This is a genomic window from Cecembia rubra (assembly GCF_003014575.1).
Taxonomy (GTDB): Bacteria; Bacteroidota; Bacteroidia; order Cytophagales; family Cyclobacteriaceae; genus Cecembia_A; species Cecembia_A rubra.
In genome coordinates, this window is the sequence record NZ_PYGF01000001.1 from 57,165 (window position 1) to 114,835 (window position 57,671).

Consider the following 57,671-nt stretch of genomic DNA (forward strand, 5'->3'; position numbering starts at 1 on the left):
AAACCCCTTTGGGCTTGTTTGAGAATAAGCTCTGCCTGAGGCAGGGCGTTTTGCTCATAATAATCCAGACTGGTTTGAAACTTTTGGTACTGCTGAAAGAGCGACCTGAATCTGCCTTGCAGTTCATTGGTTATAGCTTGCAGCCTTGCCTCACTTTCCTGTTTTCTGAGTTCAGCAGCTTTGATGACCGAGCCTTGTGCCTTTGCTCCAAAAAAGGGAATGGCTATAGCCACCTGAAAACCTGTGAAGCGGTCGCTGGAAGAGAAAGTGACCGGATTGCCATCCAGATCTTGATTCGGCCCATTGAGCGACTGGTTGAAATAACCCACCGTAAGGTCGGGTAGCAGCCTTGACTTTTCCACCGACTTTTCCCTTTCGGCTACTTCTATTTGTTGCCGGAACCATGCCAGGGTAGGGTTGTTGGCAATACTTGTGGTATCAAGAAGGACAGTGCTTTCCCGTACTTCGAGCTTGCCAACCGTGATGTCCACCGGGCTTTCCACATTGAGCAGGGTTTGTAACTGCGTCTGGTAAATCTCGATATCTGACAAGTTTTGCTGTAACATGGCTTTGATCTCAGCTACCTGCGATTCGGCTGTTGCTTTTTCAAGCAGGTTGCTTTCCCCGGTTTCATAGCGAAGGTTGGCAGCCCGCACAAAGCGTTGGTAAATACTGTCCTGCTCCAGCAATAACTGCCTTTTGCTTTTCTCCAGCCAGAGGATGTACCAGGTAGCCTTTACCTGCTGCACCAGTTCATTTTGGGTGGCGTTTTTTCGCCACTCGCTGGCTTCCATTCTCGCTTTGGCCAACTTGCTTTGGTTGGTATAAACCGTTGGAAAGGCTATGGATTGTGAAATATTGAACTGGTTGTCATTATTGTAAATACTGTTGTACTGCCCGTGCGTGAGGCTGAAACTGGTCTTAGACAGATTCCAACTTGCCCCTTTTAGCGCCCGTTCCTGCTGGGTTTGCAGGTCTGCTGCTTTCAGGTTAGGATTGTTCTGTATAGCTATTTGAATCGCCTCTTCCAGCGATTGGTAGTTTGCCGGTGATTCCTGCGCCTTTACTTCCGTAAACTGGAAGAAAAACAAGCCGATAATCAACAAAGGTGCTACTGCTCCCGGTTTTACTTTTATTCCTCTTTCAAAATAGTAGTAAAGGATGGGCAGCACCACAAGCGTTAAGAAGGTGGCCGTAATTAAGCCGCCAATTACCACAGTGGCCAACGGGCGCTGTACCTCAGCACCGCCTGATTGCGAAAGTGCCATGGGCAAAAATCCCAGAGAAGCCACGGCTGCCGTCATGATCACCGGACGCAAACGGACTCTCGTGCCTTTGTAAATCCGCTCAAAAATATCGGTGATACCGTCCTTTTTCAAGTGGTTGAACTCACTGATGAGTACAATCCCATTCAAAACGGCTACCCCAAACAAGGCAATAAAACCGACTCCCGCGGAAATGCTGAAAGGCATGTCCCTGAACCATAAGGCAAAAATACCCCCTATGGCAGAAAGTGGGATGGCTGTAAAAATGAGGATGCCCTGCTTAATGGAACCAAAGGTGAAATAGAGCAAAACAAAAATCAGCAGTAAAGCCAACGGTACGGCAAAAGCCAATCGTTCACGGGCTTCTACCAGGTTTTCAAACTGACCTCCATAGGTTACAGTGTAGCCCGGAGCAAACACCACCGACTCATCAATTTTTTGCTGAAGTTCTGTGACTATGCTCTCCACGTCCCGGTTACGCACGTTGAAAGCAACAATGATCCGTCTGCGGGTATCGTCTCGCTGGATTTGGTAGGGGCCTTCTTTGATTTCTACTTCTGCCACCTGGTAGAGCGGAATCTGGTGGCCATCCTTACGAGCGATGTACAGGTTGCGAACTGACTCCACATCTTCCCGGTTGGTTTTGTCCAGCCTGACCACCAGGTCAAAGCGCCTTTCATTTTCATACACCAGGCCTGCGGAAGCCCCGGCAAAGGCCGCTTGCACCGAGCGGTTTACATCCCGGATGCTTAGTCCGTATTTGGCCAATTGCTCTCTTTTGTAGCTGATGACGATTTGCGGAACACCTGTTACCTCCTCAATATATAAATCCTCGGCCCCTTCTACACTTGAAGCAAGCCGGCCGATTTGTTGGGCGTATTCCGAAAGCTCGTTGAGATCTTCCCCGTAAATTTTCACGGCCACATCCTGGCGTACACCGGTCATTAACTCATTGAACCTCATCTGGATGGGCTGCTGGAATCCGAAAGTAACACCCGGAATGACCTCCAATGCTTCGGCCATTTTGTTGGCCAATTCTTCCCGGTTGGAGGCTGTTACCCATTCGTCCTTATTCTTTAAGATGATCATCAAATCTGCCGCTTCTACGGGCATAGGATCAGTTGGAATTTCACCTGCTCCAATTTTTGAAACCACTTGTGTTACCTCAGGAAATTGTTCCAATAGGATTTTTTCTGCCTGAGTAGTAGCCTGTATGGTATTTTGAAGAGAGCTTCCGGTAATTACCCTGGTCTCAACGGCAAAGTCGCCCTCCTCCAGGGTAGGTACAAACTCACCGCCCATATTGGAAAATACCCAAAGCGATACCCCAAACAATCCAAGTGCAACACCTAACATCAGTGGTCGTTTGTGCATGGCCCATCGGATGGCAGGATCGTAGAGGCGGTGAAAAAAGGCCATGATCTTATCGGAAATATTGGGCTTGTATTTAGTTTTTTTGCTTAGTACAAGTGCTGACATCATGGGCACATAAGTGAGTGAAAGAATAAAAGCCCCAAGAATGGCAAAGCTTACGGTTTGCGCCATTGGGCCGAACATCTTGCCTTCTACACCCACTAAAGCCAAAATGGGGAGATAAACGATTAAAATGATGATTTCCCCGAATGCGGCTGAATTTCGGATCTTGCTGGCAGATTGATACACTTCCATGTCCATTTCCTGCTGGGTGAGTTTCCTGCCCAGCTTTAGCAAACCTAAGTGGTGCAGTGTGGCTTCAACAATGATCACCGCTCCGTCCACAATGAGGCCAAAGTCAATTGCCCCGAGGCTCATCAGATTACCCGACACGCCAAAGAGGTTCATCATGCCAAAGGCGAAGATGAGCGCAAGGGGAATGACCGAAGCAACTATGAGACCTGCCCGGAGGTTGCCCAACAACAAGAGCAGTACGAAAATCACAATTAAAGCCCCTTCAGTCAGGTTTTTGGTTACCGTCCCTATGGCGGTATCGACCAGTTTGGTGCGGTCGAGAAATGGTTCTATTGTAACGCCTTCCGGCAATGTTTTGCGGATTTCCGCAATCCGGCTTTTTACGTTCTCGATAACTTCAGCTGAGTTTTCTCCTTTCAACATCATCACAATGGCACTAACTACCTCGCCTTCACCATTGCGGGTAGTAGCTCCATATCGAACGGCACTACCAAGCTGTACTTTGGCCACATCTTTTATGAGGACAGGGATACCATCTTCATTGCTTTTAACAAGCATGTTTCGGATGTCGTCCAAGTCGCCCACCAAGCCTTCACTTCGGATAAAGTAGGCATTGAGGTTTTTCTCGATATAAGCACCTCCGGTGTTTTCATTGTTTTCTTCCAAAGCCTGAAAAATATCTGCAATGGAGACGTTCATGGCCTTGAGCCTGTCCGGGTCTATGGCGATTTCGTACTGCTTGAGATAGCCACCAAAGCTACTTACATCGGCAACACCGGGCGTACCCAGCAACTGCCTGCGAACTATCCAGTCCTGAATGGTTCGTAGTTCACGGGCATCATATTGATCTTCATAGCCGGGTTCGGTACCTACCACATATTGGTAGATTTCGCCCAACCCAGTGGTAATGGGAGCCATGCCCGGTTGACCGACTCCCGGTGGGATTTGGGCTTGCACATCGGCCAGGCGTTCGTTTACCTGCTGACGTGCCCAATACACGTCCACATCTTCTTTAAACACAATGGTCACCACCGACAGCCCAAAGCGGGAGAAAGAACGGATTTCGTCCAGCTCCGGGATGGTGGCCATGGTGATCTCTATTGGGAAAGTGATTAAACGTTCTACCTCCTCAGCGGCCAGCGAAGGGGAAGTGGTTATGACCTGTACCTGGTTATTGGTAATATCCGGTACGGCATCAATGGGAAGCCTCGTCAGTGAGTAGCCTCCCCAAATGACCAGGCCTAGCGTAAGCAGGCCAATGATCAGTTTGTTCTTGACCGAAAATTGAATGATTTTATCCAGCATTTATTTTGCATTTTGAATCCTGATTTTAATGAATTGAATGGGGCGAAAATGCCCATCGGAGGGATGCCGGACGGCAATAAAAAGACTAAATCTTTACTTCATTGCGCAGTGCAATGAAGTAAAAGGCTCATATTAAAGTGTCCGGTAAATCAGGCCTTGGGGGGCTGGAAAGAAGATTCTGAGTACTCAGAACAAAGAGAAAAATTATAATGACTACCCTTGGTTTGGGTAGAAAAGTGTAAAGTGGCTATTTCTGGCTGCCCCAGTAAAGGGGTCATGAAAATGTGGACGTGACAGCACTGGTGCTGGCCATGAAAGGGTAGATCATCGTGATCAGAATCATCGTGGTGCCCTTGAGCATCACCCGTATCATTGAAATAATCTTCAGCCAAAAAATCCAAAAATGAATCCCCATCAAATTCCTGATGTTCTTCGTAGTGATCAAAAAGGTTGGGGAGCTTTTGCAGTTCACAGCATAAATCCATAGTGGGTCCCATCAGGAACAGAAAACTAAACAATATGGATAAGATGGAATTCATTTGCCCGCAAATATACGCAAAATTAAGGTGCAAGGGTAGTGCATTTTTTTTCACTACCATTGCACTATCCTTATTTCAAAAAAATAGCAGCGTTATAACAACATCTTCCTTTTCAGCAATTGCGCATTAATGGCCACTATGATCGTACTCAGGCTCATGAATACTGCGCCTATAGCAGGACTAATCACCAGGCCGGGGATAAACCCTGTGGCCAAAGGCAATGCAATTGCGTTGTAGCCGGTAGCCCAAGCGAGGTTCTGGATCATTTTGTTGTAAGTGGCCCTGCCAAACAGTACCAGGTTGGCAATGTCCTTTGGGTTGCTGTTAACCAATATGATATCGGCTGTTTCGGCTGCCACATCGGTACCTGAACCTACAGCAATACCCACATTGGCTTGTGCCAGTGCAGGGGCATCATTTACCCCATCACCCGTCATAGCCACAAAGTGGCCTTCCTTCTGTAGCTTCTTGATAATCTCTACTTTTTGGTGTGGAAGCACCTCGCTATAGTAGCCATCCAGCCCAAGTTTATCGCTTACTGCTTTGGCCGTTTTCTCATTGTCACCAGTGGCCATATACAGTTTCATACCTTTTTCCCGAAGCGTTTCGATGGCCTTGGAGCTTTCTTCCCTGATCTTATCCGACAGGGCAATGAACCCAATAAGTTTTTCTTCCCTGAGGGCAAACACTATGGTTTCAGCTGCATCAGAGCCAGCTTTTTCTGGTATCTCTATTTTGTTTTCCTTCAGGTACCTTGGGCTGACCACCTTCCAGCTTTTCCCATCGATCTTGCCCTGAATACCCTTGGCCGTCAGCGATTCAAAATTTTCTACCTTTTTCAGTTTTAGTTTTGCCTCTTTCGCTGCTTTCACAATTCCCTGCGCTATGGGATGCTCCGATTGCTGTTCTAGCGAAGCGACAAAGGCCAATAGCTCTTCTTTGTCTATATCATCCGTCAGACTCTCATATCGTGAAACCCCAAACTTTCCTTCGGTCAGTGTCCCGGTTTTGTCAAATACCATTGCGGTAATCTTCCGGGCATTTTCAAAAGCGGTACGGTTACGGATCAGCAAGCCTTTGCTTGCGGAAACAGTCGTAGAAATGGCTACCACGAGTGGAATAGCCAAACCCAGTGCGTGTGGACATGAAATGACCATGACGGTCACCATCCGCTCCAGGGCAAAGTCCAATGGTTTGCCCAGACTGATCCAGGTTACTAGTGTAATCGTGCCGGCACCAATGGCAATGAACGTGAGCCATCTAGCGGCAATGTTGGCCAGATTTTGGGTTTTGGATTTGGCTTTCTGAGCCTCTTCCACCAAGGTGATCACTTTGTTTAGGTAGCTCTCTTTGCCGGTTTTGGACACCTTTACCTTGATGGATTGACTGCCATTCACCGATCCGCCAATTACCTGGTCGCCTTTGGATTTTTTCACCGGCTTGCTCTCACCGGTGAGCATGCTTTCGTCAAGGTGACTTTCTCCATCCACCACTGTGCCGTCCGCAGGTATTTTCTCATTGGCTTTTATTAGGATGATGTCTTCTTTTTTCAGTTCATCCACTTTGATGTCCTTGATTTGGTCTCCATGTACCAGGTGCGCTTCGGAAGGCATCATTTGCACCAGCAATTCAAGTGCCCTTGATGCTCCCATTACCGATTTCATTTCGATCCAGTGCCCCAGCAGCATGATGACAATCAGTGTGACCAGCTCCCAGAAGAAGTCCATCCCTTCCAAACCAAACACCACGGCCGAGCTGTACACGTAAGCCACGGTTATGGCCACTGCAATCAAGGTCATCATGCCGGGGTTTTTGTCTTTCAGCTCGTCCCAAAGTCCTTTGAGAAAAGGCCAGCCCCCATAAAAGAAGACAATAGTGGAAAGCCCAAAAAGGACGTACTGATCACCAAAAAAGGTCAGCTCAAATCCCAGTAATTGTTGGATCATGTGAGACAATGCAAGGATTGGCACAGTGAGCACCAGAGATATCCAAAAACGCTTTTTAAAATCTTCGATCATCATGGCATGGTGGTCATGGTGCCCATGCTGATGGTCTGATTTGTTGATGGTTTGATGATCTGATGATTGGCTCTTTTGGTGACCCTCGTGTGTATGATGCTTGTGGTGTTCGTGATTATGCTTTTCCATGAGTAAAAATTTTAGTGGTTAATCCGTTTTGAATGGAAGGGAAACACTTAGCTTTTCCCATGACATGCGGATAGCGCCAGAGCCCTCTCCCTTGTCTTCAATGGTATAAGTTAGCTGTTCTGCAAGCGGCATTTCCGCATCTGGAGTTACCTCAATTCTGATGACATCCTCTGCCTGATCGTAATCATCTGCCAGGTGCTGCTCCCAGTTTTTGTTTAGGATCAATGTCCAACGGTCCTGTCCGGGAATGGTAAAGAATGCATACTTCCCTTTTGGTATCGTAGTTTCTTCGACCTGGATTGCTTTGGAAAATTCTATATTGGTGGCACTGTGTGCACCTGTCACCCAAACTTCGCCATAGGGTACCAAACCTCCCCAGATGACCCTTTCCCGCACTGCGGGTGAGTGGTACTTGATGGTAATGTGCGTATCACCCACATTGCCATGCGCTTCCTGAGGGATGCTCTTTTTCGAGTTGTCCGATTGCTCAGTAGGTGCTTTTTCCGGCTGATGGTGTTCGTGACCACCATTTTCACCTTTTTTGTTTTGGCAGGATACGATCAGCAATCCCAGTGCAAGTGTGTAAATCAGTTTGTTCATCATTTATTCTTTTTAAGTTTTGAAGTGGTTTTTAAGAAAGTTTTAGAGGATACTGCGTAAAGTGTAAAGCCTGATAGCACTGTAAATAGGCCAAAGACTGAAAATGCCCTGAGCAGCCAATTGTTAAAGTTGTCCCGCCCGGCATAATCCATGGTGTGGAACATCCAAAGAAAATCGAACCAACGCCAACGGCTGTGGCGTACCCGTTCGAAGTTGCCGTTACGGGCATCTACGTAGGCCGTAAGGTTTTCGGGATGATCAAAGTGGACAGCCCAGGCTGGTAGCGGCCTACCACGGTATTCATGATGGTTGTCGGTTTCAGTAATCCATTCGGTTTTCAGGATTTTCAGGTTTTTTACGAGATGGTTCTGTGCGATTTCGACCGCCTCCGTTTCGGTTATGCCCTTTTTGATTTGCCCGGTCTGGGCATTGTAGAGCAGACTATCGTTGACCCAATAATGCGGTTGGTGATTGATGTAGCGAAGCTCAAGGGATGAAATACCAAGCGTTGAATCTAACTGAGCCGGACTGATTAAGTCCGGGGGTGAATGCGTCATTACATGTTCACGATGGAACTGGTCTCCATGGATTTTGTCAATATCCGTCCAACTAAAATAGAGGCCACTGATCGTCCACCCAATAAACTGAATGCCTATAAAAAGCCCCAGATACCGGTGCGTTTTGCGGATGTAGTAGTTTCTGTTTCGTTTCATTTCTCCATCTTTATCCCCTCATAATAGCAAAATGACCCGATTCGGGTATTGATAAAACCCGTTTCCTGCACATCCGAAAACCCTGCCTCACGGATGTAATCCGGCAGCAAGCCCTTCACATTGGCTGTGGTGGTTTTGAAACCGTCCAGAAGCTGCACGGTGTAAAAAACTGTGCGCATCCATCGGTTCTTTGCCTTGCCCCAATCGCCAATGATGAGCTTGCCTCCGGGCTTTAGAACCCGGTAGATTTCACTGAAACAATGCGCTTTTGTTTCATCATCTAACTGATGAAATACCAGACAACTGTAGGCCTTGTCAAAAACAGCATCATTGTACGGAAAAATGCCCCCATTGTAGAGTTGGAGTTCAACCAGAATGTCTTTGTTTTTGAGCTTTGAAAAGGCTATCTCCCTTACCTTCGGGTCAATGTCTAATCCGAAAAATGAAGTGTTGGGAGACCGTGAAGAGGCAATCGCCAGATTGGCTCCTGAACCAAAACCAAATTCGAGTATCGTTTCATCCGCTTGAGGATCCAGCTTCTGTATCAGCTGGTTCCTGAATTTCTTTTCAGGCATGGTCAGCCTTATGGTGGTGTCATAGAGGCCGGTAAGGAAATTATAGCCTAAAGCAGGAATGAATTCCTTCTCAACTTTATGTTCCTGATTTTTCATTTTTTCTCTTAATTGTTTTTGTTCTAATTTCTCCCAGCCTTGGCTGACTAAGCATTTATGAGAGCCGAATGCACAAAAAATGCAGCACTGATCGCCTGGAACTGTAATCTCGCATTCACATCCCTTACAAATGAAGCTATCCGACCGCACGTTATAAGGTATTCTACAAACCTGCTTCTGGCCGCATACCGGACAGGTAAGTACCGAATCAAAAAATAGCCCAGGCATACTGGTGATTTCAAGTCAATTAATGGTCATGCTCCAGTTCTAAAAATTTACCTTCCGGACCTACACCTTCTATGTGTACCAATTGTGCTCCGTAATGCCCTGCATGTGCCACAGCATACGCTGCGCTCAATAGCACAACTGCCACAATAGCCATTGCCCATCTTTTCGATTTGAAAATAAATAGATTGATCCCTTGTAACAGCAGGCCGATAAACCCAAGATTGATTGTCCAGTCAGCCCAGAAGTCGTGTTGTTCCAATACGAGCTTGGCATGTTCTGTTAGTCCGTGAGTATGCGGATGGAAGTTTCTGCCAGCTAAGTAAGCAGCTACAAAACCTACCAGCACCAAAGCGAATGCTGTCCACGCCAATTCCCTTTTGATGAAAAAGATGTTGACGACCGCCAGAAAGGCTCCCACAATCAGCAATACGATAGCGAAATGGACAATTAGCGGATGGATTGTGGGAAAATCCGCAAGATCAGCCGTAACCTTTTTTTCGTGGTGTGCATCTTGTGGATGCACATCATGGCTGTCTGCCTCGCTGATATGGGTGTGGTCTTTATGCTCTTCCTCGGTGGAATGAATATTCAACACGGTATCCGCTTGTTGGGCGGTAGTGTCTTGTTTGCTTTTGTGGCCGTCATGTGCCGATACGGTTGCTGTAGTGAATAGTACCAATACAACTGCTTTTAGAATATTTTTCATTGTCATATTATTTAGTTGGTTAATGATTGGTCTGTGGTTTTCTTGCTGACGAATGGGTTTGCCATATTTTCCATTGACCGTTTTCTTTTTTCAAAATACTGGAGGCAACTCCTTTTCGTTCAATAACTGACTTGTCATTGCTTAGCACAATGGTGTATTTGTAGGTTTCAGTGGCAATGGCGAATGGTAAAGCGACTTCAATGGCTACTTCATAGTCACTAAACTTGAAAGATTCGAAATGATTGAGCTCCGGGCCCAGGTGGTTGGCCAGATAGTCCTGATATCGGCCTTCAACTTTGCCTGATTCAATAACAATTGATTCCGATACAAATAAATTACCTGTGCCGGTTGTATCGAGGCTTTCAATGGCCTGTTTGTATGATTCCAGGACTTGTTTCACCTGGTTAATTTCATCCGACTGTTGCGCTTGAGTCTTCACGGCCACTATGGCAGCAAGACCAAAAAAAAGCAGTTTCAATTTCATGGATTTTGGGTTAAAGGATTGTTTTTAGTTTTTCTTAAATGCGTTGTAATTAGCCTCTGATTCAAAGTAGGCAACTGCACCTTGTTGGTTAGTCACTACTATAAATGCTTCTGATTTATCTACAGGATTACCACTAAAAGGGTCGATGGCGATCCTTGCACTTTCTATATTGTTGAGCTTATCCACGCACATTTCGCAGCAACCATAATAGGTTTTGTCATTGACCGGTACCGGGATTTGGGCTACACCCATATAGGCGTCATTGACCATACATACCAGGCTTGGTTCAACTGGTCGCTCAATTTCATCCTGGATATAACTGACAGAAGGCTTTAGCTGCTGATAGTTAATCCAGTACACCAATGCTGTGGCTGTCACTAACAATGCCGCAATGGTCAGGTAGGCATATACCAGATTCCGGGTAGATGTCTTGGAATTGTCCTTGTTGCTTTTCTTCTTCATGACTTTTCTGTTTGGTGCCTGATGGAAGAGTGGCGGCAGTGTAGGATGCAAGACTACACCTGCACAAAGGCCACTCTCCAACAGGGCTTTACTTTTTACTTATCTTCCTCTTTTTTCATTTCCTGTTCCAAGAAGAAACAGTGAGCAGCACACGCATGTAGTTTATAGTTTTTGTGTACCGTGCCTTTTTTGTGACCTTCTGGATCCAGGATTTCACATTTATCACCCATCGTTTTGGTGCTCAGAATGAATACTCCATCGTTGTTGTAATAGCGACCATCTTTTTTGGCTTTGCCAAGGGGATTACCTTCGGCATCATACACTTTGCCGTTTTTGATAAAGCCCAGTTTTTGATTCTGATTGTTAAAGACTATGTCTTCTTTACTGATGTATCCGAGTTTGGTGCCCCGGTCATCCGATACCTCGCCTTTTCCATTGATGTGGATGAGGCGTTGCTCTGTTTTGCTGCTTGGCTGAGCCAAGAGCCCATGTGCTGCCAGCAGCATTCCTCCAAGGAATGCGATGGTGAAAATGATGTTCTTTTTCATTTCTCATTGTGTTTGTGCCTGGTGTCAGGATTGGGCTCAGCTTATCGTGAACCCAATCCCTTATGCCAGGACTTGTGTCAGTTAATTGTCTCTTTTACGCTTCCGCACTTCAGCATCTTGTCACCGAAGTAAGGGTTGCGGATCTCCTTTTCGTTGGAGAGCCAATAGCCTCCTGTGTTGCCATTGGCCATTGGGCAGTATTCCAGGTAGAGTTCTCCCATGCTGATATCAGCGCCCTTCACCAAAGTGGCCATCTCATTGCTTAAGGCGGTAAAAGCCTTTCGCTGGTTTTCCAGTGAACCTGCCTGCGCCACTTTGGCCGCCTCTGCATGGACTTTATCACTGCCCTTTACATTGTGAAGGGCTTTCACCAAAGATTCAGAAGCAGATTTTGCTTTCTGAAAATCAGACGCCACCAAAGCATTCTTCAAAGTGATGTAGTGTGTGTAGGAAGAACCTAATGCCTTGTCTTTGAACATTGGTTCCATCTTTTGACTGCTCGTTTGTGCTCCATGCGCTGCATGGTCATGTTGTGCGGTTGCTCCCCAGCTTACTAAAGCCAGGCATAGCATGATCATTGTTTTTTTCATTTTTCTATTTGTTTAAAGGTTAAATACTTGAATCAGGGCTAAACCAGTGACCAGAAGAATGACTATTCCCCAAGTAATCCGGCTGCCCCATTTTTTTATTTTAGATAGAGATGATTCATCTCCTGTTTTGCAGCAAGATTTCATTGCTTTAGTGATTATGCCCACCAGCTACTTGCTTGGCTGGCTCTCCTTCCTCAAAGACTTTTTGGCCTTTGAGATAAGTCTTTTTTACCTCACCACAGGAGAGCATGGCCTCACCGAAATAGGGGTTGAGAATCTCTTCCGTTTCACTGAGCCAAAATGCGCCTTGGTTGTCAAAAGCCATCGGGCAGAAATCTTTGAACACTTTGTCTTTTTCCAGTCCGAAGGATTCGGTGACTTCCAGCATGTTTTCAGAGAGCATTGAGAAATGCTGCCTTAGGCCGACAAGGGTTTCTTCACCCTGCATCATTTTGGCTGCCTCAGCCAGCTGCTGCTTCAGCGCCATCCAATGATCATGGGTCTTGCCCTTCAGCCCGTCCATACTTACCTTGCCCAAGGCTAAGTCCAATTGGCTCAGGGCGGATTTTGTAGCCTTTGTATCATCCGCCACCAAGCCATCTTTGATTTTGAAGTATGCATCAGCCAAGGCTGTGATTTGTTGACGGAAAGACTGGGGAACTTCCATAGTTTTGGTTTTTGGTCGCATGAGCATGCTGTAGTTCCCTGAAAGCTGTGCGGCAGCATCAATGGAAAATACTCCATTGGTTACTATTTCTTCTCCAGCTTCAAGGCCAGCTTCCACCAAGTACATTTCGCCCATACGGGAACCTATGGTGATTTCCCGCATTTCAAATGCTGGAAACTCTGAGTCCTGCACTTTTACATACACAATGGATCGTTTTCCTGACCAAAGCAAAGCTGTACGTGGTATGGCCAAAGATGATTGTCCTTTCCGAAGCGTAGTTTTTACCCGTGCATTGATGAACATCTCAGGCCGCAGTTCTCCACTTCTGTTATTAGCTTCTGCCCGAACGGAGGCTGCCCGGGTGCCGGGATTGATGACCGGATCGATGTAAGTTACCCTGGCTGTAAATGTTTGACTTGGAATGCCAGCGGCAGTAAAGCTCACTTCATCACCAATCTTCACAAACGGAAGGTCTGTTTCATATGCATCGATCATGATCCACACCCTGCTCAAATCCACAACATCAAACAGTATGGATCCGGTGTTTACATAATCGCCTACTGCAATGTTTCGCTGGGTTACGATCCCGCTTTTATCTGAAAGCACATCAAACTGATCCCTAACTTTTCCTGTTTTTTCTATCTCATCGATTTGGTTTTCATTGAGTTTCCACAACCTTAACTTTTCACGTGCAGCAGTGTAGAGCTGGGGGTAGGTCTCTTTAGTGGAGGCAGCTTCCAGCAATTCCTTTTGAGTTGTAACTAACTCCGGTGAATAAATGGTGGCCAATCGCTCACCGGTTCTTACCACCTGCCCGGTGAAGTTTACAAAGAGCTTCTCTATTCGTCCGGGAAATTTGGCCGTCACGGAAGCGAGCTGGCGTTCATCCGCTTTCACTTTGCCTGTGAGGAAAAGTTCCCCCTCTGGGGAAACTCCAGTCACCCTTGAGGTATGGATATTGGCCATAGCCACTGCTTGGGGGGTCATTTCATGTATCATCGGATTGGCATCTGCTGCCGATCTTTTGGATGATGCCGGTATCAGGTCCATTCCGCAAATCGGACAGCTCCCCGGTTCCGAGAGCCTGATTTGTGGGTGCATGGAACATGTCCATATCTGGCCGTCTTCCGACAGCTCGTGCTGATGAAATTCTTCATCTTGGTGGTCTGAAGATGGTTTTATCCACCATCCCATCAGTCCTCCCAGCACTACTGCCATTAGTATGATAAGGAGGACTTTTTTGTTTTTAAATATTTCTTTCATTGTCTTAAATGTTAAAATGTCAGTTGAGATTGGAGGCAGCCAGGTTTTCAAGCACTGCCAGCGTAGTATATTGATCTACAATTGCAGTGATCCATCGGAGTTGATAGTCGAGCAACTGTTGTTGTACCCTAAGGACTTCTTCAAATTCCCTTCCCTCTGTCGAATATGAAATCATCAGGAGATTTAAGGTTTGTCTGGCCAAGTCGGTCTGTTCCCTGTATAAGCGTACCCTTCTTTGGGCGTCATCCAAGGTGCGCATGGCACTAGCCCATTCTGTAGAAAGCTGGTTGACCGTATTTTCCCTTCTTTGCTGCACAGCGGTTTGCCTCAACTCTGCTTCTTTTTGCAGGGCATTGTATTTTTTTCTATAAATTGGGATGGATAAGCGTACCATTGGCATCACCATATCATCACCGCCCATGGGCGTTCCGTTTTCGGTTCGTGGGCTAAAAGGCATGTAGGTAACTCCAGCCCCCAGCATGGGCCTTCCTTCAAGTTTGGCCATTCTTTTTTGTGCTTCATAAGCCTCCTCTTCCGCATCCAGCATCTTCAGCATGGGATTGTTTTGGGTAATGCTGTCCAATAGTGCCAACCGCGCTATGTTTAAGGGAAAGTCATCCAATGTGTCAGATATGGTCACTTTATCATTGATGTCCCGATTGAGCAGCTGGTTGAATTCAGCCTGCAAGGGAAATCTGGAATCCAATAGCAATGCCAGCGTGTTTTCCAATTCTTTGATTTCCATCCTTACTCTAAGCACATCGCTCATTCCTGATCCGCCACCCCCCATTGAGGGAGAAGTGGAAGATGTACTCCTGCCTGCTGTAGATGCGCCTTTTGCACCAGGATTCGTACCACTGCCCATATTGCCCATTCCACCGGAAGATGATGATCCGGATTCTTCCTTCATTGATGCATTCCTTTGCATACCTCCTGAACCGGAACTTGTACCGGCACTTTGAAAACGTATCAATGCCAACCTTTCATATTGGTTCAGGATATCCAGGTTCTCCTGAACAATCCTGATTTCTTCTTCAAGCTCGTAAAGCCGGTACCAGGTGTTTTTTACTTGAAAAACCAGTCGATTTTGGACATCCTGGAATAATTCAAACCGGGCGAGGGCCATTTTACTGGCCTCATCTTTTCTGGCACCCAGGGTGCCAAACCAGGGGAACATTTGCATCAATTGGAGCTGTGCCCTTTGGTTTCCCATGGGGAACTCCATTGGCCTCAGGAAAAAGCCCATATCCAGTTCAGGATCGGGTAAAGAGCCTACCTGTGGCACACGCTCCAGGGCTGCGCTATAATCATTGAAGTAGGCTTTCAGCTCAGGATTATTCTCTGCGGCAATCCGAAGGTATTCTTCCAGACTTTGTGAAAGTCCGGGAACCTGTACCCCCAGACAAAAAAGCGCTATTATTACTAATTTTCTCATGTCTTCTTTTTTATGATTCCGAAAATACTTCAGGATTGTTCCTTAACCTTCTTTCTGCCCACCAGCTATAAAGCACAGGAACAATCAAAAGTGTGATCAATGCTACTACCATTCCCCCGAACGATGGTATCGCCATGGGAATCATGATATCTGAACCCCTGCCTGAAGACGTGAGTACAGGTAGCAGCGCCAGCAGGGTTGTGGCAGTGGTCATCAGACATGGCCTTACCCTTTTCATACCCGCCTCCAAAACTGCTTTTCGTACCTCTTTGATATTTTCCGGGCTGTGCTTTTCAAAGCTTTGTTTGAGGTAGGTGGCCACCACCACACCATCATCAGTGGCAATCCCGAACAAGGCAATAAAGCCAACCCAGACCGCCACACTCAGGTTGTAGGTTTTCATCTGGAACAATTCCCGCATGTTGGTACCAAAGACTGAAAAGTCGAAAAACCAGCCCTGCCCGTAGAACCAGAGCATCATGAAACCTCCTGCAAAGGCCATTGCGATGGCAGTGAAAACCATCATACTGGTAGCCACAGATTTAAATTGGAAGTACAGGATGAGGAAAATGGCTATCAAACACAGGGGGACTACAATGGCCAGACGTTTTTCTGCGCGGATTTGGTTTTCATAACTGCCCGAAAAAACGTATCGTACCCCGGCCGGAACTGTCAATTCTCCCGAATCTATTTTTTCCTTAAGATACCGCTGGGCATCCTCCACTACCGTCACCTCTGCAAATCCCGCTTTTTTGTCCAACAGCACGTACCCAACCAGAAAACTGTTTTCCCCACGGATCATTTCAGGGCCTGGACGGTAAGTAATATTGGCCAATTGCCCCAGTGGAATGTATGATCCTGTGGGGGTTGGTACCTGCATGGTTTCTATGGAAGAAGGATCATCCCTCCATTCCCGGGCATATCGTACCCTGATAGGGAAACGCTCCCTTCCTTCAACGGTGGTGCTGATTTGCATACCGCCAATGGCTGTTTCCACATAGTCCTGAACGTCACGGATACTCAGGCCATACCTGGCAATCTGTATGCGGTCGATATCAATTTCCAAATAGGGTTTCCCTACAATTCGATCCGCAAACACTGCTTCGGCCTTAACAGAAGGAACTTCTTTCAGGTATTTTTCCAGTTGCAGTCCAAACCCTTCAATAGTTGCGAGATCCGGCCCATAGACCTTTATACCCATAGGTGCCCGCATTCCGGTTTGTAACATGACCAACCTGGTTTCAATCGGCTGCAGCTTTGGAGATGAAGTTACTCCCGGAATATTGACCACCCCTACAATTTCATTCCATATATCATCCGGGGATTTAATATGGTCACGCCATTGACGGAAATACTCACCATCTGAATCAGGAATGAGCATCCCGACATCTATTTGCTCTGGAGACATGGTTTCATGGTTGTATAGCTCTCCGTTCTTCAGTTCAAAATGCCCATCTCTATTAACTTTAAAGCGAAGTTTAGTCCCATTGATATCAGAAACATATTCACTTTTATAGCTGATGGTATTTTCAAACATGGAGATTGGGGCCGGATCAATTGCCGTTTCTGCACGACCTGCCTTACCCACTACCATTTCTACTTCCGGAATGGCAGTCACCATCATATCCAGTTTTTGCAAAACTTCCCGGTTTTCTTCCACACCTGCATGAGGCATTGATGTGGGCATCAACAGGAAGGTGCCTTCATCGAGTGAAGGCATAAATTCCTTGCCCATTGAAGGGAAAGCTTTTGCCATCGCTGACCAGCCAGAACTTTCTCTTATATCCCAGCCCATTTTTTCTGTTGCTTTTGGAATGATGCCAAATACTTTATCGAAACCCATCCATATATTGGCTCCAATTAAAAGAATGATGGCGGGAAGTGTTAAAAACAGTGCTTTATGATCAAGGCACCACATCAGTATTCGGGGATACAGGCGAATGAACAAGGCAAAGCCCCCCAGCACCACTGCAATAATGGTTGCAATAAATAGGAAATTGACTAGCAAACTATTGGAAACACCTAATGGAACCCATTCGACAGTCAGTAGCCAGGCAACCATGGCTACCGTAAAACCGACAAGCATCAGGTTCCGGTGTTTTCCGAATTTTTCCGGAAAATGGTGTAATAATACATTGATTACCCCAAAACCAAAGAGTACCCATCCTGCCCAGTTCCAAACCGTAAATGCTACAATAGGGCCTGTTATTATCAAAAGGTAATTGAAATATTGCCCAAATCGTCCTTTACCTTTTTTCATAGAGAAAATCCAATGGGCAAAAGCGGGCATAATGATGAGCGTAAAAATCAGAGCCGATACCAATGCAAAAGTCTTTGTGTAGGCCAATGGTCCGAAAAGTTTTCCCTCTGCTGCCTGAAGTGTAAAGACAGGTAAAAAACTGACAATGGTTGTGCTTACTGCTGTCAGGATGGCGGAAGCCACCTCTGTTGTAGCGTCATAGACAGTTTTCAGTTTGGATTGGCCATCAGGAGCCTCATCCATGTGACGGAGTATATTTTCATTGAGGATAATGCCCAGGTCAACCATAGTACCTATGGCAATGGCGATACCCGACAAGGCCACAATGTTGGCATCTACCCCAACGTATTTCATGAAAATGAAGCACATCAACACCGCCAGAGGCAACAAAGCGGAAATGAGAATAGAGGCCCTCAGGTTATACAACATCACAATAATGACGATGATCGTAATGAGTATCTGTAAGCTTATTGCCTCGTAAAGTGTACCCAGGGTTTCGTAAATCAAGCCGGTACGGTCATAAAAGGGAACAATAGTAACCTTTGATACCGTACCGTCTTCCAGGGTTTTAGTGGGCAAACCCACGGCTATCTTTTCAATTTCTTCCTTTAAACTATTAATGATTTTAAGCGGATTGTCACCATATCGGGCGATTACCACTCCACCAACAGCTTCGGCACCTGATTTGTCTAGTAAGCCGCTCATATTCCGTGGTTGAGGGCCGATATTGACCTTTGCAATGTCTTTTATGCGAAGCGGTACATTATCCGTGACTTTTACCACTGCCTCGTCCAAATCACTTAGTTTTTTAACATACCCGAGTCCTCTTACAAAATAATCAACCCTGTTGACCTCAATGGTATTGGCTCCAACATCGATGTTGCTGTTTTTTACGGCCTGCATTACATCCATCAGGGAAACCCCATGAGCCTTGAGGGCAGCAGGATCGACATCTACCTGATATTCCTTGACATACCCACCTACAGAAGCTACTTCGGCCACTCCTTCCACACTGGTAAGGGCGTAGCGGATGTAATAGTCCTGAATGGTACGCAGTTCGTGGAGATCCCATCCTCCTGTGGGATTTCCGTTTTTGTCCCGACCTTCAAGGGTGTACCAATACACCTGGCCTAGGGCTGTGGCATCAGGGCCCAATTTGGGTTGGACTCCAATCGGTAAAAGTCCACTGGGCAATGAGTTGAGTTTTTCCAAAACCCTTGACCGGCTCCAGTAAAATTCAATGTCTTCGTTGAAGATGATGTAGATGCTGGAAAAGCCAAAGGCAGAACTACTCCGCACACTTTTTACACCTGGAAGACCCAGCAATGCCGTGGTGAGCGGATAGGTGATTTGATCCTCCACATCTTGCGGGGAACGACCCATCCACTCGGTGAAAACGATTTGCTGGTTTTCCCCAATATCCGGGATAGCATCCACGGGTACGGGATCACGAGGTAGGAAGCCCACCTCCCAGTTGAACGGGGCTGTAACAATACCCCAGGCTACAATGAGTAGCAATACGAGAACAGTAACGAGCTTATTCTCGAGAAAGAATTTGATGATGGAATTGAGCATATTTTGATTTTTTGATGAATACAATGATTTGATGGTCTGATGGAGTAAATCCAACAAACCATGAAGCATAGTTGAACCGAACCGATAATCGCATTACCGGAAGTTCAGGTCATCAAAAATCAAATAAGGAAGGACTGAACGAGTACAATAATGTCACGCTCAATCAATGGGGGGGAATAGTCGTTAAACGTATAGTGATCAACGGCAGTGGCACTAAAAAGAAACGATACCACTGCGAAGAGAACTGCGATCATTTGAAAGTCAGGAACCGCCACTTTGGACACTTGGGTAAGGTCTTCATGTCCTTCCATTACTACAGTCTGGTCTTCGCAACAACCCTTTTTAGTGACCTGCTGATGTTCGCAATCTGGATCATGCTTATCCGTGGCACAAGGTGATTTCTGTGTGGCCATTTCGCAGGGCTCAGCCCCGGAAAAAAGTGCAATGCTCTCCAACTGCCCCATGCAAAAATGCATACCAAAGGTGAAGCTCGTGGAACTGAGCAGCACCAATATGGAAAGCAGGATGGCCGATATTTTTCTAAAACGTTGCACTTTGTAGAAAGTCTGATTCGAATTTACGAAATTTAGTTTAGAATGTTCGATTTTAATATCAAAAATGATGATTTGTATTTCAAATACCTCAACATGTAGTTGTTTGAGCTTTATTTTCCATTTGAAAATTCAGGTCTGCAGATGCTTAATTTTAGAGTTATTGTCTCTTACACAGCAGTGAAAAGAAGAATCCCGTGCGGGTGGACTCATCCACACGGGAGTTCTGTCAGAAACTAATCACCGCTTCAACCATGACTCCACTAAACTCAGCTCCTGCAAAGCGTCCTGTCCACGCATTGCCTTCATATTGCTGCTTAATGTACTCAACTTTTGTTAAAACGTTCTTTGAAAGATACCAGCCTCCACCAAAGTTGACCCTGCTAATATCGAGATTCTCTGATGCACTTTCACGCATCTTGCCACTCACTGTATTGTATCTGCCCCCAAGATAGAAACGTTCATCTGCTCCAAATCGGTACAATACCTCTGCGGCTATTTGTGTGAATGCACCCTCTGTGTCAGCTTGAGGTGTTGTAAATTCATTGCTTCCATCAGCCAGCTCATAAATACCAAAGAACTCCAGGCCTTTGTACTTGATGAATGGGTTAATCTGCAAGGCTGTGAGCTTTGTAAATCTGGCATTGAACTGACCATCACGAGGGCCACCTTCTGTATTGCCATCCACATCCGGTACTGTAAAAAGTACATTGTAATACCTGGAGCCTCCCCGGTCTCCACCATATAGATAAGTACCTGTTGAGGTCCCTTTATTGATGTACCAGGATCCGGTCAATCGTACTCTCAAATCCTCGCTCAGTTGTTTATCGTACCCCAACTTACCGAAGAAAGAAGGCTTATTATCTGTATTGTCGTTCACAGTTACATTTTGATTGAGCTTGCCGTTTGTCAACCCAACCACTGCCAATAAACCATTCTTTTGAACTGTAAGCTCTCCGAATGCCTCGGTGGAGAATGCATCCATAAGATAATTCCCCACAAAAGGGTTGAAAATACCTCTCGCATTGTCCGTTCTCCTGAAATGTGCGTCTCCATAGTTGAACTCATCTAACCCTATGGTGATGCTTGTATATTTCATTACTCCCTCCAGAAACCCGGGTTTAACAAAGTCAAGATTATCAACTCTCATGTATCCACCCTTAATCCATGCTTCGTTGTGTGCTCTGGAAGAAAGATAGGTCCTGAGGTGCATCCGAACACCTTCCATTACCTGAACGTCAAGGTTGAGGTTAGCTGAAGGTAAATTGAAATCGGAACCAAGCTCAACCAAGGTACTAGCATCATTACTTTGGTTAAGGCCCTGAAATTGCATGGCGAAATCACCGCCTACTCTTACTTTGAGGCCATCAAAGATAACTGTATCCACTTTTGAGGGCTCGAATACATTCAGGCCGTTTTTATCGTTTGGCCTGAAATACTGCAAGCCTGGTTGTTGGGCGTATGTGGTATTGATCACCATCAGTGTCACGGCAATGAATACCAATTGAATTTTATGAAACGTTTTCATGATTTTAACATTTTGTTGAAAGTCTGATTAAAGAAACTTGATGATAGTTTTGTCGGATAGATCGTGTCTAATGCTGTTCGAATATCCCGGAGCAGCTATACTATACAGAACTATTTCCGACATTGCCCAAAGGTTTCGTAACCCAGGCAACTAACTGATAATCAGATGTTAGCTAAAGAAGAAATGACTGGAACAGGATAGAGCGATACCGCCCTGACCAGCCGGGGGGAGCCTTTTTAGGAGTTGTGTAGTTTCTTGACTCGAAAAATTGTGTAGAAGGCAAATGGAAAGATGGCTGAGCCATTGCCGCATGTGAAAAATCAATGACCAGAATGTCTGAATGAGGTGTCCTGAAATCATCGAGAGAGAAGATGGTTTCCTGATCCTCACAGCCATCACAAGGGTTGCTGTGGTCGTCACAGCATGGTTCGTAATGTTTTAGAAAAAGCTCGAAGCTGATCAGTTCGCCCCCACAAAAGTGCTGAAACACTGCCATCCCTTTGCCAGGGAGAAGCATTGCAATTATTAGGACGATATATAAGTTGCGCTTCATGAGCCTTTTGATGTAAAATGCCATCCATTGAAGCGGGTATCTATTTGTTATCCCCTTCAATATGACTCAAAAGTACGCAACGGTTATTGAGCGCGCTATGACATTGCACATGTCAAAACATGATGCATGTCACATAAAGCATTGTCTACCCTAGCAACATGCTTGATCAGAATCCAATTGTACTGGTGGACAAGGTGCTGAACCATAGCTGCAATACACGCAGCAATCCCCTTCCTTTGGTTTTAGCACCTGGTGGCAGTTTTCACATTCATAGAAATACTGACAGGCGTCAGTCGGCATAGTTTCTTCTTTCTGATGTCCGCAGTTGGGGCAAGTGATGGTAGATTCTAAGATGATTTCCATTTATTTCTCTGTTTTATTGGTCACTGAATATCCGGTTGAGTTGATGGCTTGCTCAATTTCAAGGATGCCTGTTTTGGACTTGTCAAATTCTACAACGGCATTGCCCAGTTCGTAAGAAGCGGCCACTTTAAGGATACCACTGAGCTTATTTACCTCATGTTCAACATGCGCTGCGCACCCCTGACAAGTCATGCCTTTGATTTGAAAATTTACGGTCTGAATGTCTGACTTATCAACGATGATCACTTGCTTTTCGGCTTTCGGGTAGAAAATGTGAGCATACAGCGGGAATGTGAGCATCAGGGTAGCAAAAACGGTGACTATCCCCAAAAACTTCTGGGTCTGCCAAAAGCTAGGATATGCATATTCTCCGCCAGGCTCACACGCACATTCTATTTCATCTTTGGCCTTTGGTCTACCATGCCTGCCGGCAGGCAGGAGTTTTTGGTACCAAGCAAACCCCAACACTATAACTGTAATACCGACAAAAATGGGCCGTGCAGGATCCAGCCAGGAGAAAGTGGAGGCAATCCCGCTTGCACCGGCCACTAGTGCAAGCACTGGGGTGATGCAGCAAAGTGAACTTAAGAGTGCAGCCATAATACCGCTAGTTAAAAGAGAATTTTTCATAAGGCAGGAATTGTATTTGGGAGATTAAACAAATCGAGCACTGATGAAATGATTCGCTGACTTTGCTCTTCTACTGAATAGAAGATGGTTTGACCGGATTTTTTGGTCGTCACGATTCCCGCATCCTTCAGTTTTTTTAGATGTTGGGAGACGGCCGGCACGGTCATGCCCAGGATGTCTGACAAGTCACATGGGCAAAGTTCATTTTCCTGTTTCAAGAGGTACAGGATTTTGAGGCGAACCGCATTACCTGCCAGATTCAGTACATCGGCCAGTTCTAAAAAGCTTTCTTCTTTGTTTTTCAAGTCTTCTCTGCAGCGACTGATCTGGATGCTATCTGCAAAGACACGGATACATGTATTCATAGTATTTAAGCAATTGCTTAAACAAAGGTAGGGAATGATAGTTATTTAAGCAAGTACTTAAATACAAAGGGCTATTTCGCCCTTCTCATCAATTTTGGTGCTGCTAGTTTCTCTCTTAGATTCTGCATATCCTCACTCACTTTTTTCTCTACCACTTTGGCGTAAACCTGCGTGGTTGTAATTTTGGAGTGACCCAACATCTTGCTAACCGTTTCCAGTGGCACACCATTACAAAGCGTAACTGTAGTAGCAAAAGTATGCCTGGCTAGGTGAAATGTGAGGTTCTTTTCAATTCCGCACAGATCAGCAATTTCTTTCAGGTAAGAGTTCAGCTTTTGGTTAGAAATCATTGGGAATATTGCCCCCCTCTGCACAGCTCTTGGATGGGTTTTGTATTTCTCGATGATTTCCCAAGCTTTGGGAAGGATAGGAACCCTTACCGGCTGGTCGGTCTTCTGGCGGCAGGTAGATAACCAGTATTCCCCATCAATGCCAATGGTAATATTGGATGGGGTAAGGTTCATAGCATCGATGTAGGCCAGTCCGGTATAGCAACTGAACACAAACAAATCTCTTACCCACTGCAGGCGGACAATTTTGAAGTCCTTGTTCTCTACGGCCTCCAGCTCTTCATCATTGAGGAAATCCCGATCCACCCGATGGAATTTGAGCTGGTACTTGTCAAATGGATCCCTGCTTACCCATTCCATTTTCACGGCCATTGTCACCATCTTCCGGAACCTCTCCAGATGCTTCATCACTCCATTGTTGCCAAGCGGCTTCTGGTGGTCTTTGGGTTTATAGTTTCGGAGGTAGAATTCAAAATCGGTGATGAATTTATAAGACAGTTCCGAAAGGAACATGTCGGTAGTACCAAAGCGCTCTTTCAAAAATCGATGGATATACTTCTGAGTGGTGAAGTAGTTTTTCATCGTGCCCCACGCCAGTGTATCCCGCATTGTCTGGTTGTGATAATCCACCAGCTTGCATAAGGTGAAGTCCTTTTGGTCTGTACCCAGGAACATACTCTTGATGGCATCAGCAGTGATCAGCCTTTTTTGGACCTGCATCTCCTGGTAGCACTCCATAATCCTTGCCCGGTCTTCATCCAGATAGTAGTTGAGCGATTTGATTTCTTCCCGGCTGCCCTTGGCCATGCCTTTGGTGCCATTCCAGTCGCCTGGCTTGATCCAGCGCTTCAATGATATTTCAACTCTTCGGCCATCAACGGTGACCCGGGCATAGATTGGGAGTAGGCCATCTTTGGCCTTGTTCGTTCTTGTGATGAACTGAACTCCGAAGGTGTTTGTAGTTCTCATGACAATTCAGTTTTTGAGTGTTTGTGTTAAAATGATTCCTCTCGTGGTGAACTGCTTCCACAAGGTCACTCAAACAGACCTAAAGCAGTTCAAAATGTGTGATTCAACTATCTGTTTTACAGCTATTTGCATCAATCTGGTGAACTAAATATAACCATTCATTTGGTTCACCGGATAGGTCTCATTTTTGCTGAAATTGTCTAAATCGAACTGATACGTAAAAAATAAAAAAGCCCGCAAATAGTAAGATTTGCAGGCTTTTGGGTTCTGATGAACCTTTGTTGTCGGGGTGGCAGGATTCGAACCTACGACCTCCACATCCCAAATGTGGCGCGATACCGGGCTACGCTACACCCCGAACTATTCGTCAAAATTAATGAAAGATGTTAGTAGCGCAAACCATTTTTTTTAAAGCCTTGTTGCTCAATCCTATAATTTTCAAACTATTGATTGTAACAATATTCAGATTGAAATAATCCTATCAATTTAAAGTTTTGGAAAGGATTTCAGGTGCCAATTCTTAAAGAAAAATTATCATATATGTCTGTTTTCTTACCAGTAGAATCTTCCCAATAAAATAAACCTATAATTTCAAGCCAATATCAATGAATAACTCGTCCGCTGAGGCGGATCCAATATCTAAATATCAGGTTGATCTTAAGCCCCAATTTAAAAAATTGGTTACTGGTCTTATTGCTGATATACATGAAAATTATAAATCAGCCCTTTTGATTGGATATCTTGCTCCTGTTTTTTCGAGCCAATCCTTTAATTTTTTTTCCAAGTTGGATGCAATTTCGCTTTCAACCTTGGAAAGGTCGTTTTGCTCTTCTAAATCTTCATTCAGGTAATAAAGTTCCATTCTATCGTCCTCGTAGAAATAGATGAGTTTCCAACCGTTTTCCTGGATAACAGAACCTGGATTTCCTCCCTGGTTTCCATAGTGGGGATAATGCCAATACAATTCATTCCTGGAAATTTTTGCAGAAGGATCTTTCACAACTTGGGCTAAGGAAACACCGTCGATTTCCTTGTATTTGATTTCAGATTCTTTCAATCCAGCCAGTTCAACTAAAGTAGGTAGAAAATCATTGCTGATTACAGGCGTATTAATCGATTGTCCGCCAGGAATATGGTTTTTCCAGGAAATAATCATGGGAACCCTGATACCTCCTTCATACAACCAGCCTTTTCCTGCCCGCAATGGCAAATTAGAAGTCGGACTTCCTTCTGCTGTTGAAAGTCCCCCATTATCTGAAAAGAAAACAACGATGGTGTTTTCCAATAGATGGTTTTTCTCCAAACTCTCCAGAACTATTCCCACAGCTGTGTCCATGGCCTCTACCATGCCTGCATAAACAGCGTGCGCCTGGGTGGTACGGTTCATATTGGCATATTCAGGTTCGAATTGATCAGTGAGGTTCATTTTTGCCCGTTTTCTAAGGTATTTTAGCTCTAACTCCTCAGTAGTCATCAAAGGAGTATGAACTGAATAGAAGGACAGGTAAGCAAAAAAAGGTTTTTCTTTATTTTTGGAGATAAAATTGGCTGTTTCTGAGGCTAATCTCCAGGGAAGGTATTCCCCTTCAGGGCCATCCGGCAATTGAGAGTTGCCATAAGGAGAAAAATATTTGTTACCTGTCGATGGCCCACCCTTATTGTTCCCGCCTATATTGATTTCAAATCCTTGATTTTCTGGCCAAAACTCTTCAGTTTCTCCAAGATGCCATTTACCAGCAAAAAAGGTCTTGTATCCTGCATCTTTAAAAGCCTCTGCCATAGTGTATTCCTCTAGAGCCAAATTAGTAGTATATTCTGCCGGGACCAATGGTTTATTGCGCGTCCAGTGATTTTGGAAGTTCCATGGCTGGGGAGCTCCAAACCAATCTGTATAATGATTTTTGGAAGGATATTTTCCCGTCATGATACTTGCTCTCGTTGGAGAGCAAACAGGAGATGCGGTATAAGCATTGGTGAATTTTACCCCCATGGCTGCGAGTCGGTCTATATTTGGAGTTTCATAAAATTCACTTCCAAAACTTCCTAGATCAGTCCATCCAAGATCATCTACCAGAATGAAGAGTACATTTGGCTTTTCTCTATTTTGAGCAAAACTTTGAAAATAGGATAATGAAATTAAGAAAAAGATTACCAAAGTTTGAAGTACTATTTTGTTTATCATTTAAAATGAATTTATAATCTAGCCAAGTTTAATCTGAAAATTGATATATTCCAATCCATTGTCTTTGATTACCTATCAATTGGATGAATATGCCTTTTCATTGACCGATTAGACTAGATGGATTTAATAAAGAAGCTTTAAATTGCTTATGTTCAACATGAATGATTCAAGAGATGAAAAACTCACAAGCCTTTTAGGATTCCTCTATAGGTATATAATATAGACTAGTTTTATAAAAAAACTGTATATTATTTTACGATTGACCCAAAATACCCATGATTAAGAAGTTTATCCAATTGATCTTACTCGTTTTGCTGGGAGGCATTTCTGCTTTCGGACAAACTAGAAATGAAGAATTTTCTATTGATTTTATTGATGTAAGAAAAGGGCTGTTAAGTAATTTTGTTACCAAGACATTAAGTGATGATGATAATATCAAATATTTTGCAACTGAAGGGGGAGTTTCTAAATATGATGGGTACAACTTTACTAGCATTCGTCCAGGTAATGATTTTCCTGAGTTAGAAAACGAGAATATAGAAACCCTTTTCAAAGATTCAGAGAATAATATTTGGATTGGAACCAAAGAAGGTGGGATTGCTGTGCTAGATGCAAACACAAATAAGCTCAGAAGTCTCAATCAAATTTTTTCAAGTATCCCTAACAAAAGATTACGGGTCATCACAATCAATCAAGCCAAAGATGGAATGATGTGGATAGGAACTTGGGGTAATGGCGTCTTCGTTTTTGATCCAATTGAAGAGAAATTGATTACTCATTACCCTGCTACTTTGCCAATTTATTCTATCATTAGAGATCAGTATGAAAATATGTGGTATGTGGGTAACTCTAGACTTCATAAATATGATCCATCAGAAGGCAGGCTTTTAACTTTCAATACAAAAAACTTGATGTATAACCTGATTGAGGACAAAGAGCGGGATAAAATCTGGATGGTAGGTACTCGCAGTGATCAGGTATTTTTAGAAAGTTTTGATTACGAAACCCAGGAAATCGAACAGCATCCAGTTAACTTCAATGCCCGCTATGTAAAAGCTATGGCTTTGGATCATCAAAATAGGTTATGGTTAGGAAGCTGGGGAGATGGATTGTATATCAGCAATGATCAAGTTGACCACTTCGAAAAAATCAACACCAATCCTCAAGGAGGGATTTTTGATAATATAAATTATTCCATCATTTTAGATATTGACATTGATAAAAATGGTATTGCTTGGCTGGGAACTTCTCATGGTGGCGTATTGATTTTGTATCCTAATAAAGGATTTCAGCTACTTAAGACCAATACCAATTATCATAAAATTGATCAAAATATCATCTCAATATTTAAAGATAGATCAGGTAAATTGTTTAAAGGATCTTTGACTGATGGTTTATACAAACAGGATAAATCAGGTGATTTTAATAAGGTATCAAATATCGTTTCAGCTAAAATCAATACTTTCTTTGAGTATGAAAACACCTTGTTCATTGGGACCGCTTTTGGACTTTATATTATAAAGAACAATGATTTTTCAACTGCGAAAAGATACATTCCTTATGAAAAGGTGACTGCAATTCTCTTGGATTCAAAAAATAGACTTTGGATAGGGACCCAAGAGCGTGGATTGAAAATGACCTATTATCAAGAGGACCCTGATCTTGAAAATCTTACGATCTATTCTGTAACAGAAAATCACCGTGTACTCGACAATAATAGAATCAGTCATGTAAAAGAAGACAAAGAGGGGAATATTTGGTTGGCTACTTATGCGGGGCTCAATCTCTATGATGAAGAAAATGATAAATTCTACAACCAACAATCCTTAATCAGACATAGGGCTACCAGCATTATCATCAATGATATTCACCTCAGTAATGATAAAATATACCTTGGTACACCAACAGGTCTGAGTATTCTTAGTTACAAAAATAAAGTCTTGGATTTAGAAGAGTTTTATGATAAAGATAAGGGACTAATAAATGATTTTATCTGTGCGATTGAAGAGGATCGCAATGGCGATCTTTGGTTGAGTACCACTACAACTATTACCAAATATCAAAAAGACCTCAAAAATTTTATCAATTATGATCGAGAAGATGGAGTGATGATCAATTCATTCCATATTTCCTCCTCGCTTCAAGATGAAAATGGGAACATTTATTTTGGTGGGTCTAATGGTATTATCACTTTTGAACCTAGCAAAATCATTAGTGATTTCAATATTCCAGAAGTTGTTTTCACCAAGTTAGTTGTCAATAATAAGCGGCTGGAAGTTGGTGATGAAGTTGATGGGCAAGTAGTTTTGACGAAAAATATTCAACGAACAAGCAGCATAAATCTTGGTTATGCACAAAACCACCTTTCTTTGAGTTTTGCAGCAAATGACTTTTTTGGTCCAGATAACATTACCTATGCATACAAATTAATTGGAATGCAAAATGAATGGATTACGTTAGGTGTCAAGAATGAAATCAACTTCACCGGACTAAGGCCAGGTAAATATGAGTTATTAGTCAGAGCTAGTAGAAACAATCAAGATTGGTCAGAAGCAAAAAGATTAGAAATCAATATAGCAACTCCCCCTTGGTATACATGGTGGGCCTTCTTAATCTATACTTTTTTGATTGTGGGGATTTTGGTTTTGGTAAGACATTATTCAAGTCGACAAGCTAGACTTAAAGCTGAACTACGCATTATTCAAATTGAAAAAGAAAAGGAGCACGAGCTTAACGAAGCCAAAATCACCTTTTTTACAAATATTTCCCATGAATTTAGAACACCGCTTACACTGATTCTAAGTCCAGTAACTGAATTAATAGAATCTTACAAACTTGAAGAAGCAGTTAAGGAAAAACTGAAATTAGTTGAGAATAATTCGAAGAGAATGCTCAATCTGATCAATCAGTTACTTGATTTTAGAAAATCAGAACATGGACTTTTGAAGTTAAAACCGACCAAATCAGATTTCATTGGTTTTGCTAGAGAGGTTTTCTTGAATTTTAAAAGCATCGCCGCAAAAAAGAAAATCAGCTATCACTTCGACAGCAATATTGATCATTTTCAAATGGACTTTGATAGAGATCAAATGGAAATAGTGATCAACAATTTATTATCAAATGCCTTCAAATATACCAAAGACAAAGGTATAGTTAGATTTGAAATTGAAGTTAAAGACAATCAAATCTGCATGATGGTCAAGGATACTGGCATAGGTCTTTCAGAAGAAAATAAAGAAAAAATCTTTAACAGGTTTTTTCAAGTAAATCGAGATGGTTCAGGTAAAATGGTAGGAAGTGGTATTGGCTTAGCATTCACCAAAAATATTGTAGACTTGCATGGAGGGCAAATACTTGTGGATAGTGTGTACAATATAGGAACGACTTTTACGATTTGTTTACCTTTCAAGAGGCAGGAGGGGACATTATTTGATTTAAATGATAAAATAAAGCACCTTCAACCAGTTGGACTAAATGAGAATATTTCTTATGAATCATCAGAAGAGGAAGTGATAATAGATGATAAATTATTCACTGTTTTGATAGCTGATGATAATGAAGATGTTAGGAGCTATCTCAGGGGACTTTTAGCTGAAGATTACCATGTATTAGAAGCTGAGGATGGAGCGCAAGCATTGAAGGTTATTCATCAAGAATTACCTGATTTGGTGATTTCAGATGTGATGATGCCTAATATGGATGGGATTACACTTTGTCATGAATTGAAAAGCCAAATCAGCACTTCACACATTCCTATTGTCCTATTAACTGCCAGGACATCTTTAGATTATGAACTAGAAGGACTACAAACTGGAGCAGAAGATTACATCACCAAACCATTTAATCCTGGAATAGTCAAAACAAAAATTGCTAATATTCTAGAAAACAGAAAAAAGCTCAGGGAATACTTCTACAACAAAGTGAGATTTGAGCCCAATACACAGGAAATCCATGAATCTAATATCGATACGGAATTTATTGAGAAAGCAATTCGCTTGGTCAATGATAATCTGCAAAACGAAGCTTTCGGAATTGAAATGATGGTCAACGAGCTTTTTATGAGTCAAAGTACCTTGTTTAGAAAAATCAAATCTTTAACAGGAATGTCTTTGACAGGTTTCATTCGCTCTATCAAACTCAAAGCGGCAGCACAATTGATTTTACAAACGGATATGAAATTAAGTCAAGTAGCACATGAGTCTGGCTTTAATGATTATAAGTACTTCAAAAAATCCTTTGAATCGCAATTTGGCTGCCTTCCATCTGAATATAAAAATAAAATTTTAGAAGTATCGAAATAGAATTATAGGGTTAAAAAGCAAAAAAAACACCTCCCTGAGGTGTTTTTTTTATATTGGTTGATTTAGCCCCTAACATGAATGATTGATACCATAGATATTTTATTATTTAAATCAACTTTGATTTAGAAAATATAATTTCTCTAAACAACAATAAACCAAAACACACTATTTATGGATTCATTATTTACAAGTAACCAACCTGATAGTTACCTGTCGTCTTGCTGGCGTAAAAGCATAAGCTTACTTACCCTACTACTTTTTATTACGATCTATCAGGCTGAAGCATTTCAACAAAATAGGCAAGTCACAGGTCAGGTGATTTCACAGTCAGACAAAGATGGGATGCCAGGGGTCGCAGTAACATTAAAAGGTACAACCCTTGGTGCAGTTACAGATATAGATGGTAGGTTTTCTATCGATGTCCCATCATCGGAATCAATCTTGGTTTTCAGTTTCATTGGCTATGCCACACAAGAAAGAGCAGTTGGAAATCAAACATCTATCAATATTACACTTTCTGAATCAGAAGAATTGATGCAAGAATTTGTAGTGGTAGGCTATGGAGAGCAAAAGAAGCTTAATTTGACTGGCTCTGTTGAGACTGTCAGATTTGACGATGCAGTCAATCAACCTGTGACTAATTCAGGTCAATTGATGTATGGTAGATTTGCAGGTGTACAACTTACACAAGCAAGCGGACTTCCAGGAAGTGATCAATCTGGTATTATCATTAGAGGACAAGGATCTTTTGGAGGCACAACTCCCCTCGTAGTAATAGATAATATCCAATACGAAGGGTTAAGAGAATTTAATAATCTTGCCCCTTCTGATATTGAAAGTATATCTGTTTTGAAAGACGCATCAGCAGCTGCCATTTATGGAGCTAGAGGCGCCAATGGTGTCATTGTGGTTACCACTAAGAAAGGGCAAAAAGGCAAGTTTTCAGTTGATTATAACAATTTTATTGGCTTTCAAAGAGTAACTGTGGTGCCTGAATACCTTGATGGTGTACAATATGCTCAATTAAGAAATGAAAGGGATATCAATTTAAATGGTCCTAATGCACAAATTAGGTATTCTGATGAAGCCATTGATGCGATACGAAATGGAACAATGCCAAATATGTATGCGAATACAAATTGGGCACAAGTAGCCTTGAGAGATGCACCTATTCAAAATCATTATTTGGGATTTACTGGAGGCTCGGACAAAACAACATACAGAGTTTCTGTTGGTTATTTGAATCAGGAAGCAGTAGTACAGGGAAAGTTTCAAAATGAAAGATTTACATTGGGCGTCAATCTAACTGCTTCTCCTAATGAATGGTTGACTGTAACTAATGTAACAAATGCTTATTGGGCAAAGTTTAGAGGCCCTACAGGTGGCCCAGGTGCAATTACAGGAGAGACTGGTATCATCAATCAATTTCAAAGATCTGCTCCGACCATACCAGTTCGCTACCCAAATGGTGAGTTAGGTTTTGCTGATGGTGCATATTTAAATCAAAATAGCTCCTATCCAATCAATCACGTTCTGGAAACTGGATTTAGGGGCGATCATGAAAATGACAATATCAATTTCAGTGAAAGATTGGGGCTTCAAGCAAAAATTATTGACGGATTAGTTTTTGAAACAAGTGGGAGCTTAATTATAAATTTTGCGAATATCTCAGACTTCGCGCCAACCAGAGTTATCAGAGATTGGGACGGCAATATAATTAATCAGAATTTATTGAATAGACTTTCTAATGACTTGAACTTTAGCTACAGGTTAATGAATGAAAATATCCTGAGGTACAATACTTCTTTCAATGATTCACACAACTTCAACTTCATGTTAGGCCACTCTGTGATTTACGACAAAGTGGATGGTTTTGGCGGCACGCTTCAAGGATTTCCAACTGACAATATTCAGGAATTCGATGGTGGTGGAGTTATTAACCCTTCTGTAAGTGGTGGTGCCTCAGAAGAAGCTTGGCAGTCATTTTTTGGTAGAGTCAATTATAATTATGAAGAAAAATACCTTTTTGAATTCAATTTAAGAAGAGATGGTTCCTCTAAGTTTGGTCCTGAAAATAGATACGGAACTTTTCCGTCTGTATCTGCAGGTTGGAATATTGGTAGAGAAAGCTTCTTAGCAGGTTCACAGGTATTATCAGATCTAAAAGTCAGAGGAAGTTGGGGAATCAGTGGCAATGATAGAATTGGAAATTATATTTTCGAGCAGACCTATAATACAGGATTGGATTACCATATTGGACAGAGCACCATAGTTCCTGCTGTCGCTCTGACTGCCTTAGCAAATCCAGGTATCAGATGGGAAAGGATAGAGCAATACAATTTTGGATTGGATATGGCTCTTTTCCAGAATAAGTTGAATATAACGGCCGATTATTTTAGAAGAATTAGTTCTGACATACTTTATACGAACTTCCCTATTCCTAATTCCATTGGGGTTACAAATCTAGCTGCGCAAAATGCCGCTGGGATGGAGAATAAAGGGATAGAGCTATCTGTAAACTACAGAAAGAGCTTCGGGCCTGTAAGAATGGAAATTGGTGGGAATGTCACAAGAATGGCTGATAATAGAGTGACCAATCTTGGAGAAGGTGGGGAAGAAACGATTACCGGCAATAATATCATCAGAATTGGTGTTCCGTTCCAGTCATATTTCGGTTATCAAGCTATTGGTATTTTTCAATCTCAAGAAGAAGTGAATAGTGCACCTGTACAATTTGGGAGCAATCTGACAAGGCCTGGAGATATTAGATATGCAGATACCAATGGAGATGGTGTGATTGACGCCAATGATAGGGTAGTTATAGGAAATCCTTTTCCAAGATGGATCTATGGAGCTAATCTTAATTTGACCTTCAAGGACTTTGATTTGACTGCAATCTTCCAAGGTTTGGGTAGAGTAGACAGAATTATGCAGGGAAATGGGCAACTTCCAATGGTGGATGATAGAAATAACGCGCTTTCTTATTGGCAAAATAGATGGACACCTGAAAATCCATCCGAAGACCTTCCAAGGTTAGGAGGAGTGAATAACCAATTGATTTCTACTTTCTATATTGAAGACATGTCATTCTTCAGGTTAAAGAATATTGAAATTGGTTATAATCTGCCCAAAGCAGTTGCACATAAGCTTTTGATGCAAAGAGCCAGAATATTTATTGGTGGACAGAACTTGCTGACTTTTACCAAAGTCAAAAACTTTGATCCTGAGAGGCAGAGAGGCCTAAATACTGAAAGAACTACTCCACTCTACAAAGTATATACTGCTGGTATCAACCTTAAATTCTAATAATCATGAAAAAATTATTTATATATCTTACAGTTATTCTAACTATTTCCTCTTGTATGGATGATTTCCTCGATAGAGGTTCACTTACCCAATTAGCAGAAGGGAATTTCTGGCTGACTGAAGCAGATGCACAGTTAGGTATCAATGGCGTTTATGCAGCTTTACAAAGTAGAGCTTTATATAGTGGAAATTTGAATGGAAATGCTGGCATCCCTCAATATGACGGTTTATCAGACAATGTTTTCAATTCCTTTAAATGGGAAGGACCTGGAATATTTATGGAAGCCAATGTAGATCCTGCAACCCCATTTTTCAATTCTTTTTGGACTGCCAATTATGTTGGAATTGGGAGGGCAAATGCAGCAATAAGTAATATCAGCAATATTTCACCTGATAATATCAGCGAAGAATCAAAAGGTGTTCTACTAGGACAAGCATATTTTCTTAGAGCATTATTCTACATGAATCTGGCTGTTTATTTTGAGGAAGCTCCTTTAATTTTAGAGGTGCAAACTTTAGAAACGGCCTATGTTCCTAAGAATTCATATAATGAAATTAAATTAGCTATCGAAGAGGATTTGGCCAAAGCAATTCAAACATTGCCAAATTCCTATCCTGGATCCCAATTTGGCTATGCAACCAAAGGAGCTGCTTTATCTTTAGCTGCAAGATGGGCACTTTATAATAAAGAATATCAAAAGGTTGTAGAATTCACAAATGAAACATTAGGATTAGGATACGGATTGCACAATAACTATGGACAGTTGTTCACGGAAGCTGGTGAATTGTCAAATGAAATAGTATTCTCAATTAGATTTATTATTGATCAATCTAATAATACTGAAACTTTCTCAGGAACATTTTTAGGGGCGCCAAAAGTGGATGATTCTCCAATGGCAAACCTGGTGGATGATTATTATTGTATTGATGGATTGCCGATATCTGAGTCACCACTTTATAATCCTCAGAACAGAAAGGAAAACAGAGATCCAAGATTGGGTGCCTCTATTTATTTCCCTGGAGATATATTCCTAGTTGATCTGAATAGGCCATTTATTGGAAACACTCCTACAGGTTTTGGAAGGAGAAAATATACCAGAAATCAGGCATCCCCAGAGGGCGTTGCCGTATTTTCACCAGGGGGACAAGATTTTTATTTAATAAGATATGCTGATGTTTTATTGATGCGTGCTGAAGCCTTAGCTGAATTAGGACAATTAGGTGAAGTTTATAATTTGGTTAATCAAGTTAGAGTAAGAGCAGGAATGCCAGTGATTGAAGATGTTGAAGGAAGTGGGTTAAGTCAAGGTCAATTAATTGATATTGTCAGACATGAAAGAAGGGTAGAGCTGGCATTTGAATCCCTTAGATTTTTTGATTTGAAAAGGTGGGGAATTATGGAGGAAGCTTATGCGAGAGCAGCTGCTGATCCTGTTGGGCCATTTAATCCACAGTATAGGGGAAGAAGATCAGAAGTATTCCCAATTCCTCAGCAAGAATTGGACGCCAATAGGAATTTAGTTCAAAATCCTGTATGGAATTAATCAGACAGAATCCTCTACAATGAATAATTAACAGTGGCAGAGCAATACAAGAGCTCTGCCACTATTGTGAAATGGTACGCAGTAAGTTCTTATTGGGCAAAAAAAAAATAATGCTTCTTTATCCATTGATGGACTTTGTATGTGACGAATCAAAACTCTAATGAAAAAGTTTAATGTAACCTTTCTGTTACTAACCGCTATTGGTATTTCATGCAATCCAATTAACAAAATTCCCGAAAACGAAATAGCGGTTCCAGAAGGATACGAACTTGTCTGGCACGATGAGTTTGACATAGATGGAAAACCAGACCAGAAATTTTGGTCATACGAGGTTGGCCTGAAAAGGAACCATGAACTCCAATATTATCTATCAAAAAATGCCAATATCAAAAATGGTGTACTGGTTATAGAAGGGAAACAAGAGAAAGTTAAAAACCGTGCCTTTGACCCTACTAGTAATGACTGGCGAAAAAATCAAGAATTTGCTCAATACAGTTCCGCTAGTATAAATACCAAGGGAAAGATGTCCTTTAAATATGGAATTCTTGAAGTTAGCGCTAAAATTGATACAGCACTTGGCATGTGGCCTGCTATCTGGACACTGGGTATTAGCCATAACTGGCCAGCTAATGGCGAGATAGATATGATGGAATACTATCTGGTAAATGGAGAGGGCACCCTATTGGCCAACGCAGCTTGGGCCAGTTCAGACAAACGAGCTGCTTGGGATGAAGCTAAGATCCCAATTAGGAAATTTATAGAACGTGATCCAGAATGGACGGAAAAATTTCATGTATGGAAAATGGATTGGACCCAAGACTATATTCGCTTATACCTTGACGATGAATTGCTCAATGAAGTGAATCTTACAAGCACTATAAATCCCGATGGCTTTAATCCTTTCCAGCAACCTCATTATATTCTTTTGAACCTAGCCATTGGATCAAATGGTGGAGATCCAAAATCTACGCTATTTCCAAAGAAATATGAAGTGGACTACGTTCGGGTTTTTCAAAAAAAATCTTGAAACAATTAAACTGCTTTATGGAGATTCCACAAGTGAACCATATCGAACAATAATAGAACCATGTAATCCATTTAGAATGAGTTATTTATGAAATTGAAAGTTTTCGCTAAACTCAAAAACAATGATTAAATATATTACATTCTCCATACTGCCATTTCTATTGATAGTAAACACTTGTCAAACACTTGATGACTTCGAAAGCAAGAAATTTGATAACAAGCAAAGCAAAAGTTTTGCTATGGTGGACCCAGACTCACCAATCGGCATCCAACCCAACATTGTTTCACCAAATAATTCAAACAGTAGGGTATCAGCGCCTCCAAGTGGAAAGTGGAACTTGGTCTGGAGTGATGAATTTAATGGTAGTACCTTGGATGAATCTAAGTGGATAAAGTCTGTTAGTACAAGAAGCCGTAGTTTAAGTAATCGGGATCCGGCCCTAAAAGACTGGCAATGGGTTGCTGACCATGCCTATCTGGATGGTAATGGGGAACTTACTCTAAAAGCGTCAAAAAATGCGGTAGATTCAATGCAATGTGGTGCCGTTGAAACGCGGAATTTATATGAACCAAAGTATGGTTTCATCGAAGTAAGAATGAAGATCGCAGAAACTACTAAAGGCAATCATAGCGCATTTTGGTTTCAAGGACATAATATGGACAATGTAGATGGAACTGGTAACGATGGTGCAGAAATTGATGTTTTTGAATCTGCTTGGACTGGTGATTTTACCAAGGCTGTAGTCCATATAGATGGCTATGGGACAGATAAAAAATCAAATACCAAAAGATATGATACACCTGACCTTCACACTGGGTATCATACTTGGGGTTTGAAATGGGATAGTTTGAGTCTTACAATTTATTATGATGGGGTGGAAAAAGTGTCCTATTCTGGAATTTGGGTGCCACAAGTTGTAGAATGGATTTGGCTTTCTGTTGGAGCCAGTTTCGGGGATGGCGATTTTGGAAGCCAACCTATAGGAGTGCTGTCTGAAGCCAAGCTAGATTATGTTCGTGTATGGCAAAAATCCGATTTTGATCCTACAGTCGACTACTTTAGATTGGTAAATAAAGAGTCCGGCAAATTTATCAGAACTGCTGGAAGTGCCGATGATTCGTATATTGAACAAGCTCAAATATCACAAAATGGAAATTGGTCAACATGGGTTATTGAGTATACATCGAGGGATTATTTTTACATTGTAAATGAAGGAACAGGTAAATATTTTAGACCTGTAGACAACTCAGTAGGAACAAATGTTCAGTTAAAACCTACCAGCTTCAATGGCGCTTGGACCCAGTGGAAATTAGTAGATGCCGGTGGTGGCTATTACCACATCCAAAATAAACTGACAGACTTGAACCTCAGAGTCCCTAACACGACAAATTCAGGAATTCCATTGGAAATGACTGATACAAATGGTGGTTGGACAAAATGGCAATTAGTTCCTGCTTATTGAGTGACCGTGGAAATGGTCTTTCTTACTAAGACTTTAAATCATAAGATTATTCTAATTTGAAGATTCTTATTGCAAGAAAGCGGAAAATCAAATTTCAAAAAAACAACAACATTCATTATCATTTCGCATAGCTACTCTTTGAATTCAAAATCATTATAATTTTTGATTAGCTACCAGCATTTAATTTAACCGGACTTATGGTTTTGCTTGATTTACCCCCTCGTTTGCTTGATTTCGACCATCAAATAAAATTTATATAAAACATCTTTGAATCAGAATTTAATACAAAAGATTTACTCAAAATCTATTTGTGAAATTATTGTAAATCCCAATTTAACCATGCTTTTGCTTAAAATCCGTTTTCTGCTTTTACTAGTGCTTTTTTCTTTCAGCTTGGAATTAAAAAGCCAGTCTATCCAAAAGCCTAATCTGATAATCATCTTAACCGATGATCAAGGATATGCTGATGTTGGTTTTAATGGAAGTATAGAGATTCCAACTCCAAACATTGATCGAATAGCTGAAAATGGAACTGTATTTTCATCAGGGTATGTGTCTTATGCAGTTTGTGGGCCAAGTAGAGCCGGTTTAATTACTGGCAGATATCAAGATAAATTTGGGTTTGGAGATAATCCATTATTTGCGCCTAACGATTCTACTATGGGCCTTCCGCTTACAGAACAGACTCTTGGAGATTACCTACAGTCAGCAAATTACAAAACTTCTATAATCGGAAAATGGCATTTAGGAGCCCATCAAGCACTACATCCTAATAAGAGAGGTTTTAACGAGTTTTATGGTTTTCTTGGTGGAGGTCACCAATACTTCCCAGAAAACTTGACTTTAAAAGATGAGTTTGAAGTTAGAACCGAATACGAATCATACAGAACCAAGCTTTTAAAAAATCAAATTAGGGTAGAAGAAAATGAGTATCTGACAGACGCTTTTTCTAGAGAAGCGGTTTCCTTTATTCAAAGGAATCATAAAGACCCATTCTTTTTATTTCTTTCTTATAATGCTCCACACGGTCCTTTACAAGCGACAGAAAAATATTTGAAAAGATTTCCAAATATTTCAAATGAAAAAAGAAAAACGTATGCAGCCATGGTTTCAGCTGTGGATGATGGAGTGGGAGATATTTTGGATTTGTTGAGGGATTTAGGAATAGAAGATAATACTCTTATTTTTTTCCTTTCAGACAATGGGGGACCTACCGCAAATAATGCCTCTGACAACAAACCTTTAAGAGGTAAAAAAGGAGATTTTTTTGAAGGAGGAGTGAGGGTGCCTTTTGCTGTTCAATGGAAGGGAGTTATACCGGCAGGTCACACCTATGATCATCCCATTATTTCACTTGATATCTTCGGAACGATCGCAGGTGTGTTAGGCGCTCGAACCAAAAATGAATTGGATGGAGAGAATTTAATTCCTTTTCTAATAGGTGAAAACAAAAATGCACCACACGAAGCTTTATTTTGGAGAAATCACAAAGTTGATCGCTATGCAATCCGAACTGCTGACTTTAAAATGATAACTGAACCAAAGCAGCAATACTTATTTGATATCAAGTCTGATATTTCTGAAAAAAGAAATCTTTCCTTAAATAATCAATTTCAGCTAAATGATTTGACAGAAAAAATCAATAGCTGGAAAAGCTTTTTGAAAGATCCTCTTTTTATGGGTTTGATGGAAGATGAGGCCTACTCAAAATTGAATCCTGATCGCTTTGGTAAAAAACCTAATGATTAAAAAATCTCAGTTCACATAATTATATATGAAGACAAAAGTTTCTGTATTTATTGTAATTCTTCTGTTATACTTCACCTACAGTACAGAAGCAATAGATTATTATTTCCATCCCAAAACTGGTAACGATCAAGCTAATGGGACCTCTGAAATGTCACCTTTTAAATCTTTGAAAAAATTAGGGGACTTGAATCTTGAGCCGGGTGATCGGGTACTATTGGCTGCTGGAGAAGAGTTTACCGAAACTTTATCAATCATCAATGTTCATGGAAGTTTTGAGTACTCTATCCTAATAGACTCTTATCAAAATAATGGAACCACCTCAAAAGGCAAAGCCATCATCAATGCCCAAGGTCTTTTGAATGGTCTCTTTGTATCCAACTCAAGTCATATCATCATTAGAAGTCTTGAGATTAGTGCAAATGGACCCTTAGAAGATATTGGCTATGGAGAAATGCGTGTAGGTGTAATGCTTTTAGGAATAGTAAATGAAAAGATTCAAAACATCCAATTGGAAGACTTGAATATAAAAAATGTTTTCCATGAAAAAGAGGGTGTTAGTAGGTCTCAAGCAGAGGTACGGTCTGCTAATGGGACCCAAAAATATGGATGGGGGATCCGATTGGTTGCACAAGATAATTCAGAAATAGAGCAGATTGATATCAGGAATTCACGAATTGAAAATGTAAGTCACACCGGAATCAAACTAACAGGTACGCAAAAGCAGAATATTCGAAACATTCGGATCTATGATAATGAAGTAACCCGAACAGGCGGTCCGGGAATTCAAATGTCAGGTGTCAAGTTTGTCCATGTGAAAGGTAATGATGTGAGTTACTCTGGTAGTGAGGACGACTCTAGGAAATGGGGTAGGGGCTCAGGACTTTGGACTTGGTCAGCTTCTTATGTGATGATAGAGCATAATAGTTTTACTTATGCCAATGGACCTGGAGATTCTGCAGGTGCCCATATTGATTATAATTGTGACAATGTTATCCTACAATACAATTTCAGTGCTGAAAATGCAGGTGGGTTCTGTGAGATTTTAGGAAATAACTACAATTGTGCCTATCGCTACAATATCAGTGTAAATGATGGTCACAGAATCAAAGGAGAAAACGGCGCATTTCAAGAAGGCAAAATATTTTGGCTAAGTGGATATCAAGGGGAACAAAAACCTAGAAAAGGTCCAATAAACTCTTATTTCTATAACAATACAATTTATGTCAAACCTGGCCAGACTTCAAAAATTGCGGTTGATAATGGTTCTAATGGTCTTTTGATTGTCAACAATATTTTCCATTTGGAGGGCCCTGTTGAGTTTGTTGCTGGAGACCAATACAAACCAGATGAGAGTAGTGGAGAAAAGAATTTGCAAAGGGTTCTTTTTGAAAATAACCTTTTTCTCCATTCAACCAACTGGCCGAAAAATAGCATGTTGAATGATCAAAAGCCTCTTTTTGGCTCCGCTAGATTTAAAAATGCTGGAGGTTTAGATCCACAGGATTATGTTCCTTTGGATGATGTAGTTACTAAAGGCATTCCAATATCTTTTATCTCAGGAGATGACTTCGGCTTGATGTCTGGCCTGGAAATGATGGAGGATTTTCTAGGAAACCCAAATGATGCCAACCCAAGTATTGGCGCCATAAAATTTATTAATAATTAAAAATAGCATACGAATGAAAAAAATAATTGCATTAACGATTCTATCATTGACCTTCCTACTTGCTTGTCAAATGAAATACCAGAGTTTTTTCCCAGGTCAAGTATGGCTTGATGATCAAAATACACATATCAATGCACATGGTGGAGGTTTTTTAATTCATAATGATAATTATTATTGGTTTGGAGAGCACAAGATTGCAGGTGAAGAAGGAAATAAAGCCCAAGTAGGCGTGGGAGTTTATTCATCTAAAGACCTTTATAATTGGAAGAATGAAGGCATCGCATTGGAAGTCCATGATGATCCCAATTCTCTTTTGGTAAAAGGTTGCATCATTGAAAGGCCAAAAGTGATTTATAATGAAAAGACAAAGAAGTTTGTGATGTGGTTTCACCACGAACTCAAAGATAGAGGCTATGAAGCTGCTATGACAGGTCTAGCTATAAGCGACAATATCACAGGTCCTTATACTTATATCAAAAGTTTCAATCCTCATGCTGGAATATGGCCAACGAATTACCCAGATAGTCTAAAATCATTGTCCGCTGATGTTGACAGTTATGTGAGACCTTCCCCAGAATGGAAAGATGCTGTTAGGTTAGGGCTGTATTTGAGAAGAGATTTTGAAAAAGGTCAAATGGCACGAGATATGACCCTTTTTGTAGATGACGATGGCAAAGCTTATCATGTACATTCTTCAGAAAATAACCAAACACTTCATGTAGCAGAATTGACTGATGACTATATGGATTTTTCTGGAAATTATACCCGAGTACTTCATGGAGAGCAAAATGAAGCCCCTGCGATATTTAAAAAAGACGGAAAGTATTATATGTTTTCTTCCGGATTAACAGGTTGGAAACCAAATCCAGGAAAATCTGCAGTAGCTGACCATCCCATGGGGCCATGGACTGCTTTAGGAAATATGTGTATAGGTACAGAGGATGAAATGAAGACTACCTTTTGGTCTCAAAGTACAGCCGTAATTCCAGTTATTGGCAAAAAAGATGCTTTTATTTTCGTAGGAGATAGATGGACACCTGATAATCCTATTGACGGAAGTTATATTTTTCTTCCTGTTGAGTTTGAAGAACAAAAGCCAGTTTTGAGGTGGAGAGATAATTGGGACCTTACCTTTTTTGAAAAAAATTGAAATTTATGAACAAATTATTCATTTATATAGGGTTAGTTTTTTGCTTGGATGTTTCGGTTTTTGCCCAATCATCCAAGCCTAATTTCATTGTGATTCTTGCAGATGACTTGGGTTATGCAGACCTGAGTTTGAATGGCAGTAAACAAATTCAAACCCCAAATATAGACGCCATAGCCAAAGGAGGAGTGAATTTCACACAGGCATATGTATCAGCACCTGTATGTAGTCCATCTAGAGCAGGCTTGTTGACAGGGAAAAATCAAGTTAGTTTCGGGTATGATAATAACCTAGCATTTAATCAAAAGGGATTTGATCCTGAATATGCTGGTCTCCCTATTGAACAAAAAACCATTGCAGATCGGTTGAAGGAAGCTGGTTATGTTTCTGGGATAATAGGTAAATGGCATCTTGGATCAAATCCACAATTTCACCCAATAAATAGAGGCTTTGATGAATTTTGGGGATATTTGGCAGGGGGACATCATTATTTTAAATCAGAGAAGGAAGGACTAGGATATTTAGCACCCTTGGAAAGTAATTATAAAACGCCTCAAGAAATCACATATCTTACTGATGACAAAGGTGATGAATGTATTAATTTCATCAAACGTCACAAAGAACGTCCTTTTTTTCTATATGCTTCATTCAATGCTCCTCATGCACCCATGCATGCTACTGAAGAAGATTTAGCCTTGTTTTCTCACATTTCTGATAAGGATAGAAGGATTTATTTGGCTATGGTTCATCGACTTGATATCAATGTGGGTAGAATTGTCCAAACTTTGAAAGATGAAGGATTGATGGAAAACACGATGATCGTTTTTTTAAGTGATAATGGTGGTCCAGTAGATCAAAATCACTCAAACAACGCACCTTTTAATGGTCAGAAAGGTATTTTGCTAGAAGGTGGTATCCGAGTCCCAATGATGATCCAATGGGATGGAACCCTGCCTCAAGGTGTTACTTATACACCAGCCGTTTCTGCATTAGACTTGATGCCAACAATCTTGGAATCGGTAGGAATTAAAGTAGCAGAACAGGATAGTTTGGATGGTGTGAATCTAATTCCTTTTCTAAATGGAGAAAAACAAGGAAATCCCCACCAAACTTTAAAATGGAAATTTACTGTGAGTGCTGGTATTCTAGAAGAAAATTGGAAACTAATTAGAATACCTGATAGATTACCTCTATTATTTGATATTTCAAAGGATATTTCAGAACAGCATAACTTAGTTTTACAATATCCTGAGGTAGCTGAAAGGCTTCTCCGTAAACTAGGCGATTGGGATTTGGCTTTGCCCCATCCCTTATTCTTAGAAGGTGCTGAATGGAAAGCCAAACAACGTGATCTTTATGATAAGACCTACCTGATTAGCCAACCTGAAAATAAGTAATAGTCTAATAGAAAAATAAACATATGCATATGACTAAAATATTGAATTTTCTTTTTCTCAGTTTATTGATGATTTTCTCGTGTCAATCCAAAGAAAGTGAAGAAATAACTGAGACTAAAAAACCCAATGTCTTGATCATTTATTTAGATGATTTAGGCTATGGAGACTTGAGTGCTTACGGGGCCACAGAAATCTATACGCCAAACATGGATAGACTCGCCAATGAAGGTCTCAAGTTTACCAATGCCTATGCCACCTCTGCTACATGTACACCTAGTAGATACGCAATATTAACAGGAAACTATCCATGGAGAAATGACAATGCCAAAATACTTCCTGGTACTGCACCTTTATTGATTGAAACTGATGAAATGACGATTCCCAAAATGCTCAAAACCAAAGGGTATCATACTGGAGTCGTGGGTAAGTGGCATTTAGGTCTTGGAGATGGCTTTGTCGATTGGAATGAAAACATAAGCCCGGGACCAAATGAAGTGGGATTTGATTATGCTTACATCATGGCTGCTACTCAAGATAGAGTACCTACGGTGTATATCAAGAATGGGAATGTTGTAGGTTTAGATAAAGAAGATCCAATTCTTGTTGATTATGATAATAACTTCGAAGGTGAACCTACAGGAAAAAATAACCCTGAATTGCTCAAAATGATGTGGCATCATGGTCATAACAGCAGCATTGTCAATGGAATCCCAAGAATCGGTTACATGAAAGGTGGCGAAAGTGCCAAATGGGTGGACGAAGATATGGCTGACCATTTCCTACTAGAAGCCCAACAGTTTATCAAAGAAAAAAGCCGAGGAGAAAATCCATTTTTTCTTTATTATGCCATGCAGCAACCTCATGTGCCAAGAACACCACATCCAAGATTTGAAGGAAAATCAGGGATGGGACCTAGAGGAGATGTAATTTTAGAAGCGGATTGGTGTATTGGAGAAATCATGAAAACCTTAGAAGAAGAAGGGATTTTAGTAAATACTTTTATTATTTTTTCATCTGATAATGGCCCTGTTCTAAATGATGGGTACAATGATAATGCTGTCGAAAAACTTGGTAAGCATAAGCCTTGGGGACCATTTAGAGGAGGCAAATATAGCTTATTTGAAGCAGGAACGAGAATGCCTTTTATGACCTATTGGAAAGGAACCATTCAGCCTGGAGTGTCTGAAGCCTTGGTTTCACAGCTTGATTTGTTGAATTCATTATCAACTTTGGTGGGGAGTGATATCAAAACAGTAGATGGCGAGGATCTATTGGATGTGCTGTTAGGAACATCAAATGAGGGTAGAGCTGAAGTTATTTTGGAAGCAACGTCTAGAACAGCCTTGAGAAGTGGAGATTATATAATGATTCCCCCATACGATGGGCCTAAAGTAAATGAACTTGTTAATATAGAATTGGGAAATGATTCAGAATATCAGCTGTACAATCTTAAATCAGATCCTGGTCAGAAAAATAACCTTGCAAAATCTCAGCCTGATATTTTGAAAAAATTGATTGAAAGATTTGAGAAATTAAGAGGTAGTGAGTATAAAAAAATCCAACAATTGGAATTAAAATAAGAGTATGAATTCATTGATCAAATAAGGCTTGGAGAAATTTTCCAAGCCTTTATTTTTGAAACAACACATCATTTTTGTTGGAATCAATCCTGTCAGACTAACTATCTTTTGAAGCTTTCAGTTTTTATCCAAATCAATTCAAAAAGATTTTTTACCCCTTCGTTTTGAATGATATAGCCCCCCAAAACGCGGATTTACGAGGTAATTTAGAGCTTGATTTTTATCAAAACAATTAATAGTAAACCAAAAAATATCATGAAACAAATTTACAAAAAGGTAATGTCAGCCTTCCTTTTGGTTCTGGGATTTTCCCTAATGATACCATCAGAAGTACTCGCATTACAAGGAAACTCTAATCCCTGCCCTTCCAACAAATACCTTTATTGGGTAGGGGATGTGAACAATGATTTCTTTAATGAATTGAATTGGAGAGAGGCAGTACAGACTCCATCGATACCTATTCCTCCTGGTCAAATTGGAGAACTCGGACAGTCAGCCAAGCCTGAATGCTTGCCAGGAGCTAATAAAAATCCGAATGTAATATGCCTCAGTGAGCATGACCCCGATAAAGATAAAACACCAGCAATTGGTACCTTATCTCCGGGGCAACCAATAGCCTTCAATCTATATATTGAAAATGCTGAAGTGATAGCATCTGGTGATATTAAATTTGGATGCTTGGATATTGGATTGACATTGAATGCCGCTACGCTAAAATCATCCTCTACTATCTCTCAAGGAGTTATTAGTCTAGGCAATGAAAGTACCCTGAAAATTTCTACAACTACCATTTCTCCCTTGACTGAGTTCGACTTTTTGGATGCAGCATCCTGGATCTATTGGGATGGGATCACTCCTGATAAACTTGGAAATGCGTTAGACAATAAAATAACTATCAATGGACTAGAAACATCGTTGGGTGCTGGCTATAGAATTAATCAATATTATCAAAAAGGCTCTTTGATTAGGCCCATTGATCGGTCTTACTTCCCTCTTGAAGTATTTAGTTCTTTAAGTTTTGAAGGAGTTTCTGCTAAAATATCTGAAGATTTAATTTATCGTGGATCAGCAATTCCACTTGGTGATAATTTAGTAAACTCTTTTATTCTCAAACGTGGGTTTATGGTAACTTTTGCAATTAACACGAATGGAACAGGCAAAAGTAAAGTTTATATAGCCTCAGAAAAAGATATGGAGATTGATGCTCTTCCAATTGCTTTACAGGGGAATGTAAGCTTTATTCGAGTAGTTCCTTGGAATTGGGTAACCAAAAAAGGAACAGGGAAAATCCATGAACAAATAGATGCAGGTTGGTTTTACAATTGGAATTTGAATGAAAAAGCAAAGCCCAATTATGATTATGTCCCGATGGCTTGGGGAGCAAGTGGTACCTTTCCTGCAAATATTGACCAAATGATAGGGTTAAAAACCACAACTCATATTTTAGGGTTTAACGAATCAGATAATTGCTTTGGACAATCAGGGCAATTCAATAATTTGTGTGATCCTGAGGTAGCTGTTGCTTATTTTGAAAATCTTATGGGTACAGGGGTTCGATTAGGTTCACCAGCACCAAGGGAAAATGGACCGACAACATGGCTACTTGAATTTAATCGAATAGCAAAAGAAAGGGATGTAAGATTCGATTTCTTAGCTGTTCACTGGTATGATTATGGTAGTAATCCAAATAACACACCTAATGCGAATCCAGAAGCAATTTTTAATAGGTTCAAAAACTACCTGACAAATGTCTATAATATTTATCAACTTCCTATTTGGATTACTGAGTTTAATGCTAACGAAAATAGAAGTACAGCGATTCAAGAAGAATTCCTGAAGTTGGCTTTACCTTATCTAGAAAGTCTTGATTATGTTGAGCGATACGCATATTTTCCTCCTAATCCCGATCTTGCCGATCCTGCAAATAATCCAGAAACTTCAGAGTATACAGATGAAAATGGAAATTTAACCTCAATTGGAGAATTATTTCTTGCTCTTGAATCAAATCCTTCTATACCAATGGATACCTACGCTTCACCAAATAATCTGGAGGGTTTGGATTTACCATTTGTCCCGAAACCTGTCAATTCGTTCGCTTTTGAAGCTGAATGTGGAGATTATTTAGGAAGCAAGTGGAATGTAATCCAAGATGAGAATGCATCCAATGGATATTATATCAGAGGAAATGTAAATAATGAAGGTGAAAGTCCTATTGCCCAACAGATTCATTTTGAATTTGATTTAGACTCTGAAAGTGCTGATCAATATCGAGTTTGGATAAGAGCCAGAAATATGGGCGGAAATGGATCTATCAGAATTGCGGTCAATGGAAATGAACTCAGTCAAGTAATTCCATTTGTAGCCTCTTCATTTACTTGGTTCCAAATTCCACGGTTTTATGATTTGGGAGAAGGAAGGCACAGGTTAACTATTGAATTCCCTAATTCTAATATTTTGTTAGATCAGGTTGCATTCACATCAGGTCCGGCAGATTTCGATTTGTTTTTAAATGAACCAGGTTTCTGCATTCCAGATTCTTTTACTTGGGGATTGGTAAAGACGGATTTCGCTGATTTTTTTGAAGCAGAAAATGGAAATATCGGTGCAGCTTGGGAAATAAAAAGTGCTGATAGGGCCATTAACGGCAAGTTTGTCACTTCTACTTCAGCACAACAAAGCAGTATTGTCCCTCCAGGAAGTGATGGTTTCCTAACTTATCAAATAACAGTAGAAGAAGCTGACGAATATGAATTTTGGGCAAAAATTCAGGCCTTCGATGAGGAAGAGTATAGTCTTTGGATTTCAGTAGATGGTGAACCTTTCAGAAAGTGGCAGAATTTAGGAAATCCACTTTTTGAATGGTATTGGAAGAAGTTTCATCATAGTTACAACGAAGAAGATCGAAAATTTAGCTATTTCCTAACTGCCGGAAACCATGAAGTAAGAATAGGCTATGCTAGTGGAAATGTATCTATTGATAGGATAGCAGTTGCTAGTAAAGGTAAACTACCTGAGAAAATTGATCCTAATGTACTTCTTATCCAAGAACGTCTTGAATTTGAAGCGGAGTTTGCAACAATTTTAGGGAATGCAGTTATTCAAGGTTGTGAATTAGCATCAGAAGGTCAATATGTAAATATGGGAAATAATAATTCAAATGGAGTTAGGTTTGGGGAGGTTATTGCACCTGAATCAGGACTATATGAATTAAATATAGTTTATTACAGTAAAGTAGCTAGAGCTTTCTCAGTGAGAGTTAATGGAGAAAATCCAATTCCACAATCTGCTGCTCCATCTGGACTTTGGTGTTTTGAAGGCGGAAATTCTGCTATTCATAAAATTGAAGTTATCCTTAAGGAAGGCTTGAATGTTATAGATATCAACCCTTTTAGTGGTGCAAGTCCTATTATTGACAAAATCAAACTTGAAAAATCAAAAAGAATTGCACCTTCTATGATCTCACTTGAAGCAGAAGAAGCTGAACTGATAGGTTCTATGCAAACACCAACTTGCGCTACTGCTTCAAATGGGCAGGTTGTTAACTTGGGCGCAAACATTAGTAATCAGATTAATTTCAGAAATATTAATATTAATAATGCTGGTATTTATAGTGTTGAATTTCATTATTTCACGCCAGTTCTAAGAAAAATGAGAATCATTACCAATGGTATCGCTCAGACTGTCGACTTTTTGCCAACAGGTGCCTTCTGCTTTGAAGGGGGATCGCCTGGTACTCAAACAGTAGAGTTAGAATTGCAGGCTGGAGAAAATGTTATTCAACTTACACCTATTGAAAATGCCGCTCCTGTAATCGATAAAATCGTGATTACTGACCAAGGGTCAACTACACAAATGTTGCGTGTGGTAAGCGATGAAGAGGTAGCTTTTAGCCCGGGCATATTGCTGGAAAACAAAGAATTCAAAGTATTTCCAAATCCTATAAAATCCGGTGATCAATTGACCATTCAGGTGCCAGGGGCATCAGAGGAAGGGGTGCCTGTACTGGTTACTTTGACAGATATGACAGGTAGGAGAGTTTATTTGGAAACACTCAGCAATTCAGAAACCCAAACGATCATTCTGAGGGAAAGCCTCAAAAAAGGAATCTATATGGTATTGGTTCAACATGGTAACCAATGGCTTACCAAAAAGCTAAAAGTTGATTAATCACCCTAAAATCAATCACTCCGGCTGTCACTGATGCCGGAGTGATTCTTTTTGTAAAAAAATCATCTTTTGCCCCAAGACCAATTTAAAAATGCCATGGCATCGGTGAATTAAGCCTTTTCACTTTATGAACCCATATATTGAAGCATTCAAACAAAAATTTAATTACAATCCAAGTCTTTTCAGGTCTCCAGGGAGGATCAACTTAATCGGAGATCATACTGATTATAATGATGGTTATGTACTTCCTGCAGCAATAGATAAAGGTATTTATTTGGCCATTTCCTTGAATGATACAAATCACTGCCGTATCCAATCTTTGGATTTTGAGGATGAGGCAGAAGTGGAGTTGTCCCAGGATCTTCAGCCGGCTACAAAAGGTTGGCTTAACTATATTTTGGGAGTCATTGCACAATTTCAAAGTTCAGGTTACCAGATAAAAGGGTTTGATTGTGTCTTTGGCGGAGATATTCCCATAGGCGCCGGTTTATCTTCTTCAGCGGCTTTGGAATGTGTTACAGTTCGGGCATTGATGGAGTTACATGGAATTGAAATTCCATTGATTCAGCAGATACAAATGGCCCAAAAAGCTGAACACGAATTTGCAGGAGTAAAATGTGGCATAATGGATCAATTTGCTTCTGCTATGGGTAAAGCCGGCCAAGCCATTCAGTTGGATTGTAGAACTTTGGACTTCCAGTATATTCCTGTTCATCTGGAAGATTTTTCTTTGATTTTGGTGGATTCAAAAGTGAAGCATAATCTTGGTGATTCGGCATATAATAAAAGGCAGCAAGAATGTCAGGAAGGTTTTAAATTAATTCAAAATTCTTATCCCGGTATCAGGGCACTCAGAGATGTGGATTCTGATATGCTTTTAGGTTTAAAACCGGATTTAGATCCTATCATATTCAAAAGGTGTAAACATGTAGTTTCGGAAAATCAGCGCGTACTGCATGCAAGTGCAGCCTTAAAAAACGGGAATTTAAAAGAATTAGGGCGATTGATGTTTTTATCTCATTTCAGTCTTTCCAATGATTATCAGGTAAGTTGTAATGAGCTGGATTTTTTGGTGAATGTGGCCCAACTTTCAGAAGGTGTACTTGGAGCAAGGATGATGGGAGGGGGATTTGGAGGCTGTACCATCAATCTTATCCATAAGGATTATGTGGACCTATTCAAAACCAAGGTTTCAAGCACATTCTACAACAAGTTTTCCTTATCACCAGGTATTTATGAGGTTTCAATTTCCGAAGGTACCTCAAGAATTCATTGCTTATAATTACCGTTCAGCTATTATGTCATATCCTTTCAATTTCGAAGAACACAGTCATAGACGATTCAATCCATTCACTGGTTCATATATTCAGGTTTCCCCACATCGTTCGAAAAGACCTTGGCAGGGACAACAAGAGAAATTATTATCTTCTGAAGAACTTTCATTTGACCCGGAATGCTTTTTATGTCCAGGTAACAAAAGAGTAGGGGGAGAAATGAATCCAGAATATTTGGGGACTTATGTTTTTGCTAATGATTTTGGTGCTTTGACACCAAATATTCCAGAAGGGGAATTTGAGGAAGGAGAATTCTTTAAAGCCAAAAGTGAAAAAGGCATATGCAAGGTGATCTGTTTTTCACCTGACCATACCAAAACCATCCCAAAACTCGAACTCAAGGAAGTGGTTGAAGTTGTTAAAACTTGGAAGAGGGAATATGAATTACTGGGTTCTGAACCTTTTATCAATTATGTGCAGGTATTTGAAAATAAGGGTGAAGTAATGGGTTGTTCCAATCCCCATCCCCATGGACAGATTTGGGCTCAGGAAAGTATTCCTGATGAGCCATTCAAAAAGCAGCTCAACTTTAAAAATTATTTTGAAAGGAAAAACTCCACAATGGTTGTTGATTATGTGCATGAAGAGCTAAAAAAAAATGTCAGGATCATTGATGAAAATGAGAGTTTTGTGATCCTTGTTCCTTTTTGGGCGGTGTGGCCATTCGAAGCGATGATTGCTCCCAAGACCCATATTGAGAGCCTTGCAAGCATAAATGACCGACAAATACAGGATTTGGCTGATGCTTACAGGAATCTTACGCAGAGGTATGATAAACTGTTTGAGGTTTCTTTTCCTTATTCAGCAGGACTTCATCAGGCACCAACTGATAGCTTGGATCACCCGGAATGGGATTTACATATGGTATTTTACCCTCCTCTGCTCCGATCGGCTACAGTCAAAAAGTTTATGGTCGGCTATGAAATGCTAGCCAATCCCCAGCGTGATTTGACACCAGAAAAAGCTGCTGAAATTTTAAGAAATGTAAAATAAGCTTAAGAATTCCATTCTATATTGTACATAAGTTAAACAAACAGGTGTTTTTGAATCGCCTGACCATTTAATGGTCATTACAGGAGCTTACAGTCAAAAAAAAAATGAAATGAATGGTATTTAACCTAAAGCAATAAGTGTATCTGGGGCTTTCTGTTGTTCATTCATTAATCGGGCAGAATTTCAATCAAGTAGCCTTGGGATCGAAACAATTCTATGATTTCAGGGATTTTTTCCCTTGGGCAATAGGCTACTCTAAATATCCTGTCACAGTCTTCCAAATCAAAATTGGCATTTAGAATTCCCAATTGTCCAGCTATTAATTCTAGGATAAACGTCGCAGTTTCTTCTGTGTCCACATTGGTCCTGAAAACTTCTACCATTTTTTTGATTGTGATCTTATTATCAGATTTCCATTAATTCTTATTGTTGAGCATAAATGCATCTGAATTACTTGGGCCCTTTAAAATTCTTATTGGAAACAGCATGAATTTTGCTTGGTAAAAGAAGATAGCTATTTTGTTTCCCTCCAAGCACATCCATTAGACCGAGTTGCCAAAGTACTTGGATGGAAGCTGGATAAAAACCGCTGGGAGCTACAAATGAGCTTAAGTGTTTACCGATTTTGGGCAGTCTAATAGCTGTTGGGCCATGGTGTACTGCTTACATCTTTTGCCTTAATGCTAGTAATTTTATCTTTTTACAAATCTATTGAGTACATTTCTTATTGAGATTGTCTGAACACGACATTTCTAAAGGTGATTTGCGACAATCTTTTTTAACCACAACTAAAATGAAACATGTATCAATTTTATTACTGGACCATGTAAATATCGGCAGCATGGAAAATGCAAGGCTTGGCTTATTGGAGGCTAATACCTTTCAGAAATTGAATGGAATGGAGGATTATTTTAAGGTGGAATTAGTAGGTATTAGGCCTGAGGTGAATTTATACAATGGGGCTTTTACCATTCGGGCTGATAAAACGTTGGATCAGGTCAGCAATACTGATTTGATCATCATACCACCTGTACAGCAGGATCTCGCTTCGGGAATACAGGACAATGAAGCTTTCTGTCCCTGGATCAAAGAACAATATGAGAAAGGGACTGAAATTGCCAGTTTATGCCTCGGGGCATTTATTTTGGGGAATACGGGCCTTCTTAATGGAAGAAAATGCGTAACCCATTGGAAAGCAACTGGTCAGTTTAAAAGACTCTTTCCTGATACGCAGTTATTGCCTGATAAACTATTGACTGATGATGCCGGCATCTACACAGGAGGAGGGGCATTCTCCTCTGCCAATCTGATACTATATGTGATCGAGAAGTACCTTAGCAGGGAAGCAGCGATATACTGTTCTAAGATTTTTCAAATTGATATGGGAAGGAATGCACAGAGTGAGTTTATAATTTTTACAGGTCAAAAGGACCATTCAGACGATCAGGTCAAGACTGTCCAGGAGTATGTAGAAAGAAATTTCCCAGAGAAGTTTTCTGTGGAATTTTTATGTGAGAAATTTTTTCTAAGCAGGAGGACGCTCGAAAGGAGGTTTAAATATGCGACAGGTAATACGTTATTGGAATATCTTCAAAGGGTAAGAGTGGAAGCAGCTAAAAGAAATTTAGAGAAAACTAACAAGACTGTTTCTGAGATCATGTATGACGTTGGTTATTCGGACTCTAAATCTTTTAGGGAAGTTTTCAAAAAATATTCCGGACTTTCACCTTTAGAATACAAAAGCAAATACGGACTCAATTAAGTTAAAAGGCGTAGTTGATTTTAGAAAACCATTTAAGTTGGATTAATTTGTTTTCTTATTAATGGCATTCGTATACCCTTTTTTCTTTCTTTCTCCAATTCATTGTCGGATTTGACCTATTAATTGTCGTTTTTGGCTGTATCCCTTTCTGGGATAATTCATAATTTTAAATTCTGTTAACTGAAATCCATCATGAAGAATTTTGAAAAAGTCACCATTTCAACAAAAATAATGGCTCCATTGTCTCTGGTATGGAGGGCATGGACGAATCCAGATCATGTTGTTAATTGGAACTTTGCCGCAGATTCCTGGCATTGTCCTTCTGCAACATCTGATTTCAAAATTGGAGGAAAGTTTTCTTACAGAATGGAAGCCAAAGACAACAGTTTCGGCTTTGATTTTAAAGGTGAATTTACCGAAATAAAGCCAATGGAATCTTTGGCCTTTCAACTTGATGACGATAGGCGTGTCTGGGTAAGTTTTGAGCAGCAAGGAGATGAAGTGTCTCTAGTTGAGGAGTTTGAAGCAGAAGAGGTAAATGATCTTGATTTTCAGAAACAAGGATGGAATACAATTCTTGAAAATTTTAAGATTTATGTAGAAGACCTTTGTGAGATTGATAAACTTCATTTTGAAGTATTCATTGAAGCACCGGTAGATCTAGTTTTCAGGACAATGTTGGAGGATAAGGCTTATAGGGAATGGACTTCGCCATTTCATCCTGGGTCCTTTTTTAGAGGTAATTGGGGGGAAGGAGAAAAAATATTGTTTATTGGGCCAGATGAAAAAGGTAATGAGGGGGGGATGGTGTCCAAGGTTGTCCGTTTTATTCCCAATAAACAGGTTAGCCTGGAGCATTACGGTTTATATCATAATGGAGAAGAAATTACAGAAGGACCAGAAGTGAAGATTTGGGCAGGTTCAAAAGAAGAATACTTTTTTAAGGAAAGGGATAATGGAACTATGCTTAAAGTGGCTACTGACTCCAATAGGGAATACAAGGAATACTTTTTAGATGTTTGGCCAAAAGCGCTTCAGATACTTAAAGAAATATGTGAAACCAACAAATAAAATATTATGGCAAGTGTAAGTACCTATCTGAATTTCAAAAGAGAAACTGAATCGGCCTTTAACTTTTATAAAAAAGTTTTTGGAACTGAATTTATTGGTGGTGTCTATAGGTTTTCGGATATGCCTTCTGAAGAGGGAGCTCCACCTATAGCGGATGAGGACAAAGATTTGATTATGAATATTACTTTACCTATTGTGGGAGGACATTTGTTGATGGGTACTGACGCTCCCGAATCTATGGGTTTTCAGTTGGTTCAAGGCAATAATGTCCACATCAGTCTGCACCTTGACTCTAAAAAAGAGACCGAATACTTCTTCCGTGAGCTTTCCAATGAGGGTGTTGTCAGCATGGATCTCAATGAAATGTTCTGGGGGGAATATTATGGAAGCTGCACAGATAAGTTTGGTGTACAGTGGATGTTCCATTGTCCTTTGTGACGAGGGAATGCAATAGAATTTCTGGACTTATTGAATTGGCTAATGGTTTTAAGTTCGAGTTCCGGATTTCTTAGATTATCTTAATTTGCCTTCAAAAAGCCCCTTCAGAGGCAGTTTGATAGGCAAGTTTTTTTCTATTGAATAAATATTATCATTTCATTGATTTGATTGTCCCGGTATTTGAGGCTTAATGGGGTTTCTTATATTTGGACGGTGCTGTTCCAAACTGTTTTGAAAAGCACTTACTGAAGTATTTCGGGTTGTTGAATCCTACCATGTAACCTATTTCAGAAATTTTAAAATCGCTTTCCAATATCAACTGAGCTGCCCTCTTAAGTCTAATAGTCTGAATGAAATCATTTGGACTTTGGCCGATAAGCGCTTTAAATTTTTCAAATACCAAGGTCCGGCTCATTCCCAGCTCTTTTACAAGATCGTTTACATGAAAATCAGGATTGTCGATATGCTTTTCAACATTTTCAATTGCTCGGCTAAGGAATTTCTCATCTTCTGAAGTGATTTTAATTTTTGAAGGCTCCAGGTTGGGAATTAATTTAAATTGCTTTTGAAATTTCAGCCTTCCTTCTAGGATATTTTTAATTTTTAAGATCAGTAGATCAATAGGGAAAGGTTTGGTTATATAATCATCCGCGCCAGACTCATAGCCTTCCAGTTGGTTGATGTGAGAACCTTTAGCTGTCAGTAATATTACAGGGATATGACTTGTTTCTATATTTCCTTTGATATTTCTGCAGAGTGTTATTCCATCTGTTTTTGGCATCATCACATCCGAAATTATAAAATCAGGTTTATGCTCAAGTGCTTTGATCATTCCGGCATTTCCATCCCGTGCCGTGATAATTTCGAAATGTTCCCTTAATGAATTTTTAAGCATTTCCAGCAAATCTGGATTATCCTCGACAATCAGTAGTTTTTTGTCAAAGTGGCTTGAATTTGGATGTTGTTCCTTGACAATTTCCAGGGACTCATCTTCATTTTGAATATCAATGTGATCAATAGTGGACGTGTAATATTCTTCCGATTTTAATTGACTTCCTTGTGCCAGTTGGGCCTTATCAAAATGATTAAATCCATTTTTTAGATAAACAGTAAATATGGTCTTTTCTTTAGGAATACTAGTGACTTTAATCTGACCATGATGAAGTTCAACAAGGTTTTTTGAAAGAGCTAGGCCAATTCCTGTTCCTGCCTGAAAGAATTCGCCTTCGGGGTTTGCTTGGAAAAACCTATCGAAAATAAGTTCCAGATTTTCTGGTTTAATACCCCAACCATTATCATGAATTTCGAAGAATACCCTGTCTGATTCTAAATCATTACCTACCCGAACCTCTATTTTGCCATTATTTGGTGTGAATTTAAAGGCGTTGAAGATGAGATTGAAAAATACTTTTTCCATTTGTTCGGGGTCAAACCAAAGTGCATAAGGCAAATCCTTTTCAAAAGAAATTTTAAAATCTATATTTTTTTGTTCAGCAAAACTTAAGAATGATTCATAAATTCCCGTTAGAAATGAATTTAAAGGCACATGTTTAATAATAAGTTTCAGATGTCCGGTTTCCTGTTTCCTAAAGTCCAATAATTGATTGATAAGCCGAAGAAGTCTGTTCGTATTAGTATCAATTGATTCTATTTGCTTGTTTACCAGTCCGGCAAATTTTTGTTTTTTAAGTTGGTCTAGTGGAGCTTTGATCAACATTAAAGGTGTACGAAGTTCATGAGAGATATTTGTAAAGAATTTCAGTTTTAACTGATTGATTTCCTCCTGTTTTTCTTTTTCCAGTCTTTCAAACCTAAGGTCATTTTTCAGTTTGATTCTCCAGACCATTAGCTCTTTGATGCCAAAAGCTAAAAGTAAGGATAAAAGCCCATAAAGGGTATATGCCAAATTGGTGCTGTACCAAGGAGGCGAAACAATCAGGGCCAAATGGCTTTCAGGGCCAGCATGTTGGATTTGTTCTATAAAGGCTTTTACCTTAAAGGTATAATGACCTGGCTTTAGATTGGCATAATTGGCAAATCTTCTTTTAGAATCAGTAATTACCCAGTCATGGTCATATCCTTCAAGTTGATAGGCATATTGGATTTTATT

The 57,671-nt window shown here is 40.7% G+C and carries 40 protein-coding genes and 1 tRNA gene (2 of these 41 cut by a window edge); 16 read left to right on the forward strand and 25 right to left on the reverse strand.

The window, feature by feature from the left end; all coding sequences use genetic code 11:
- The 23 genes from CLV48_RS00305 to CLV48_RS00415 form a co-directional block, all read right to left on the reverse strand.
- Window positions 1-4,238 carry the 5' portion of a CusA/CzcA family heavy metal efflux RND transporter gene (locus CLV48_RS00305; protein ID WP_106565263.1) on the reverse strand. The gene continues 139 nt to the left of window position 1, outside the view, so only the first 4,238 of its 4,377 coding nucleotides appear in the window; it begins with the start codon at window positions 4,236-4,238; its stop codon lies off the left edge, out of view.
- A 149-nt stretch (window positions 4,239-4,387) separates the two neighbouring features.
- Window positions 4,388-4,777 (reverse strand): hypothetical protein, encoded by a 390-nt coding sequence (locus CLV48_RS00310; RefSeq protein WP_106565264.1) that lies wholly within the window; start codon window positions 4,775-4,777, stop codon window positions 4,388-4,390.
- 92 nt (window positions 4,778-4,869) lie between these two features.
- Window positions 4,870-6,924, reverse strand: coding sequence for a copper-translocating P-type ATPase (locus tag CLV48_RS00315; protein WP_106565265.1), 2,055 nt, complete (start codon window positions 6,922-6,924; stop codon window positions 4,870-4,872).
- A gap of 18 nt (window positions 6,925-6,942) precedes the next feature.
- On the reverse strand, window positions 6,943-7,527 hold the full coding sequence (locus CLV48_RS00320) for a DUF2911 domain-containing protein (RefSeq protein WP_245889434.1): 585 nt from the start codon (window positions 7,525-7,527) through the stop codon (window positions 6,943-6,945).
- The gene (locus CLV48_RS00325) at window positions 7,524-8,237 is read right to left on the reverse strand and encodes a PepSY domain-containing protein (RefSeq protein ID WP_106565266.1); all 714 of its coding nucleotides are present in this window, start codon (window positions 8,235-8,237) and stop codon (window positions 7,524-7,526) included. Before CLV48_RS00325 ends, CLV48_RS00320 begins: the two co-directional genes overlap by 4 nt.
- On the reverse strand, window positions 8,234-8,908 hold the full coding sequence (locus tag CLV48_RS00330; RefSeq protein WP_106565267.1) for a class I SAM-dependent methyltransferase: 675 nt from the start codon (window positions 8,906-8,908) through the stop codon (window positions 8,234-8,236). The genes CLV48_RS00325 and CLV48_RS00330 overlap by 4 nt, the downstream gene beginning before the upstream one ends.
- Before the next feature lie 247 nt (window positions 8,909-9,155).
- Window positions 9,156-9,842, reverse strand: a complete 687-nt coding sequence (locus tag CLV48_RS00335) for a DUF2231 domain-containing protein (protein WP_106565268.1) — start codon at window positions 9,840-9,842, stop codon at window positions 9,156-9,158.
- A gap of 19 nt (window positions 9,843-9,861) precedes the next feature.
- Window positions 9,862-10,326: a nuclear transport factor 2 family protein gene (locus CLV48_RS00340; RefSeq protein ID WP_245889435.1), complete on the reverse strand. Its 465-nt coding sequence runs from the start codon at window positions 10,324-10,326 to the stop codon at window positions 9,862-9,864.
- A gap of 24 nt (window positions 10,327-10,350) precedes the next feature.
- Entirely contained in the window at window positions 10,351-10,788 is a 438-nt protein-coding gene (locus CLV48_RS00345) for a hypothetical protein (RefSeq protein ID WP_106565269.1), read from the reverse strand.
- 95 nt (window positions 10,789-10,883) lie between these two features.
- Window positions 10,884-11,336: a 5-fold beta-flower protein gene (locus CLV48_RS00350; RefSeq protein ID WP_130276920.1), complete on the reverse strand. Its 453-nt coding sequence runs from the start codon at window positions 11,334-11,336 to the stop codon at window positions 10,884-10,886.
- A 77-nt stretch (window positions 11,337-11,413) separates the two neighbouring features.
- Window positions 11,414-11,926 (reverse strand): DUF3347 domain-containing protein, encoded by a 513-nt coding sequence (locus CLV48_RS00355; RefSeq protein ID WP_106565271.1) that lies wholly within the window; start codon window positions 11,924-11,926, stop codon window positions 11,414-11,416.
- A 148-nt stretch (window positions 11,927-12,074) separates the two neighbouring features.
- The gene (locus tag CLV48_RS00360; RefSeq protein WP_106565272.1) at window positions 12,075-13,856 is read right to left on the reverse strand and encodes an efflux RND transporter periplasmic adaptor subunit; all 1,782 of its coding nucleotides are present in this window, start codon (window positions 13,854-13,856) and stop codon (window positions 12,075-12,077) included.
- Window positions 13,857-13,875: 19 nt separating this feature from the next.
- Window positions 13,876-15,291, reverse strand: coding sequence for a TolC family protein (locus tag CLV48_RS00365; protein WP_084121526.1), 1,416 nt, complete (start codon window positions 15,289-15,291; stop codon window positions 13,876-13,878).
- 10 nt (window positions 15,292-15,301) lie between these two features.
- Window positions 15,302-19,126, reverse strand: coding sequence for an efflux RND transporter permease subunit (locus CLV48_RS00370; RefSeq protein WP_106566056.1), 3,825 nt, complete (start codon window positions 19,124-19,126; stop codon window positions 15,302-15,304).
- Between the two features lie 119 nt (window positions 19,127-19,245).
- On the reverse strand, window positions 19,246-19,680 hold the full coding sequence (locus tag CLV48_RS00375; RefSeq protein WP_245889436.1) for an HYC_CC_PP family protein: 435 nt from the start codon (window positions 19,678-19,680) through the stop codon (window positions 19,246-19,248).
- Window positions 19,681-19,906: 226 nt separating this feature from the next.
- Window positions 19,907-21,205, reverse strand: coding sequence for a hypothetical protein (locus CLV48_RS00380; RefSeq protein ID WP_106565274.1), 1,299 nt, complete (start codon window positions 21,203-21,205; stop codon window positions 19,907-19,909).
- Window positions 21,206-21,377: 172 nt separating this feature from the next.
- On the reverse strand, window positions 21,378-21,782 hold the full coding sequence (locus CLV48_RS20975) for an HYC_CC_PP family protein (protein WP_106565275.1): 405 nt from the start codon (window positions 21,780-21,782) through the stop codon (window positions 21,378-21,380).
- Window positions 21,783-21,908: 126 nt separating this feature from the next.
- Complete coding sequence (locus CLV48_RS20690; protein WP_073094976.1) at window positions 21,909-22,121, reverse strand: GDCCVxC domain-containing (seleno)protein; 213 nt, start codon at window positions 22,119-22,121, stop codon at window positions 21,909-21,911.
- Window positions 22,122-22,751: a mercuric transport protein MerTP gene (gene merTP, locus CLV48_RS00395; protein WP_106565276.1), complete on the reverse strand. Its 630-nt coding sequence runs from the start codon at window positions 22,749-22,751 to the stop codon at window positions 22,122-22,124.
- Entirely contained in the window at window positions 22,748-23,116 is a 369-nt protein-coding gene (locus tag CLV48_RS00400) for an ArsR/SmtB family transcription factor (RefSeq protein ID WP_084121538.1), read from the reverse strand. Before CLV48_RS00400 ends, merTP begins: the two co-directional genes overlap by 4 nt.
- Window positions 23,117-23,187: 71 nt before the next feature.
- On the reverse strand, window positions 23,188-24,435 hold the full coding sequence (locus CLV48_RS00405) for a site-specific integrase (RefSeq protein WP_106565277.1): 1,248 nt from the start codon (window positions 24,433-24,435) through the stop codon (window positions 23,188-23,190).
- A gap of 284 nt (window positions 24,436-24,719) precedes the next feature.
- Window positions 24,720-24,793: transfer RNA gene (locus CLV48_RS00410), tRNA-Pro, on the reverse strand.
- Window positions 24,794-25,147: 354 nt separating this feature from the next.
- Window positions 25,148-26,617, reverse strand: coding sequence for a sulfatase (locus CLV48_RS00415; RefSeq protein ID WP_106565278.1), 1,470 nt, complete (start codon window positions 26,615-26,617; stop codon window positions 25,148-25,150).
- A gap of 275 nt (window positions 26,618-26,892) precedes the next feature.
- Here CLV48_RS00415 and CLV48_RS00420 point away from each other — a divergent pair, with 275 nt between their 5' ends.
- From CLV48_RS00420 to CLV48_RS00480, 13 genes are all read left to right on the forward strand, one after another.
- Window positions 26,893-30,918 (forward strand): hybrid sensor histidine kinase/response regulator transcription factor, encoded by a 4,026-nt coding sequence (locus CLV48_RS00420; RefSeq protein WP_106565279.1) that lies wholly within the window; start codon window positions 26,893-26,895, stop codon window positions 30,916-30,918.
- A gap of 171 nt (window positions 30,919-31,089) precedes the next feature.
- Complete coding sequence (locus CLV48_RS00425; protein ID WP_106565280.1) at window positions 31,090-34,224, forward strand: SusC/RagA family TonB-linked outer membrane protein; 3,135 nt, start codon at window positions 31,090-31,092, stop codon at window positions 34,222-34,224.
- Between the two features lie 5 nt (window positions 34,225-34,229).
- Window positions 34,230-35,768 (forward strand): RagB/SusD family nutrient uptake outer membrane protein, encoded by a 1,539-nt coding sequence (locus tag CLV48_RS00430; protein ID WP_106565281.1) that lies wholly within the window; start codon window positions 34,230-34,232, stop codon window positions 35,766-35,768.
- A gap of 160 nt (window positions 35,769-35,928) precedes the next feature.
- The gene (locus CLV48_RS00435; protein WP_106565282.1) at window positions 35,929-36,795 is read left to right on the forward strand and encodes a glycoside hydrolase family 16 protein; all 867 of its coding nucleotides are present in this window, start codon (window positions 35,929-35,931) and stop codon (window positions 36,793-36,795) included.
- 121 nt (window positions 36,796-36,916) lie between these two features.
- On the forward strand, window positions 36,917-38,257 hold the full coding sequence (locus CLV48_RS00440; protein ID WP_106565283.1) for an RICIN domain-containing protein: 1,341 nt from the start codon (window positions 36,917-36,919) through the stop codon (window positions 38,255-38,257).
- 267 nt (window positions 38,258-38,524) lie between these two features.
- The gene (locus tag CLV48_RS00445; RefSeq protein WP_245889437.1) at window positions 38,525-40,006 is read left to right on the forward strand and encodes a sulfatase-like hydrolase/transferase; all 1,482 of its coding nucleotides are present in this window, start codon (window positions 38,525-38,527) and stop codon (window positions 40,004-40,006) included.
- A gap of 25 nt (window positions 40,007-40,031) precedes the next feature.
- Window positions 40,032-41,672 carry a right-handed parallel beta-helix repeat-containing protein gene (locus CLV48_RS00450; protein ID WP_106565285.1) on the forward strand — a complete coding sequence of 547 codons (1,641 nt, stop codon included), beginning with the start codon at window positions 40,032-40,034 and terminating at the stop codon, window positions 41,670-41,672.
- 13 nt (window positions 41,673-41,685) lie between these two features.
- Window positions 41,686-42,822, forward strand: coding sequence for a glycoside hydrolase family 43 protein (locus CLV48_RS00455; RefSeq protein ID WP_106565286.1), 1,137 nt, complete (start codon window positions 41,686-41,688; stop codon window positions 42,820-42,822).
- A gap of 5 nt (window positions 42,823-42,827) precedes the next feature.
- Window positions 42,828-44,216: a sulfatase-like hydrolase/transferase gene (locus CLV48_RS00460; protein ID WP_106565287.1), complete on the forward strand. Its 1,389-nt coding sequence runs from the start codon at window positions 42,828-42,830 to the stop codon at window positions 44,214-44,216.
- A gap of 29 nt (window positions 44,217-44,245) precedes the next feature.
- Window positions 44,246-45,796 (forward strand): sulfatase family protein, encoded by a 1,551-nt coding sequence (locus CLV48_RS00465; protein WP_106565288.1) that lies wholly within the window; start codon window positions 44,246-44,248, stop codon window positions 45,794-45,796.
- Between the two features lie 255 nt (window positions 45,797-46,051).
- A complete protein-coding gene (locus CLV48_RS00470) occupies window positions 46,052-49,963 on the forward strand; it encodes a glycosyl hydrolase (protein ID WP_106565289.1) in 3,912 nt (1,303 codons plus the stop codon).
- Window positions 49,964-50,090: 127 nt separating this feature from the next.
- Window positions 50,091-51,245, forward strand: a complete 1,155-nt coding sequence (locus tag CLV48_RS00475) for a galactokinase (protein WP_106565290.1) — start codon at window positions 50,091-50,093, stop codon at window positions 51,243-51,245.
- A gap of 16 nt (window positions 51,246-51,261) precedes the next feature.
- Window positions 51,262-52,290: a UDP-glucose--hexose-1-phosphate uridylyltransferase gene (locus tag CLV48_RS00480; RefSeq protein WP_106566057.1), complete on the forward strand. Its 1,029-nt coding sequence runs from the start codon at window positions 51,262-51,264 to the stop codon at window positions 52,288-52,290.
- 167 nt (window positions 52,291-52,457) lie between these two features.
- Here the strand turns inward: CLV48_RS00480 and CLV48_RS00485 are convergent, their stop codons facing one another.
- The gene (locus CLV48_RS00485) at window positions 52,458-52,673 is read right to left on the reverse strand and encodes a hypothetical protein (RefSeq protein ID WP_106565291.1); all 216 of its coding nucleotides are present in this window, start codon (window positions 52,671-52,673) and stop codon (window positions 52,458-52,460) included.
- A gap of 410 nt (window positions 52,674-53,083) precedes the next feature.
- Between CLV48_RS00485 and CLV48_RS00490 the strand changes: the two genes are divergently transcribed.
- The 3 genes from CLV48_RS00490 (at window position 53,084) to CLV48_RS00500 (ending at window position 55,561) form a co-directional block, all read left to right on the forward strand.
- Complete coding sequence (locus CLV48_RS00490; RefSeq protein WP_170068969.1) at window positions 53,084-54,052, forward strand: GlxA family transcriptional regulator; 969 nt, start codon at window positions 53,084-53,086, stop codon at window positions 54,050-54,052.
- A 192-nt stretch (window positions 54,053-54,244) separates the two neighbouring features.
- Entirely contained in the window at window positions 54,245-55,123 is an 879-nt protein-coding gene (locus tag CLV48_RS00495) for an SRPBCC family protein (RefSeq protein WP_106565292.1), read from the forward strand.
- A gap of 6 nt (window positions 55,124-55,129) precedes the next feature.
- A complete protein-coding gene (locus CLV48_RS00500) occupies window positions 55,130-55,561 on the forward strand; it encodes a VOC family protein (RefSeq protein ID WP_106565293.1) in 432 nt (143 codons plus the stop codon).
- Between the two features lie 187 nt (window positions 55,562-55,748).
- On the opposite strand, the gene CLV48_RS00505 is transcribed toward CLV48_RS00500, so the two are convergent.
- Window positions 55,749-57,671 carry the 3' portion of a hybrid sensor histidine kinase/response regulator transcription factor gene (locus tag CLV48_RS00505; RefSeq protein WP_245889438.1) on the reverse strand. The gene runs 2,304 nt beyond the window's last position, so only the last 1,923 of its 4,227 coding nucleotides appear in the window; its start codon lies off the right edge, out of view; its stop codon occupies window positions 55,749-55,751.

Coding starts and splice junctions, on each gene's coding strand:
- CLV48_RS00310 (WP_106565264.1), bottom strand. CDS start 4,777: ATGAATTCCATCTTATCCATATTGTTTAGTTTTCTGTTCCTGATGGGA.
- CLV48_RS00315 (WP_106565265.1), bottom strand. CDS start 6,924: ATGGAAAAGCATAATCACGAACACCACAAGCATCATACACACGAGGGT.
- CLV48_RS00320 (WP_245889434.1), bottom strand. CDS start 7,527: ATGATGAACAAACTGATTTACACACTTGCACTGGGATTGCTGATCGTA.
- CLV48_RS00325 (WP_106565266.1), bottom strand. CDS start 8,237: ATGAAACGAAACAGAAACTACTACATCCGCAAAACGCACCGGTATCTG.
- CLV48_RS00330 (WP_106565267.1), bottom strand. CDS start 8,908: ATGAAAAATCAGGAACATAAAGTTGAGAAGGAATTCATTCCTGCTTTA.
- CLV48_RS00335 (WP_106565268.1), bottom strand. CDS start 9,842: ATGAAAAATATTCTAAAAGCAGTTGTATTGGTACTATTCACTACAGCA.
- CLV48_RS00340 (WP_245889435.1), bottom strand. CDS start 10,326: ATGAAATTGAAACTGCTTTTTTTTGGTCTTGCTGCCATAGTGGCCGTG.
- CLV48_RS00345 (WP_106565269.1), bottom strand. CDS start 10,788: ATGAAGAAGAAAAGCAACAAGGACAATTCCAAGACATCTACCCGGAAT.
- CLV48_RS00350 (WP_130276920.1), bottom strand. CDS start 11,336: ATGAAAAAGAACATCATTTTCACCATCGCATTCCTTGGAGGAATGCTG.
- CLV48_RS00355 (WP_106565271.1), bottom strand. CDS start 11,926: ATGAAAAAAACAATGATCATGCTATGCCTGGCTTTAGTAAGCTGGGGA.
- CLV48_RS00360 (WP_106565272.1), bottom strand. CDS start 13,856: ATGAAAGAAATATTTAAAAACAAAAAAGTCCTCCTTATCATACTAATG.
- CLV48_RS00365 (WP_084121526.1), bottom strand. CDS start 15,291: ATGAGAAAATTAGTAATAATAGCGCTTTTTTGTCTGGGGGTACAGGTT.
- CLV48_RS00370 (WP_106566056.1), bottom strand. CDS start 19,126: ATGCTCAATTCCATCATCAAATTCTTTCTCGAGAATAAGCTCGTTACT.
- CLV48_RS00380 (WP_106565274.1), bottom strand. CDS start 21,205: ATGAAAACGTTTCATAAAATTCAATTGGTATTCATTGCCGTGACACTG.
- CLV48_RS20975 (WP_106565275.1), bottom strand. CDS start 21,782: ATGGCATTTTACATCAAAAGGCTCATGAAGCGCAACTTATATATCGTC.
- CLV48_RS20690 (WP_073094976.1), bottom strand. CDS start 22,121: ATGGAAATCATCTTAGAATCTACCATCACTTGCCCCAACTGCGGACAT.
- merTP (WP_106565276.1), bottom strand. CDS start 22,751: ATGAAAAATTCTCTTTTAACTAGCGGTATTATGGCTGCACTCTTAAGT.
- CLV48_RS00400 (WP_084121538.1), bottom strand. CDS start 23,116: ATGAATACATGTATCCGTGTCTTTGCAGATAGCATCCAGATCAGTCGC.
- CLV48_RS00405 (WP_106565277.1), bottom strand. CDS start 24,435: ATGAGAACTACAAACACCTTCGGAGTTCAGTTCATCACAAGAACGAAC.
- CLV48_RS00415 (WP_106565278.1), bottom strand. CDS start 26,617: ATGATAAACAAAATAGTACTTCAAACTTTGGTAATCTTTTTCTTAATT.
- CLV48_RS00420 (WP_106565279.1), top strand. CDS start 26,893: ATGATTAAGAAGTTTATCCAATTGATCTTACTCGTTTTGCTGGGAGGC.
- CLV48_RS00425 (WP_106565280.1), top strand. CDS start 31,090: ATGGATTCATTATTTACAAGTAACCAACCTGATAGTTACCTGTCGTCT.
- CLV48_RS00430 (WP_106565281.1), top strand. CDS start 34,230: ATGAAAAAATTATTTATATATCTTACAGTTATTCTAACTATTTCCTCT.
- CLV48_RS00435 (WP_106565282.1), top strand. CDS start 35,929: ATGAAAAAGTTTAATGTAACCTTTCTGTTACTAACCGCTATTGGTATT.
- CLV48_RS00440 (WP_106565283.1), top strand. CDS start 36,917: ATGATTAAATATATTACATTCTCCATACTGCCATTTCTATTGATAGTA.
- CLV48_RS00450 (WP_106565285.1), top strand. CDS start 40,032: ATGAAGACAAAAGTTTCTGTATTTATTGTAATTCTTCTGTTATACTTC.
- CLV48_RS00455 (WP_106565286.1), top strand. CDS start 41,686: ATGAAAAAAATAATTGCATTAACGATTCTATCATTGACCTTCCTACTT.
- CLV48_RS00460 (WP_106565287.1), top strand. CDS start 42,828: ATGAACAAATTATTCATTTATATAGGGTTAGTTTTTTGCTTGGATGTT.
- CLV48_RS00465 (WP_106565288.1), top strand. CDS start 44,246: ATGACTAAAATATTGAATTTTCTTTTTCTCAGTTTATTGATGATTTTC.
- CLV48_RS00470 (WP_106565289.1), top strand. CDS start 46,052: ATGAAACAAATTTACAAAAAGGTAATGTCAGCCTTCCTTTTGGTTCTG.
- CLV48_RS00475 (WP_106565290.1), top strand. CDS start 50,091: ATGAACCCATATATTGAAGCATTCAAACAAAAATTTAATTACAATCCA.
- CLV48_RS00480 (WP_106566057.1), top strand. CDS start 51,262: ATGTCATATCCTTTCAATTTCGAAGAACACAGTCATAGACGATTCAAT.
- CLV48_RS00485 (WP_106565291.1), bottom strand. CDS start 52,673: ATGGTAGAAGTTTTCAGGACCAATGTGGACACAGAAGAAACTGCGACG.
- CLV48_RS00490 (WP_170068969.1), top strand. CDS start 53,084: ATGAAACATGTATCAATTTTATTACTGGACCATGTAAATATCGGCAGC.
- CLV48_RS00495 (WP_106565292.1), top strand. CDS start 54,245: ATGAAGAATTTTGAAAAAGTCACCATTTCAACAAAAATAATGGCTCCA.
- CLV48_RS00500 (WP_106565293.1), top strand. CDS start 55,130: ATGGCAAGTGTAAGTACCTATCTGAATTTCAAAAGAGAAACTGAATCG.